Annotated in this window: 54 protein-coding genes (1 of these 54 only partly in view); 34 read left to right on the top strand and 20 right to left on the bottom strand. The window is 66.5% G+C overall.

What is annotated here, in order from left to right:
* Positions 1-236 carry the 5' end (the start) of a glycoside hydrolase family 15 protein gene (locus tag M1247_RS18350; RefSeq protein WP_317157909.1) on the bottom strand. It extends 1603 nt beyond the left edge of the window, so the window shows 236 of its 1839 coding nt (coding positions 1-236); it begins with the start codon at positions 234-236; its stop codon lies off the left edge, out of view.
* A gap of 2 nt (positions 237-238) precedes the next feature.
* Complete coding sequence (locus M1247_RS18345; protein ID WP_317157779.1) at positions 239-1351, bottom strand: glucose 1-dehydrogenase; 1113 nt, start codon at positions 1349-1351, stop codon at positions 239-241.
* A gap of 115 nt (positions 1352-1466) precedes the next feature.
* On the opposite strand from M1247_RS18345, the gene M1247_RS18340 reads away from it, so the two are divergent.
* Positions 1467-1952, top strand: a complete 486-nt coding sequence (locus M1247_RS18340; protein WP_317157778.1) for a MarR family winged helix-turn-helix transcriptional regulator — start codon at positions 1467-1469, stop codon at positions 1950-1952.
* Positions 1953-2040: 88 nt separating this feature from the next.
* Here M1247_RS18340 and M1247_RS18335 read toward each other — a convergent pair whose 3' ends face one another.
* The gene (locus tag M1247_RS18335) at positions 2041-2766 is read right to left on the bottom strand and encodes a TIGR03089 family protein (protein WP_317157908.1); all 726 of its coding nucleotides are present in this window, start codon (positions 2764-2766) and stop codon (positions 2041-2043) included.
* A complete protein-coding gene (locus M1247_RS18330) occupies positions 2763-4256 on the bottom strand; it encodes an LCP family protein (RefSeq protein ID WP_317157777.1) in 1494 nt (497 codons plus the stop codon). The genes M1247_RS18335 and M1247_RS18330 overlap by 4 nt, the downstream gene beginning before the upstream one ends.
* A 66-nt stretch (positions 4257-4322) precedes the next feature.
* Here M1247_RS18330 and rfbD point away from each other — a divergent pair, with 66 nt between their 5' ends.
* The 3 genes from rfbD to manB are packed head-to-tail and all read left to right on the top strand — an operon-like array spanning position 4323 to position 7155.
* Positions 4323-5192: a dTDP-4-dehydrorhamnose reductase gene (gene rfbD / locus M1247_RS18325; protein ID WP_317157776.1), complete on the top strand. Its 870-nt coding sequence runs from the start codon at positions 4323-4325 to the stop codon at positions 5190-5192.
* Complete coding sequence (locus tag M1247_RS18320) at positions 5189-6076, top strand: glycosyltransferase family 2 protein (protein WP_317157775.1); 888 nt, start codon at positions 5189-5191, stop codon at positions 6074-6076. Before rfbD ends, M1247_RS18320 begins: the two co-directional genes overlap by 4 nt.
* A complete protein-coding gene (gene manB, locus M1247_RS18315) occupies positions 6076-7155 on the top strand; it encodes a mannose-1-phosphate guanylyltransferase ManB (RefSeq protein WP_410506895.1) in 1080 nt (359 codons plus the stop codon). The genes M1247_RS18320 and manB overlap by 1 nt, the downstream gene beginning before the upstream one ends.
* Here the strand turns inward: manB and M1247_RS18310 are convergent.
* From M1247_RS18310 to cofD, 3 genes are read right to left on the bottom strand one after another with little or no spacing between them, the layout of a single operon-like run.
* Positions 7137-7733 carry an NUDIX hydrolase gene (locus M1247_RS18310; RefSeq protein WP_317157774.1) on the bottom strand — a complete coding sequence of 199 codons (597 nt, stop codon included), beginning with the start codon at positions 7731-7733 and terminating at the stop codon, positions 7137-7139. The genes manB and M1247_RS18310 overlap by 19 nt on opposite strands.
* On the bottom strand, positions 7730-9073 hold the full coding sequence (locus tag M1247_RS18305; protein ID WP_317157773.1) for a coenzyme F420-0:L-glutamate ligase: 1344 nt from the start codon (positions 9071-9073) through the stop codon (positions 7730-7732). The genes M1247_RS18310 and M1247_RS18305 overlap by 4 nt, the downstream gene beginning before the upstream one ends.
* Positions 9070-10053 carry a 2-phospho-L-lactate transferase gene (cofD, locus tag M1247_RS18300; protein ID WP_317157772.1) on the bottom strand — a complete coding sequence of 328 codons (984 nt, stop codon included), beginning with the start codon at positions 10051-10053 and terminating at the stop codon, positions 9070-9072. Before cofD ends, M1247_RS18305 begins: the two co-directional genes overlap by 4 nt.
* Positions 10054-10345: 292 nt before the next feature.
* Between cofD and M1247_RS18295 the strand changes: the two genes are divergently transcribed.
* Positions 10346-10738, top strand: coding sequence for a WhiB family transcriptional regulator (locus M1247_RS18295; RefSeq protein WP_410506894.1), 393 nt, complete (start codon positions 10346-10348; stop codon positions 10736-10738).
* Between the two features lie 12 nt (positions 10739-10750).
* Here M1247_RS18295 and M1247_RS18290 read toward each other — a convergent pair whose 3' ends face one another.
* Positions 10751-11173, bottom strand: coding sequence for a metallopeptidase family protein (locus tag M1247_RS18290; RefSeq protein WP_317157905.1), 423 nt, complete (start codon positions 11171-11173; stop codon positions 10751-10753).
* Between the two features lie 129 nt (positions 11174-11302).
* Between M1247_RS18290 and M1247_RS18285 the strand changes: the two genes are divergently transcribed.
* The 5 genes from M1247_RS18285 to M1247_RS18265 all read left to right on the top strand — a co-directional run bounded on the left by M1247_RS18285 (position 11303) and on the right by M1247_RS18265 (position 16419).
* The gene (locus M1247_RS18285; RefSeq protein ID WP_317157771.1) at positions 11303-11719 is read left to right on the top strand and encodes a DUF3499 domain-containing protein; all 417 of its coding nucleotides are present in this window, start codon (positions 11303-11305) and stop codon (positions 11717-11719) included.
* Positions 11720-11804: 85 nt separating this feature from the next.
* A complete protein-coding gene (locus M1247_RS18280) occupies positions 11805-13193 on the top strand; it encodes a phosphomannomutase/phosphoglucomutase (protein WP_317157770.1) in 1389 nt (462 codons plus the stop codon).
* The gene (locus M1247_RS18275) at positions 13190-14260 is read left to right on the top strand and encodes a TobH protein (RefSeq protein ID WP_317157769.1); all 1071 of its coding nucleotides are present in this window, start codon (positions 13190-13192) and stop codon (positions 14258-14260) included. The genes M1247_RS18280 and M1247_RS18275 overlap by 4 nt, the downstream gene beginning before the upstream one ends.
* A gap of 4 nt (positions 14261-14264) precedes the next feature.
* Positions 14265-15491 (top strand): mannose-6-phosphate isomerase, class I, encoded by a 1227-nt coding sequence (gene manA / locus M1247_RS18270; protein WP_317157768.1) that lies wholly within the window; start codon positions 14265-14267, stop codon positions 15489-15491.
* A 13-nt stretch (positions 15492-15504) separates the two neighbouring features.
* Positions 15505-16419 carry a cation diffusion facilitator family transporter gene (locus M1247_RS18265; protein WP_317157767.1) on the top strand — a complete coding sequence of 305 codons (915 nt, stop codon included), beginning with the start codon at positions 15505-15507 and terminating at the stop codon, positions 16417-16419.
* Here the strand turns inward: M1247_RS18265 and M1247_RS18260 are convergent.
* Positions 16386-17804 carry an FAD-dependent oxidoreductase gene (locus tag M1247_RS18260; protein WP_317157766.1) on the bottom strand — a complete coding sequence of 473 codons (1419 nt, stop codon included), beginning with the start codon at positions 17802-17804 and terminating at the stop codon, positions 16386-16388. The genes M1247_RS18265 and M1247_RS18260 overlap by 34 nt on opposite strands.
* Positions 17805-17865: 61 nt before the next feature.
* Between M1247_RS18260 and M1247_RS18255 the strand changes: the two genes are divergently transcribed.
* The 6 genes from M1247_RS18255 to ahcY all read left to right on the top strand — a co-directional run bounded on the left by M1247_RS18255 (position 17866) and on the right by ahcY (position 23270).
* Complete coding sequence (locus M1247_RS18255) at positions 17866-19347, top strand: amino acid permease (RefSeq protein ID WP_317157765.1); 1482 nt, start codon at positions 17866-17868, stop codon at positions 19345-19347.
* Between the two features lie 226 nt (positions 19348-19573).
* Positions 19574-20734 carry an alkane 1-monooxygenase gene (locus M1247_RS18250; protein WP_410506902.1) on the top strand — a complete coding sequence of 387 codons (1161 nt, stop codon included), beginning with the start codon at positions 19574-19576 and terminating at the stop codon, positions 20732-20734.
* The gene (locus tag M1247_RS18245) at positions 20731-20904 is read left to right on the top strand and encodes a rubredoxin (protein WP_317157763.1); all 174 of its coding nucleotides are present in this window, start codon (positions 20731-20733) and stop codon (positions 20902-20904) included. The genes M1247_RS18250 and M1247_RS18245 overlap by 4 nt, the downstream gene beginning before the upstream one ends.
* Positions 20901-21086 carry a rubredoxin gene (locus M1247_RS18240; RefSeq protein ID WP_317157762.1) on the top strand — a complete coding sequence of 62 codons (186 nt, stop codon included), beginning with the start codon at positions 20901-20903 and terminating at the stop codon, positions 21084-21086. The genes M1247_RS18245 and M1247_RS18240 overlap by 4 nt, the downstream gene beginning before the upstream one ends.
* Before the next feature lie 17 nt (positions 21087-21103).
* Positions 21104-21727: a TetR family transcriptional regulator AlkX gene (gene alkX, locus M1247_RS18235; protein ID WP_458695236.1), complete on the top strand. Its 624-nt coding sequence runs from the start codon at positions 21104-21106 to the stop codon at positions 21725-21727.
* 73 nt (positions 21728-21800) lie between these two features.
* Positions 21801-23270 (top strand): adenosylhomocysteinase, encoded by a 1470-nt coding sequence (gene ahcY, locus M1247_RS18230; protein WP_317157761.1) that lies wholly within the window; start codon positions 21801-21803, stop codon positions 23268-23270.
* 85 nt (positions 23271-23355) lie between these two features.
* Here ahcY and M1247_RS18225 read toward each other — a convergent pair whose 3' ends face one another.
* Positions 23356-23982 carry a trimeric intracellular cation channel family protein gene (locus M1247_RS18225; protein ID WP_317157760.1) on the bottom strand — a complete coding sequence of 209 codons (627 nt, stop codon included), beginning with the start codon at positions 23980-23982 and terminating at the stop codon, positions 23356-23358.
* 21 nt (positions 23983-24003) lie between these two features.
* Here M1247_RS18225 and M1247_RS18220 point away from each other — a divergent pair, with 21 nt between their 5' ends.
* The 7 genes from M1247_RS18220 to lpqB all read left to right on the top strand — a co-directional run bounded on the left by M1247_RS18220 (position 24004) and on the right by lpqB (position 32093).
* Positions 24004-25272 (top strand): amidohydrolase, encoded by a 1269-nt coding sequence (locus tag M1247_RS18220; RefSeq protein WP_317157759.1) that lies wholly within the window; start codon positions 24004-24006, stop codon positions 25270-25272.
* A gap of 3 nt (positions 25273-25275) precedes the next feature.
* The gene (locus M1247_RS18215) at positions 25276-25842 is read left to right on the top strand and encodes a PepSY domain-containing protein (RefSeq protein WP_317157758.1); all 567 of its coding nucleotides are present in this window, start codon (positions 25276-25278) and stop codon (positions 25840-25842) included.
* Positions 25843-25905: 63 nt separating this feature from the next.
* Complete coding sequence (locus M1247_RS18210) at positions 25906-27213, top strand: lipase family protein (protein ID WP_410506893.1); 1308 nt, start codon at positions 25906-25908, stop codon at positions 27211-27213.
* 93 nt (positions 27214-27306) lie between these two features.
* Positions 27307-27939 carry a dTMP kinase gene (locus M1247_RS18205; protein ID WP_317157756.1) on the top strand — a complete coding sequence of 211 codons (633 nt, stop codon included), beginning with the start codon at positions 27307-27309 and terminating at the stop codon, positions 27937-27939.
* A 52-nt stretch (positions 27940-27991) separates the two neighbouring features.
* The gene (mtrA, locus tag M1247_RS18200; protein ID WP_018601429.1) at positions 27992-28678 is read left to right on the top strand and encodes a two-component system response regulator MtrA; all 687 of its coding nucleotides are present in this window, start codon (positions 27992-27994) and stop codon (positions 28676-28678) included.
* Positions 28675-30330, top strand: coding sequence for an MtrAB system histidine kinase MtrB (gene mtrB, locus M1247_RS18195; RefSeq protein WP_317157755.1), 1656 nt, complete (start codon positions 28675-28677; stop codon positions 30328-30330). Before mtrA ends, mtrB begins: the two co-directional genes overlap by 4 nt.
* Positions 30327-32093, top strand: coding sequence for an MtrAB system accessory lipoprotein LpqB (lpqB, locus tag M1247_RS18190; protein ID WP_458695235.1), 1767 nt, complete (start codon positions 30327-30329; stop codon positions 32091-32093). Before mtrB ends, lpqB begins: the two co-directional genes overlap by 4 nt.
* 9 nt (positions 32094-32102) lie before the next feature.
* Here lpqB and M1247_RS18185 read toward each other — a convergent pair whose 3' ends face one another.
* From M1247_RS18185 to M1247_RS18160, 6 genes are read right to left on the bottom strand one after another with little or no spacing between them, the layout of a single operon-like run.
* On the bottom strand, positions 32103-33572 hold the full coding sequence (locus M1247_RS18185) for an APC family permease (protein ID WP_317157754.1): 1470 nt from the start codon (positions 33570-33572) through the stop codon (positions 32103-32105).
* Positions 33573-33613: 41 nt separating this feature from the next.
* Complete coding sequence (locus M1247_RS18180; protein ID WP_317157753.1) at positions 33614-35014, bottom strand: glutamine synthetase family protein; 1401 nt, start codon at positions 35012-35014, stop codon at positions 33614-33616.
* Positions 35011-36681, bottom strand: coding sequence for a flavin-containing monooxygenase (locus M1247_RS18175; protein WP_317157752.1), 1671 nt, complete (start codon positions 36679-36681; stop codon positions 35011-35013). Before M1247_RS18175 ends, M1247_RS18180 begins: the two co-directional genes overlap by 4 nt.
* A 7-nt stretch (positions 36682-36688) precedes the next feature.
* Positions 36689-37885, bottom strand: a complete 1197-nt coding sequence (locus M1247_RS18170; RefSeq protein WP_317157751.1) for an iron-containing alcohol dehydrogenase family protein — start codon at positions 37883-37885, stop codon at positions 36689-36691.
* Positions 37882-39252 (bottom strand): aldehyde dehydrogenase family protein, encoded by a 1371-nt coding sequence (locus M1247_RS18165; protein ID WP_317157750.1) that lies wholly within the window; start codon positions 39250-39252, stop codon positions 37882-37884. Before M1247_RS18165 ends, M1247_RS18170 begins: the two co-directional genes overlap by 4 nt.
* Positions 39249-39998, bottom strand: coding sequence for a gamma-glutamyl-gamma-aminobutyrate hydrolase family protein (locus tag M1247_RS18160; RefSeq protein ID WP_317157749.1), 750 nt, complete (start codon positions 39996-39998; stop codon positions 39249-39251). The genes M1247_RS18165 and M1247_RS18160 overlap by 4 nt, the downstream gene beginning before the upstream one ends.
* A gap of 54 nt (positions 39999-40052) precedes the next feature.
* On the opposite strand from M1247_RS18160, the gene M1247_RS18155 reads away from it, so the two are divergent.
* From M1247_RS18155 to secA, 4 genes are all read left to right on the top strand, one after another.
* A complete protein-coding gene (locus M1247_RS18155) occupies positions 40053-40757 on the top strand; it encodes a FadR/GntR family transcriptional regulator (RefSeq protein WP_317157748.1) in 705 nt (234 codons plus the stop codon).
* Positions 40758-40804: 47 nt separating this feature from the next.
* The gene (locus M1247_RS18150) at positions 40805-41446 is read left to right on the top strand and encodes a ComF family protein (RefSeq protein ID WP_317157747.1); all 642 of its coding nucleotides are present in this window, start codon (positions 40805-40807) and stop codon (positions 41444-41446) included.
* Positions 41447-41734: 288 nt separating this feature from the next.
* Positions 41735-42406: a ribosome hibernation-promoting factor, HPF/YfiA family gene (gene hpf, locus M1247_RS18145; protein WP_458695234.1), complete on the top strand. Its 672-nt coding sequence runs from the start codon at positions 41735-41737 to the stop codon at positions 42404-42406.
* A 180-nt stretch (positions 42407-42586) separates the two neighbouring features.
* On the top strand, positions 42587-45448 hold the full coding sequence (gene secA, locus M1247_RS18140) for a preprotein translocase subunit SecA (protein WP_317157746.1): 2862 nt from the start codon (positions 42587-42589) through the stop codon (positions 45446-45448).
* On the opposite strand, the gene M1247_RS18135 is transcribed toward secA, so the two are convergent.
* On the bottom strand, positions 45445-45957 hold the full coding sequence (locus tag M1247_RS18135) for an Rv3235 family protein (RefSeq protein WP_317157901.1): 513 nt from the start codon (positions 45955-45957) through the stop codon (positions 45445-45447). The genes secA and M1247_RS18135 overlap by 4 nt on opposite strands.
* A 172-nt stretch (positions 45958-46129) precedes the next feature.
* Here M1247_RS18135 and M1247_RS18130 point away from each other — a divergent pair, with 172 nt between their 5' ends.
* The 7 genes from M1247_RS18130 (at position 46130) to M1247_RS18100 (ending at position 54385) form a co-directional block, all read left to right on the top strand.
* Positions 46130-47539, top strand: a complete 1410-nt coding sequence (locus M1247_RS18130) for a WS/DGAT/MGAT family O-acyltransferase (RefSeq protein ID WP_317157745.1) — start codon at positions 46130-46132, stop codon at positions 47537-47539.
* A 122-nt stretch (positions 47540-47661) separates the two neighbouring features.
* Positions 47662-49368 carry a BCCT family transporter gene (locus M1247_RS18125; RefSeq protein ID WP_410506892.1) on the top strand — a complete coding sequence of 569 codons (1707 nt, stop codon included), beginning with the start codon at positions 47662-47664 and terminating at the stop codon, positions 49366-49368.
* Positions 49369-49377: 9 nt separating this feature from the next.
* Positions 49378-49875 carry a DUF6912 family protein gene (locus M1247_RS18120; protein ID WP_458695233.1) on the top strand — a complete coding sequence of 166 codons (498 nt, stop codon included), beginning with the start codon at positions 49378-49380 and terminating at the stop codon, positions 49873-49875.
* Between the two features lie 30 nt (positions 49876-49905).
* Positions 49906-51324, top strand: coding sequence for an amidohydrolase family protein (locus tag M1247_RS18115; protein ID WP_317157742.1), 1419 nt, complete (start codon positions 49906-49908; stop codon positions 51322-51324).
* Positions 51325-51384: 60 nt separating this feature from the next.
* The gene (locus tag M1247_RS18110; protein WP_317157741.1) at positions 51385-52530 is read left to right on the top strand and encodes a ferredoxin reductase; all 1146 of its coding nucleotides are present in this window, start codon (positions 51385-51387) and stop codon (positions 52528-52530) included.
* A gap of 67 nt (positions 52531-52597) precedes the next feature.
* Positions 52598-53842 (top strand): fatty acid desaturase family protein, encoded by a 1245-nt coding sequence (locus M1247_RS18105; protein WP_317157740.1) that lies wholly within the window; start codon positions 52598-52600, stop codon positions 53840-53842.
* 141 nt (positions 53843-53983) lie between these two features.
* On the top strand, positions 53984-54385 hold the full coding sequence (locus tag M1247_RS18100) for a PASTA domain-containing protein (RefSeq protein WP_317157739.1): 402 nt from the start codon (positions 53984-53986) through the stop codon (positions 54383-54385).
* A gap of 3 nt (positions 54386-54388) precedes the next feature.
* On the opposite strand, the gene M1247_RS18095 is transcribed toward M1247_RS18100, so the two are convergent.
* From M1247_RS18095 to aroA, 3 genes are read right to left on the bottom strand one after another with little or no spacing between them, the layout of a single operon-like run.
* On the bottom strand, positions 54389-55327 hold the full coding sequence (locus M1247_RS18095) for a class I SAM-dependent methyltransferase (RefSeq protein ID WP_317157738.1): 939 nt from the start codon (positions 55325-55327) through the stop codon (positions 54389-54391).
* Between the two features lie 53 nt (positions 55328-55380).
* A complete protein-coding gene (gene rsgA / locus M1247_RS18090) occupies positions 55381-56361 on the bottom strand; it encodes a ribosome small subunit-dependent GTPase A (RefSeq protein ID WP_317157737.1) in 981 nt (326 codons plus the stop codon).
* Between the two features lie 15 nt (positions 56362-56376).
* Positions 56377-57651: a 3-phosphoshikimate 1-carboxyvinyltransferase gene (gene aroA, locus M1247_RS18085; protein WP_317157736.1), complete on the bottom strand. Its 1275-nt coding sequence runs from the start codon at positions 57649-57651 to the stop codon at positions 56377-56379.
* Positions 57652-57671 lie beyond the last annotated feature (20 nt).

Genomic DNA, 57671 nt, shown 5'->3' with positions numbered 1-57671 from the left:
TCCCACAGGGTTTCGAGTATCAGCGAGTCGTCGCGGTACCGTCGGCGGGCGGACGCCCCGTCGGCCGCGGGCGCCAATTGCCAACTGCCTGCCTCGTCGCCGTCGTCGAGGAGGGCGGCAAAGCAGGCCGGCGAATCGAAGCGGGGCAGGCACAGCCAGTCGATCGAGCCGTGCCTGCTGACCAGCGCAGCGGTCTGCAGATCGCCGAGCAGTGCGTAGTCCTCGATGTGAGCCATCGTCACGTCGCGGTGTTGAGATTTCGCGCACGTGAGGGGCAATCGAGGTCGATGACCACCTTGACGTCGTCCGGCGCGGTGGTGAACGCGTCGGTGGCCCGTGCCAGCGGTACCCGCCGGGTGATCAAGCCGGCCAGCCAGTCCAGGTCAGCCTTGGCCAGCGCATCGGCGGCCTGATGATAGTGGCGCAGGTTGGCGTTGACCGAGCCGATCACGGCGTCGTTCTCCAGCACCAACTCGCGGTTGACGTCGCCCGCATCGATGCGCAACATGCGCCCGGTCGGCGACACCCCGGTCAGGCAGACGATCCCGTAGGACGCCGTGTTCGCAATCGCACCGAATACCACCGGGCCGGCGCCGGTGGCTTCGATCACCACGTCGGGTTGCAGCTTGCCCGCGACGTCGGAGATGTCGTCGTGGTGATACGTGGCGCCGAGCGCCTCGACGATGCCAGGTTTGGGTCCGTCGGTGACGCGGTCCAGGACATGGGTGTCCAGACCCTGTTGGACGCTCAGCAGGGCGGCAAGCAACCCGATGGGGCCTGCGCCGGTGACCAGCACCCGCGCCGGTTCGAACCAGCCGCGCTCTCCGACCCGGCGGACCTGCTCCCAGGCCTTGGCCACCACCGTCGTCGGCTCCATCAGCATGCCGACATGTTCGAGACGCGGATCGAGGCGCACTGCGTAATCCGTTTCAACACACCACTGCTCGCTGCCGTAACCATCGATCTCTTTGATGCCGCGTTCGGTGTAGCGACCGTTGCGGCACATGTCGAATTCGCCGTGGGCACACGCTGGGCACGGCACAGGATCCGGGCGCCGGACCACACCCACCACCAGATCGCCGGGCTCGAAAGCGCTGTCCGGGGGAGCATGCAGGACCCGGCCCAGGGATTCGTGCCCGAGGATCAACCGATCGCGGTCCGGCGGTGCCCAGCCGTACTCCCCGCGGGCGATCTCCTTGTCGGTGCCGCACACCCCGAGCGCCAGGCCTTGCACGCGCAGTTCCCCCGGTGCGGGTTCCGGATCTGCAGCGTCGGCAACCTGCAATGTGTTCGCCTGCTTCGGCACGATCGTCAAGGCACGCATAGCCGCCGCGACTCCCTTCCTGGACACGTTCACAGGATTGTTGTGCTTCGTTGTGCTGGATAAATTATTGCCTCGAAGCAACAGTTCTAAACGCGATCGGAGATAGTTGCCTGCAGGCAACGGTTAGCGGCATGATCCCTGCATGATCTCGGTGACAGGCCGTGAGGCGGACAGTGTTTCAGGTGCTCAGGTCGACGCGGTGATGCGTGCGTCGCGGGCCCTGGTCGGCATCGCTGCGGCCTCGGTCGCCGCGGTCGACGATCTGGTCACGCTGCCGCAGCTGCGGGTGTTGATGATGATCGCGACGCAGGGCCCTCTGAGCCTCGGCGCCGTCGCCTCGGGCCTGGACGTCGGCGCGCCCAGCGCAAGCAGGATCTGTGATCGCCTGCTCAAGGCCGGGTTTCTGGACCGGCGCGACGATCCGGACGACCGGCGGTCAATCGTATTGACATTGACCGCTGACGGGCGGTCGATCGTCGAACGGGTCAACCGGCACCGGCGCACTGCGGTCCGGCGGGTGCTGCGCAACCTGGCAGCCGGTGACCGGGAACGGTTGACGGTGGCGTTGGAGGCGTTCGCCGAGGCGGCCGGCGAACCGCTCGAGCGTGACGATTTGACGCTCACCTGACCCGCGAGCAGACAGTCTGGTACCCAAAAGCGGGCAATTTCGGGTATCAGACTGTCTGCTCGCGGGGGAAAGTTGCGCGCGGGACCAACTAGCCGCGGGTGACCTTTTCGGTGATGCGATGCCGGTCCATGGCCGCCGGGTCCGGGTTGGCGACCTGCACCAGCGAGGCCCCGGTCGCGAAGACCGCCACGAGGTGGTCGACGATGTCGTCGGGGCTGTCCCATGACGCCGTCGAGAGCACGCGATCGGTGGCGGTGATGCCCTGCGTCGCCGCCGAAGTGTGAGCCGCGGCCAACACGTCGGCAACCGAGCGGCCGTCCAGCGCGGCACCGGGTTGACGCTCGGGCACGATCTGATCGCCGTGCACCCGCACCGATGTCGCATAGTCGGTGACGCCGATGGGCAGGCCATCAGCGGGCTTGCCGAACGGGTCCAGCGACAGCACCGCGACTTCACCGCCTGTCACCGCGGCGTCGGCCTCATCGAGCCGGGCGGCCGTGCACAATGCAATGTCGGCGGAGCTCGGCTCCTCGCGTCCGCTCGCGCCCATCACCACCTCGGCACCGATCCACCACACCCCGAACAGCACTGCCGCGGTCTGCCAGTGTGCGGGCAGCAGCACGGCCACCCTGGTTCCCGGCCCCGCCCCGAGTTCGTCGCGTAACAGGTTGCCCGTCTTGGCGGCCCAGTTGGCCAGCGTCACCGTCGACAGCTCGATACGTTCACCGCTGGCATCGTCGTAGTACGTGATGCGTGGTCCGGCTGGATCTTTCGCCAACAATGCGTCCAGCACCGCGGCAGTCAGGGTGGTCAGTTCACACACTCCGGGTCGTCGGATCCTGCGGTGAGTATGGGTGACGGCGGCACCGATTCCTGGCCGGTGTCGGAGCCGTCGGTCGTCGCGCCGCCATCGGCGGAGGCGGAATCCACGGTGTCCAGCATGGGGTCGCTGCCGTCAAGGCCCGAACCGGGACCGGTGTAGTCATTGGCCAGCACCACCCGCACCGAACCCGGGGGGACAGAAGTGTCCTCGCTTACCGGCAGGCCGCCGAGATCCTTGGAGACCTGCTGAGCGCCGAGATCATCGGTCTTGGCGGCGAGAACCTGGCTGCCTGGCAGCGGCTCGCCCTCGTGATTGCCGGTGTTGCCGGGCGTGAACCCCTTGCCGGTCAGCACATGCGACACCGCGGCGGCCAGACCATTGATGTCGGTGGCGTTGACGACCTCGACCGTGGTCTTGTCGGGCGAGTAGGCCAACTCATCGGTCTTGCCCTCGTCCTGATCCTCCAGCAGCCCGTTCACCCACTCCTTCACCGCAGTGGGTTCGACCCGGACCACGCTCTGCATCCCGTCATCGCTCCAGCCGTCCTCACGCAGGATCGGAATGGTCGCGAATGCCACGTTGCCCGCCGCCAATTTCTGCAGTTGATCGGCGAAATCCATGATGTCCCAACCATCTGAGATCACCACTGAGCGCTGCACCGCATCCTGCAGCCGGCCCAGCGTGGACGGGCTGGACAGCGTCTTGCTGGAGATGACCTCGTGGGCCAGCGATGCCATGACGGCCTGTTGGCGCGTGACGCGGTCCAGGTCGCCGCGCGGTAGGTCGTGGCGTTGCCGCACGAAGCTCAGCGCCTGCGGGCCGTCCAGCTTCTGCCACCCTGCGGGGAAGTCTGCACCCGAAAGCGGTTCGTACACCGCATCTTTCAGACAGACGTTGACGCCACCCAGGGCATCGGTGATCAGCGCGAAGCCCAGGAGCCCGATCTCGGCGTAGTGGTCGACGGTGACGCCGGTCAGGTTGGCGACGGTCTGGATGAGCTCTTCGCGGCCGGCCTCGGTGGCCTGCGGTTCGGCGACCGCGGGATCTTCGCCCTCGACCTCGACCAGCTGCTTCATCTTGTCGAGTTTGACGTCGCCGAACACCCCGTTGATCTTCATCTTTCCCCAGCCCGGCGCTTCGACGTAGGAGTCGCGCGGGATCGAGATCGCGGTCGCGGACTTCCCGTTGTTCGGGATGCGCACCAGGATGATCGTGTCGGTGTTGGTCGATACGTCGTCACCCGCCCGCAGGGCCGCCAATTCTTCGGGCGACAGCGGGTTGCCGTGGGCGTCGGTGCGGCTGTCCATCCCGACGAGCAGGATGTCGATGGCACCGTCCTCGCCGCCCTCGCCGAGGGCGGGTGAGCTGATGTGATTGATGCCGGATTCGAACGAGCGGATCTGAGTCCATGCCACGCCCGTCCCGAGCACCACGGCCGATGTGGCCGCCACAGCAATGGCGCGTAGGAGGTGGATAGGCACCTGCACAGGCTACTTGCGGGACGGGCGTGAGCCGGGTAACGCGGACCGGCGTGCCAGACTCAGGGTATGTCGCAGCGCATCGTCATCATCGGGGCCGGAGGTCTGGTTGGGCGGGTTTTGACTGATCAGGCCCGTCGCGGCGGACGGGAAGTGGTGCCGTTGACCTCCTCGGAGTGTGACATCACCGACGCCGGCGCGGTGCGTCGCAAAGTCGGCGCCGCCGATGTGGTGGTGAACTGCGCGGCGTACACGCAGGTTGATGCCGCTGAGACGGATGAGGCCCGTGCGCATGCCGTGAACGCGGTCGGTGCGGGCAACGTCGCACGTGCTTGCGCTGACGCCAGCGCTGGTCTGGTCCATGTCTCCACCGACTATGTGTTCGACGGTGCGCGTCGCACCCCCTATGAGATCGACGACGAGACCGCCCCGCTGAATGTCTACGGCCGCACCAAGCTCGCAGGGGAACATGCGGTGCTCGCCGAGAAGCCCGACGCGCACGTGGTCCGGACCGCGTGGGTGTACCGGGGCGGGGACGGGTCCGACTTCGTGGCGACCATGCGCAGGCTGGCGGCCGGTGACGGGCCGGTGGACGTCGTGTCCGATCAGGTCGGCTCACCGACCTATGTGGGCGACCTGGCCGCGGCGCTGCTGCAGATCGCCGACGGGGGTGTCGAGGCCGGCGTGCTGCACGCGGCCAACGTCGGTGCGGCCAGCCGTTTCGATCTGGCGCAGGCGACGTTCAGTGCGGTCGGCGCAGATCCGCAACGGGTACGACCCGTCGGATCCGAGCGGCATCCACGGCCGGCGCCCCGTCCGTCGTACACGACGCTGTCCGAGCAGCGTTCCGCTGCCGCCGGGCTGCGTCCGCTGCGGCACTGGCGTGAGGCGCTGGCGGCGGCGATCACCGAGAACGGCCCGATACCCTCTACGCCGTGACAGAGGAAGGCCTCCGCCCGCTCGTAGTGGTGACGGTGACGTACTCGCCCGGGCCGCACCTGAATCGGTTCCTGGGATCGCTGTCGTTGGCCACCGAGCGGCCGGTGACGGTCATCATGGCCGACAACGGGTCCACCGACGGCACACCGGAAGAGGCCGAGCAGCGCTATCCGAACGTCCGGCTGCTGCGCACCGGCGGCAACCTCGGGTACGGCAGTGCGATGAATCGCGGCGCCACCGAAGTGCCCGACCAGGCCGAGTTTTTCGTGGTGGCCAATCCCGACGTGCAGTGGGGACCACGATCGATCGACTTGCTGCTGGAGGCCGCGGACCGTTGGCCGCGGGCCGGCGCGCTGGGGCCGTTGATCCGCGATCCCGACGGTTCGGTCTATCCGTCCGCGCGACATCAACCCAGCCTGATCAGGGGTGGCATGCATGCCGTTGTCGGCCCGTTCTGGAAGGCCAACCCGTGGACGGCGGCCTACCGGCAGGACCGGGAGGATCCCAGCGAACGTCCGGTCGGCTGGCTGTCGGGCTCATGCCTTTTGCTGCGGCGGGCGGCATTTGAACAGATCAAGGGTTTCGACGAGCGCTACTTCATGTATATGGAGGACGTCGACCTCGGAGATCGGCTTGCCGAGGCGGGCTGGCAGAACGTCTATGTGCCGTCCGCGGAGGTTTTGCACTACAAGGGCCATTCCACGGGCCGGGATCCGGCCCGCAACTTGGCCGCCCATCACCGCAGCACCTACACTTTCCTGGCTGACCGGTACCCCGCGGCCTGGCAGGCGCCACTGCGGTGGACGATTCGGGGGGCACTCGCGGTCCGCGCGGGCCTGGTAGTGGGTGGTTCCCGGCGTGAACAGGCGAAGAGGGGGCGTTGATGATCAATCCTGCCGAAGTCGATGCGGTCGTACTGGTCGGCGGCAGGGGCACCCGCCTGCGGCCGCTGACGATCTCGGCGCCCAAGCCGATGCTGCCCACCGCAGGGGTGCCGTTCCTGACCCATCTGCTCACGCGCATCGCCGCGGCCGGTATCCGTCATGTGGTGATGGGTACGTCCTACAAGGCGGAGGTTTTCGAGAAAACCTTCGGAGACGGATCAGAACTTGGTCTGGAGATCGAGTACGTCACCGAGACCGAGGCGCTCGGCACCGGTGGCGCGATCGCCAACGTCGCCGACAAACTGCGCTACGACACCGCAATGGTGTTCAACGGTGACGTGTTGTCGGCAGCGGACCTCGGGGCACTGCTGGAATCGCACGACGCCCACCAGGCCGATGTCACACTGCATCTGGTGCGGGTGGGTGATCCGCGGGCCTTCGGCTGCGTACCCACCGACGCCGACGGTCGGGTCACCGCGTTCCTGGAAAAGACCCAGGACCCGCCCACCGATCAGATCAACGCCGGCTGTTATGTGTTCAATCGCACCATCATCGAGCAGATCCCGCGGGGCCGGGCGCTGTCGGTGGAACGCGAGATCTTTCCCGAGGTGCTCTCGCGCGGACTGCGGGTGTGCGGATACGTCGACGCCTCGTACTGGCGGGATATGGGTACCCCGGAGGACTTCGTCCGCGGGTCGGCCGATCTGGTGCGCGGAATCGCGCCGTCGCCGGCACTCAACGGGCAGCGCGGCGAGTCCCTGGTGCACGACGGCGCCGGTATCGCCCCGGGGGCACTGTTGATCGGCGGTACCGTGATCGGCCGCGGAGCCGAGATCGGTGCGGGTGCCCGGCTCGACGGCGCAGTGATCTTCGACGGCGTGCGCGTCGAAGCGGGGGCGGTGATCGAGCGCTCGATCATCGGGTTCGGCGCCCGCATCGGCCCGCGGGCGCTGATTCGTGACGGCGTGATCGGTGACGGCGCCGATATCGGTGCCCGCTGCGAGCTGCTGCGCGGCGCTCGGGTGTGGCCCGGTGTGGCGATCCCCGACGGCGGTATCCGCTACTCGACCGACATCTGAGGCGCTGCGCCTCGACGCACGGCGACCCCGGCGAGTTGGGCCAGGCCGAAGTCGGTGCCTTCGGGCAGCGCATCCAACGGCCACCACCGCAGATCCAGAGATTCATCGCTGCGGATGATTTCGGCGCCGGACGGGGCCCGCACCAGGAACTGCATATCGAGGTGGCGGGTCGGTACACCCAGCGAGCAGGTCACCGGATGCACATGTAGCGCCGCCAGGTTCGGATCGATGGTCAGCCCGGCGATACCCGACTCCTCGGTGGCTTCGCGTAACGCGGCCGCGTGGATGTCGGTGTCGCTGTCCTCGCAGTGTCCACCGAGTTGCAGCCAGCGGCCGAAACGCGGATGCAGGGTCAGCAGGGTCCGGGTACCGCGGGCATCGAGGACGAGCGCCGAGGCGGTGATATGGCCGGGCACACATGCCCGTTGGCAGGCGTCGGGCCGCGCCGCCAGGAAGGCCAGCAAGGCGTGGCGCAGCGAGTCCTGCTCCGGATCGGTGGTGTGCCAACCGGTCAGCACATCCACTGCCGAGGAATGCAGGCTCGACGGTGTTCGGCCGCTGTCCGCGCACGCGCTCATCGGATGACCAGCAGGCCGTCAGTCGGCACCGGTTCCCGCGGCGGTTGTGGTTCCTCGGGGTAGCCGATCGCGATCGCGCCCAACGGCTCCCAGTCGTCAGGCAGATTCAGCTCGGCGCGCACGAGGTCGCCGGCGAAGATCGTGGACCCGATCCAGCAGCTGCCCACCTCGCGCACGGCCAGCGCGACCAACAGGGCCTGCACCGCGGCCCCGACGGCGACGGTGAACATGGTGTGTTCGGCTTCGGTGCGGGCCGCGTCGGCATAGCTGTGAGCACCGTCGGGAACCAGGAACGGGATCACCAGTTCCGGTGCGTCATAGAGGATCTGTCCGCGGTTGACCCGACGCTCGACGGAGTCGGGGGAGCGGCCGTCGCCGGTAAGATCGGCGCGCCACCGGTCTTTCATCCGGTCCAGCAGCCGGGTACGCGCGGCGGTGTCGCGGACCCAGACGAACCGTACCGGACGGGTGTGGTGGGGGGCGGGCGCGGTCAGCGCCTCGCTGACCGCCGACTCGATGAGTTCGCCGGCCACGGGTTGGCTGCTGAACCTGCGCACCGACCGGCGGAGGAGCTGAGCCTGGCTGCGGCCCAACTGGATCGCTTCTGCGGTACCCAGCCAGAACAGATCGTCCTCCCCGGCGCGCAGCAGCTTGGCGGCGGTCGATCCGTCGTCGGCCAGGCCGAGTCCGCGGACGACTGCGACCGGGATCGCGGTCAGCTTGCCCTTGACCAGGTCGGCCGCGGCGGCGATCTCGTCAGCCACCGCCACCTCGGTGACCAACAGTTCGTTACCGTGCCGGTCACGCGCGCCGGCATAGCCGTGCAGCACCGTCAAACCCGCTGCGCCGATGGCGAAGTCGGTCTGCCCGTTACGCCAGGCCCGGCCCATGGTGTCGGTGATCACCACGCCGACCGTCACGCCGAGTCGATCACGCAGGCCGTCCCGCAGCGCGGCCGCGCTGCCGTCCGGGTCGACCGGCAGCAGGGCCAGTTCGGTGGCGTCCACGTTGGAGCCGTCCACCCCGGCGGCGGCCTGGATCAGTCCGATGGCGTTCTCGGTGATCAGCGTCCGGCCCTTGCGCGCCAGCACCCGGACGGCTTCGCTCTCGATCAACTTTCGCCGCAGCGCATCCCGTTGCTCCGGATCGGACGGTGCGACAACGATGCGGCCTTCGCACTTGGAGACCACCTTGCTGGTGACCACCAACACATCGCCGTCGCGCAACCACGGTGCGGCGCCGGCAAGGGTGCCGGCCAGGTCGTCTCCTGGACCGAATTCGGGCAGGCCGGGTACCGGGAGGATCTCGACCAGGTCGGCTGAGCCGTGCTCAGCGCTCACAGCGAGACTCCCGCGAGATCCAGGCCGGCCCGCACCATTTCGGCGGTGGTCGCCGGATCAGTCATGAGCAAGGGGACCGAACGCACCTGTACACCGTCGACCTCGGCGCGATCGCCTTCGTGTATGAGCCAGCCGTCCAGCAGGCCGGTGCCCGAGCGGGCACCGAAATGCCGTCCAACGGCCTCCGAGGTGGACTCGACGCCGATGATGGACAGGCACTTGTCGGCCATGCCACGCAATGGCTTTCCATCGATGATGGGAGAGTAGCCGATCACGGGGGCGTCACCCGAGCGCAGTGCGCCGCGGATGCCGGGTATCTGGAGGATGGGGCCGACGCTGACCACCGGGTTGGACGGAGCCAGTAACACCACGTCGGCATCGGCGATCGCCTCGGTGACACCTGGTCCAGCGGTTGCCTGTTCGGTGCCGACGAACGCGAAGCTGTGCGATGGCACCTGGGCGCGGTGACGCACCCACCATTCCTGGAAGTGGACGGCGCGCCGCTCCCCATCGTCGGGGTCGGTGATGACGACATGGGTCTCACTGCGGTCGTCGGTGGCCGGAAGCAGGCGCGCGCCGGGTGCCCAGCGCTTGCACAGTGCCTCCGTCACCTGGGACAACGGGTACCCGGCCCGCAGCATCTGGCTCCGTACCAGATGGGTCGCCAGGTCGCGGTCGCCCAGGCCGAACCAGTCGGGTTGCACACCGTAGGCTGCGAGTTCCTCTTTGGCGTGCCAGGTTTCATCGCGGTGGCCCCAGCCGCGTTCGGGGTCGATGCCTCCGCCGAGGGTGTACATGCAGGTGTCGAGGTCCGGACAGATGCGGACTCCGTACATCCAGGCGTCGTCGCCGACGTTGACGACCGCCGTGAGTTCATGCTCGCCGGGGCCCTCGGCGAAGCCGCCGAGCCCCAGCAGTTTCTGCACGCCCAGCAAAAACCGTGCGCCGCCGACTCCGCCGACCAGAACGGTGATCTTCACAACGACCGAGACTAGGCGTTGGGGTGCCGGGCATGGAAACGACGTCGTCACGACCAGGACACGCCGAGGTGTCGACGCGCCGGATTGATGTCACGAGATGGTATGAATTCCTGTTCTTGCGCTTGACCCCAGCAGCTAACACGTGTGTAATCACATAAGTGTCATTTCGCGGTCGGTGTCCGATTCCGGTGTCGCTTACCGAGATTCGATCAAGTGTTCGAATGAAATGGCCGCACATTTCGATAGTGAGGCTCCACTAGGATCTACGAGACCGAGTGAGGAGGCGGGGGATATGTCTTATGAGAGCGGCGATTTCGATCGTGTGGTCCGGTTTGACAACTGGATGGCCGGCTCGGTGGACAACGCACCGCACATCAACACCGGGCCGACACCGATGGGGGCAGCCGGACGTCCTCAACTGAGTCTGGTGCCCGAACAAATTGATGTTGCTCCGGCAACAGAAGAAGACGATCAGTGGCAGGAACGCGCCCTGTGCGCGCAAACCGACCCTGAGGCCTTCTTCCCGGAGAAGGGCGGGTCCACCCGCGAAGCCAAGCGCATCTGCCAGGGCTGCGAAGTCAAGAACGCCTGCCTGGATTACGCGCTTGCCCACGATGAACGATTCGGCATCTGGGGAGGTTTGTCCGAGCGCGAACGCCGGCGCCTCAAACGTGGGATCATCTGAGGCGTAAGCGGCTCAGTCGTCGTCGATCGTTGGGTCGATGACCGACGGTTCGACGCCCAGATAGGTGGCCACCTGGGCCACCAGAATTTCATGCAGTAATTCGGCAAGCTCGTCGCTTCCCTTGACCCGGCGCTCGATGGGCTTGCGAAACAACACAATTCGCGCCCGGGTCGAATTCCCCCTGACGTCCACGCCTGCGGGTATCAGCCGCGCCAGCGCTATCGGACCGTCCGCCACCACCTCTGCGGGCCACTGCACACTCTCAGGGTCCTTCGGCGACATCCGCGGGATCTCGTCAACGGCGATATCGAGCGCATTGATCCGGGCGGACCACCGGCGCTCGATCGGTTCGTACGCCTCCAGCACTGCCATGTCGAAGCGCTCCGCCCGGCTGCGCCAGCCGGGAACGGATCGCGGAAGCAGCGGCCCGCGCATTTCGCGACCGCGGCGTGATCGCCAATGATTCCGCTCGGCCACGGCACGATCGTAACGGTTCGGGATCGCGACCCCGCGGCTGCGCGTGTCCGAGAGCGCGCAGCCGCGCCGGGAGATAACCTCTGGTGCGTGAATGTTCCCCGTCGCTGCTGCCGGCCCGGGTGCCCGCACTATGCCGTGGCGACGCTGACCTTCGTCTACTCGGACTCGACCGCCGTCGTCGGACCCCTGGCCACCGTCGCTGAACCGCACTCCTGGGACCTGTGTGTCGGGCATGCCAGCCGGATCACCGCACCGCGAGGGTGGGAGTTGGTCCGCCATGCCGGGCCGCTGCCCACCCATCCTGATGAGGACGACCTGGTGGCGCTTGCCGACGCCGTCCGCGAGGGCCACCAGAGTGTGGCCCCCGGCGCGGTGGTGGCCGGATTCTCGGATCCGGGGACCGGCGCCGGTAGCGGTGCCGTGATCGCGCCGACTGCCCGTCGGACCGAAACGAACGGGCGTCGTCGTGGCCACCTGCGCGTGCTGCCCGACATCACAGATTAGACAACGGTTAGGCCAAGAGTAGTGAGCGTGTCGTTGCCGCGCGGCGGTTAGGCTGGCGCCAACGATCCCGTTCACAAGGAGTTCTATGTCTCGGCCAGCTGCGGCTGTTCACCGTGTCATCAAGGCGTATGACATCCGGGGTCTGGTCGGCACCGAACTCGACGAGCAGTTCGTCTCCGAGGTCGGCGGCGCGTTTGCCCGGCTGATGCGTGCCTGCGGTGCCCGACAGGTCGTGATCGGCTACGACATGCGGTCCAGTTCGCCGGCACTGGCCGCCGCGTTCGCCGGTGGCGTCGTCGCCCAGGGCCTTGATGTCATTCGGATCGGTCTGGCCTCCACCGATCAGCTGTACTTCGCCTCGGGGCTGCTGGACTGCCCGGGCGCGATGTTCACCGCCAGCCATAATCCGGCCGCCTACAACGGCATCAAGCTGTGCCGTGCCGGTGCCAAACCGGTCGGCAAGGACACCGGGCTGGCGACCATCTCCGACGATGTGATCGCGGGGGTGCCGAGCCACGACGGGCCCCCCGGCACCATCACCGATCGCGACGTGTTGGCCGATTACGGCGAGTTCCTGCGGTCGCTGGTGGACCTGAGCGCCATGCGACCGGTGCGGATCGCCGTCGACGCCGGTAACGGTATGGCCGGCCACACCACACCGGCTGTGCTCGAACCCATCACGGGTGCCACCGTGCTGCCGCTGTATTTCGAGCTGGACGGCACGTTCCCCAACCATGAGGCGAACCCGCTGGACCCGGCCAACCTCGTCGACCTGCAGGCCCATGTGCTGGCCACGGGAGCCGACATCGGTCTGGCCTTCGACGGGGACGCGGACCGGTGTTTCGTCGTCGATGAACTCGGCCAGCCCGTCTCGCCGTCGGCGGTGACCGCCCTGGTCGCCGCCCGCGAGCTGAATCGGGAGATCGGCGCCACGATCATCCACAACCTGATCACCTCGCGCGCCGTGCCGGAACTGGTCATCGAACGCGGCGGCACACCGGTGCGGTCGCGTGTCGGACACTCCTACATCAAAGGGCTGATGGCCGAGACCGGCGCCATCTTCGGTGGCGAGCATTCGGCGCACTATTACTTCCGCGACTTCTGGGGCGCCGATTCGGGCATGCTGGCCGCGCTGCACGTGCTGGCCGCGCTCGGCGAGCAGGACCGGCCGTTGTCGGAGCTGATGGCCGACTATCAGCGCTATGAGGCCTCCGGCGAGATCAACTTCACCGTCAGTGCCGCCGCCTCCTGCGTGGACGCGGTGCTGCAGAGTTTCGAGACCGAGATCCACTCGATCGACCATCAGGACGGCGTGACCGTGGACCTCGGCGGGGGCAGCTGGTTCAACCTGCGCACCTCGAATACCGAACCCCTGCTGCGTCTCAACGTGGAAGCACGCACCGCCGAGGATGTCGACGCGATCGTCAAGAAGATCGCCGCGCAGGTCCACGCCGTCGACGGGGCGGTGACGTGAACGCGTTGGGCGCCGCCGTCGACCTCGATGATGGCGACGGACTTCTCGAGGCGGACCGCAACGGACTGCTGCGGGCCGCCGCCATGGCCGGCGCGCAGGTGCGCGCCACCGCCGCCGCGCTCGCAGAGGGCCTCTTGGAGCCGCTGCGGTCCGATCATCCACCGCGCACCGTGATCTGGGTCGCCGACAGGGGCCCGGCCCGCGACGCCGGCGCCATGTTGGCCGCCGTTGTCGGTGGTTCGGTCACCGCGCCGATCGTCGTTGCGGCCGAAGCCCCGCCGTGGATAGGCGCGCTGGATGTCTTGATCATCGCCGGCGACGATCCCGGTGATCCGGCGTTGGTGAACGCTGCGGCCACCGGGGTACACCGGGGTGCGCGGGTGTTGGTGGTGGCCGCCGAGGAAGGGCCGCTGCGCGATGTGGCGGCCGGCCGCGCGGTGGTGCTTGCGCCCAGGCTGTGGGCTCCGGACGATTTCGGGTTCACCCGTTACCTGGCCGCCGGGCTGGCCGCGCTGCACATCGTGGCCGCGGGCATGCGGGTCGACCTGACCGCGCTGGCCGACGAACTCGACGCCGAGGCGCTGCGTAACAGCGCCGGGCGTGACCTGTTCACCAACCCGGCGAAAACGTTGGCCGACCGGATGTCCGGTGCAGACATCGTGCTTGCCGGTGACTCCGCGCCGACGCTGGTGCTGGCCCACCACGGTGCCGTCACCCTGCTGAGGCTGGCCGGGTTGGTGGTGGCCGCCGCCGGGTTGGCCGACGTGCTTGCCGCGGTGGGCAATGGACTGGGCGGCGCGGGTGCGGCGCGGTCTCTGTTCCACGACGAGGAGATCGACGGCCCACTGCCCAACCGGGTGCGGACCTTCGTGTTGACGACCGACACCGAACGCCCGGTGATCGCAGCCCGTGTCAGCGGATTCGACGACGTCGCGGTGATCGGCGCCGAGGACGTCCCCGAGCTTGCCGGCACCACGCTGCCGGTCGGGCGTCCGGAACAACAACTGGCGATAATGGCCGTCCGGTTGGAGATGGCGGCTGTCTACCTGAAACTGGTTCGAGGTTAAACGAGTGCATCTGCTACGTCCAGCGGTGCGGACCTATGCCTGGGGTTCGCGCACGGCGATTGCCGAATTTACCGGAAGGCCAAGTCCTACAGCGCATCCGGAGGCCGAACTGTGGTTCGGCGCACACCCGGGGGATCCCGCGTGGCTGCAGACCGAGCACGGCGAGGAGTCGCTGTTGCAGGCCGTGCAGGACGATCCCGAGGGGCAACTGGGCAGCACCGCGGTAAGCCGGTTCGGTGACGCGCTGCCCTTTTTGGTCAAGGTGCTCGCCGCCGATGAACCGTTATCACTGCAGGCGCACCCGAGCGCGCAGCAGGCACAGGAGGGCTACGACCGCGAGGACCGTCTCGAGATCGCGGTCTCGGCCCCGACCCGCAACTACCGTGATCGCAGCCATAAACCTGAACTGCTGGTCGCGCTCGGCCAGTTCGACGCGTTGGCCGGCTTCCGGCCGGTGGCCCGCACCGTCGAATTGATGCGGGCGCTCGCGGTTTCCGATCTGGATCCCTTCATCAACCTGCTCTCGGACCAGTCGGATGCCGACGGTCTGCGGGCGTTGTTCACCACGTGGATCACCGCGCCGCAGCCCGATCTCGACGTGCTGGTGCCCGCCGTGCTCGACGGCGCGGTTCAGTACATCCGCTCGGGCAAGAAGACCTTCGCCGCGGAGGCCAAGACGGCACTGGAACTCGGGGAGCGCTATCCCGGTGATGCGGGGGTGCTGGCCGCCCTGCTGCTCAACCGCCTCAGCCTGGGGCCGGGTGAGGCCATCTATCTACCCGCCGGGAATCTGCACGCTTACCTGCATGGCATCGGTGTCGAGGTGATGGCCAACTCCGACAACGTGTTGCGTGGTGGGCTCACGCCCAAGCACGTCGATGTGCCCGAACTGTTGCGGGTGTTGGATTTCACGCCGACGCCGGAAGACCAGATGCGTCCCGAAACGGTCAGGGATGACACCGAATTGATCTACCGGACCCCGGCCCAGGAATTCGCGGTCTCGGTGCTGTGTGTGGATGGTGACCACCTCGGCCACGAGATCGACGCACAGTCGCGCCATGACGGGCCGCAGGTCCTGCTGTGCACCGAAGGGGCCGCCGTGGTGCACGCCAAGAGCGGCACGTTGACCCTCGAACGTGGGGCCGCCGCGTGGGTGGGCGCGGACGACGGCCCGATCCGGTTGACCGCCGGGGAGCCGACCAAGTTGTTCCGGGTGACCATCGGAATCTGACGGAAGGACAACGATGTCGACGGCGGGCAGCACCAAGGCGATCCTGGCTGCACTGACCGCCAACGCCGGCATCGCGATCGCCAAGTTCGTCGGATTCCTGATCACGGGCAGTTCGTCGATGCTGGCCGAGTCGGTGCACTCGGTGGCCGACACGTCCAACCAGGGACTGCTGTTGTGGGGACAGCGGGAAGCCCGCAAAGAAGCTGATTCGCTGCACCCGTTCGGCTATGGCCGGAGCAGGTACTTCTGGTCTTTCGTCGTCGCGCTGGTGCTGTTCTCGCTGGGCTCCCTGTTCGCGCTCTACGAGGGCTACCACAAGATCACCCACCCCGAAGCGCTCACCTCGCCGGTCGTCGCGGTGGTGATCCTGGCGGTGGCAATCTGCTTGGAAGGCTACAGCTTTCGCACCGCGATGGTGGAGTCGAAGCCGCTGCGGGGCTCGGGTAGCTGGTGGCGTTTCATCCACACCTCGCGCAATCCGGAATTGCCGGTGGTGCTGCTCGAAGACACCGGTGCCCTCATCGGCCTGGCCTTCGCGCTGGGTGGTGTCGGGCTGACCGTCCTGACCGGCGACCCGGTCTGGGACGGCGTCGGCACCGTGGCCATCGGAGTCCTTCTCGGCGCCATCGCGGTGATTCTCATGGTCGAGATGCACAGCCTGCTCATCGGCGAAGGGGCGACCGGCCGGGAAGGAGAGGCCATCCGTGCCGCTCTCGAGGGCACCGAGAACGTGGATCGGCTCATCCACATCCGCACCCAGTACCTGGGACCGGAGGAGATGCTCGTGGCGGCCAAGATTGCCTTGGCTCCCCGGCTGACGCTGTCCACCGTCGCGGCAACCATCGACGCGGCTGAGGCCGCGATACGTGCGGCCGTGCCTGCTGCGCGGGTGATCTACCTGGAGCCGGACCTGGACCGCTCGGCCTGATCCTGCAGTGCGACGGGATGATCGGGCGATCCGTTGCGGTGGCCCCGTTCGGCCAGCCACATCCGCATGTTGTTGCGGATGACGCGCACGACCAACCGGGGTGGCGGCGCGATGTAGAGGCTGTCCAGCAGGCTGGTGCGGCGCAGGAACCATTCGGCCAGCACCGGATCCGTCTCGGCAGCGCCAAGAAACTGGTCGAACAGGCTGTACATCGGCCCGTACCACCGCGGTCGGTTGCCTTCGGCACCGTGTGCCACCTGATCAGCGACCGAGTTCATGGTCCAGACCGGGAACGTGGTCCTGGCGGTTTTGCGCGCAAGCCGCGCGGCGATGTCCCGCTTACCGCTTGCCATCACCTCGCGCAGGTTGGCGGCCTGGACGGTGGACATCGTCACCCCCTGACCGAACGTCGGGTTGAGGCTGACGACCGCGTCGCCGAACGGCAGGATCCCGTCGGGGAACTTGTCGAGCCTGTCATAGCGGCGCCACTTGCTGGTCGGATACCGGTGGATCTTCAACTCGCTGACCGGCTCACCGGCGCGCAGCGCCGCGCTGATGTGTGGTGGCAAGGTGGTGTCGGCCTGATCGCAGACCGCGGCGAAGTCGTGGGGCGGTTCGGCCTTGGCAACCCCGAACGCCGTCACCGTCCAGATGCCGTCCTCGTGGAACAGCATGCCCATGCCCAGCCCCTCGTCATGGGAGGCGCTGACCAGAACCATCTTCTCGGCGATGAGCCCTTCGGGTATCCGCACCCGGTGCGACGCGTAGGTCACCCCGATCTTCACGGAGTCCTCACGGGGCGCCTCGAACCCCCACTGCTGCAACCACACCGGAAGGCGGCTGCCGCGTCCGGAGGCGTCGACCACGAGGTCGGCAGCAACGGTGCTGTCGTCGTCGAGCACCAGGCCGGTCACCCGGCCTGCGGCGGGATCGTAGGTGGGGTGGGAGACCCCGCGCTCGACGATGTCGACGTTGGGCAGTGCGCTGACCCGTTTGCGGATCTGCCACTCGAGCTGGCCGCGGCTCGGCACGTAGGCGGTGAAGTTGGACTCCAGAGTCTGGCCGGTGCCCAGTACGTGGCCGCCGGCGCTGAAGTGAATCGACTCCGGCTCGTTCTGCACGACCGGAACGCCCGCGGCGGCCATGTCCGCGAGGAGACCGCCGAACAGCTTTTCAAGCTCCTCGGCGCCGCGCGCCATCAGCAGGTGCACGTGCTGGCCCTGCGGTATGGCGGTGCGGTTGATCGGTTGGTCGGGCAGTTCGTCGCGTTCATACAGCGTCACGCGGTCGAAGTGGTCCGCCAGCACCCGGGCGGCACAAAGTCCGGCGATGCTGCCGCCGATGACGACAGCATGGTCTGACGAATGTGGGGAAGTCGTACTCATCGGTGCCCACCGTAATGGGAACATGGCCCCAACCCTGCACGAACGAAAGGCAACGGCACATATGACCGCCAGATGGCGTACCAAGTCCGTCGAGCAGTCGATTGCTGACACCGATGAGCCGTCGACCCGATTGCGCAAAGACCTCACGTGGTGGGATCTGACCGTTTTCGGCGTATCGGTGGTGATCGGTGCCGGCATCTTCACCATCACCGCATCGACCGCAGGAAACCTGACCGGGCCCGCGATCTCCATATCGTTCCTGATCGCCGCCGTGGCCTGCGGGCTCGCCGCGCTTTGCTATGCCGAATTCGCCTCCACGGTGCCGGTCGCGGGAAGCGCGTACACGTTTTCGTATGCAACGTTCGGTGAGTTCACCGCATGGATCATCGGGTGGGATCTGATCCTGGAGTTCGCGGTAGCTGCGGCGGTGGTCGCCAAGGGCTGGTCCAGTTACATCGGCACGGTGTTCGGCTTCGGCGGCGGGACGGTCGAGCTGGGCGGCGGGGTGACGCTGGACTGGGGCGCTCTGCTGATCATCGCCTGCGTCACGCTGCTGCTCGCGCGCGGCACCAAACTGTCGGCGATGTTCAGCCTGGTGATCACGGTCATCAAAGTGGTGGTGGTGCTGCTGGTGGTGGTGGTCGGATCGTTCTACATCAAGGCGGCCAACTACACGCCGTTCCTCCCGCCCGCTGAGGCCGGCGAGGGCGGTAGCGGCGCAGAGCAGTCGTTGTTCTCACTGTTGACCGGCGCCGAGGGTAGTCACTACGGGTGGTACGGCCTGCTGGCCGGCGCATCGATCGTGTTCTTTGCGTTCATCGGTTTCGACATCGTGGCGACCACTGCCGAGGAGACCAAGAATCCTCAGCGCGACGTGCCGCGCGGCATCCTCGGCTCCCTGGCCATCGTCACCGTGCTCTATGTGGCGGTGGCCGTGGTGCTGTCGGGCATGGTGTCCTACACCGTGTTGCGGGACGCAGGCAACGACGCCAATCTCGCGACCGCCTTCCGCGAGAACGGCCTCGACTGGGCGGCGACGGTGATCTCGATCGGGGCGCTGGCCGGTCTGACCACCGTGGTGGTCGTGCTGATGCTGGGCCAGACCCGGGTGCTGTTCGCGATGTCGCGCGACGGCTTGATGCCGCGCCGGCTGGCCAAGACCGGAACGCACGGCACGCCGGTCCGCATCACCGTGATCGTCGGCCTGCTGGTCGCGGTCGCGGCCTCGGTGTTCCCGATGGACAAGCTCGGGGAAATGGTGAACATCGGCACGCTGTTCGCGTTCGCGTTGGTATCTGCCGGGGTGATCGTGTTGCGGCGGACCCGTCCGGATCTGCCGCGCGGGTTCCGCACGCCGTGGGTGCCCTGGCTGCCGATCGCGGCGATCGTGGCCTGCGTGTGGCTGATGCTGAACCTGACCGGGCTGACCTGGATGCGGTTCTTCATCTGGATGGCCATCGGCGTCGTGGTGTATCTGCTCTACGGCCGGCGCCATTCCGCGTTCGCCCGCAAGGACGGTACGGACGTGTCCGCCGCGGTGTAAGTCCGCGGCTTCTCAAGCTCTGTCTCCTCGCGGGACCCTTCGCGCGCCAAAGTGGTTTACAAAACACGTGTCAATGTCTAGACAGCGGACATATTGATATCTATAGTCAAGGCATTGCAGTGACAGCTCTCACAAAAGGAGGCTCGCCGTGGTGGCGGAACTATCGGGTGGCCCGGAGATATCCGATGTGCGGCAGTGGCGCGACAAGAAGCGGTACCTGTGGCTGATGGGGCTGATCGCCCCGACCGCGTTGTTCGTGATGCTGCCGCTCGTCTGGGCGTTCAACCAGTTCGGTTGGCACGTGGCGGCGCAGGTGCCGCTGTGGATCGGACCGATCCTGCTCTACGTCCTGCTGCCCGCGCTGGACCTGCGATTCGGCCCGGATGGACAGAATCCGCCCGACGAGGTGATGGAGCAGCTGGAGAACGACAGGTACTACCGGTACTGCACCTACGTCTACATCCCGTTCCAGTACGCCAGCGTCATCATCGGCGCCTACCTGGTCACTGCATCGGACCTGAGCTGGCTGGGTTTCGACGGTGGTCTGGGTTGGCCCGCCAAGATCGGTGTCGCACTGTCGGTGGGCGTGCTCGGCGGGGTCGGCATCAACACCGCACATGAGATGGGCCACAAGAAGGATTCGCTGGAACGCTGGCTGTCCAAGATCACCCTTGCCCAGACCTGGTACGGCCACTTCTACATCGAGCACAACCGTGGCCACCACGTGCGGGTGGCCACCCCGGAGGACCCGGCATCGGCCCGCTTCGGCGAGACGTTCTGGGAGTTCTTGCCGCGCAGCGTGTTCGGCAGCCTGCGTTCGTCGTGGCAGTTGGAGGCGCAGCGGCTGCGCCGTCAGGGCAAGTCACCATGGCACTGGTCCAATGATGTGCTCAACGCATGGGCGATGTCGGTGGTGTTCTGGGGTGTGTTGACCGCGATCTTCGGCGTCGGCGTCATTCCGTTCATGGTGATCCAGGCCGCCTACGGGTTCAGCCTGCTGGAATCGGTGAACTACCTGGAGCACTACGGCCTGCTGCGGCAGAAGACCTCAAGCGGTCGCTACGAGCGGTGCGCGCCGGTGCACAGCTGGAACTCCGACCACATCGTCACCAACCTGTTCCTGTACCACCTGCAGCGGCACAGCGATCACCACGCCAACCCGACACGCCGGTACCAGACGTTGCGCAGCATTGACGGCTCGCCCAACCTGCCCAGCGGCTACGCGTCGCTGATCGGGCTGACCTACCTGACGCCGCTGTGGCGCCGGTTGATGGATCACCGCGTGCTGGAGCACTACGACGGCGACATCACCCGCGTGAACATCCAGCCCCGGCTGCGCGAGAAGGTGCTGGCCCGCTATGGGGCTGTCGAGGAGCCGACAGCATGAGCGCGTTTGCTTGCCCGGGCTGTGGCTACGTGTATGACGAGGCCAAAGGCGCTCCGCGCGAAGGCTTCCCGGCAGGAACACCGTTCAGCGAGGTACCCGATGACTGGTGCTGCCCCGACTGTGCGGTGCGCGAGAAAGTCGATTTCGAAGCGATAGGAGTATCGAAATGAGTGAGCCGTACAAGCTGTTCGTCTGCATCCAGTGCGGATTCGAGTACGACGAGGAGAAGGGCTGGCCCGAGGACGGCATCGCACCGGGTACCCGGTGGGACGAAATCCCCGAGGATTGGAGCTGCCCGGACTGCGGCGCGGCCAAGTCTGATTTCGAGATGGTAGAGGTTGCCCGGCCGTGACCTATATTGTCGCGCGTGTGAGTCGGCCGCGTGACAAGCAACGCATCCCGTATGCGGAGGCGTCGAGGGTGCTGCTGCGTGATTCGATTCTCGACGGCATGCGCGAACTGCTACTGACCCGGGACTGGTCGGCGATCACGCTGTCGCACGTGGCCAAGGCCGCCGGTATCAGCCGGCAGACGATCTACAACGAGTTCGGCTCCAGGCAGGGCCTGGCCGAGGGCTACGCGATGCGACTGGCCGATCGGCTCGTCGACGCGGTGGACGATGCGATCAACAACAACGTCGGCGATGTCTACGCCGCGTTCCTCGAGGGATTCCGCGCCTTCTTCCTGGAGTCGGCGGCCGATCCGCTGGTGATCTCGCTGCTCACCGGCGCCTCGAAACCGGACCTGCTGCAGATCATCACGACCGGCAGCGGGCCGATCATCTCCCGGTGTTCGCAGCGGCTCACCGGGACCTTCCAGCACAGCTGGGTGAAGGCCAGTGACGAGGACGCCGGGGTGCTCGCGCGGGCCATTGTGCGATTGGCGATGAGTTATGTCTCCATGCCGCCGGAGGCGAATCACGATGTGGCCGGTGACCTGGCCCGACTTATGACTCCCTTCGCCGAGCGCTACGGTGTCATCGAGCAGAATTAGTGGCCCGCATATCGCGGTCGCTAATGTGTAAATTGGCTAAGTAATTGCGACGCGCGCACGAGTAAGGAACCAGATGACCACCACGGAGCAGCAGCTCACGCCCGATGTACGTAACGGAATTGATTTCAAGGTGGCGGATCTGTCGCTGGCAGAGTTCGGCCGCAAGGAGATCCGGCTGGCCGAACACGAGATGCCCGGCCTGATGGCCCTGCGCCGTGAGTATCACGACGTGCAGCCGCTCAAGGGCGCCCGGGTCTCCGGTTCGCTGCACATGACCGTGCAGACCGCGGTGCTGATCGAGACTCTGGTGGCTCTCGGTGCCGAAGTTCGTTGGGCCTCGTGCAACATCTTCTCCACCCAGGACCATGCCGCGGCCGCTGTCGTCGTCGGCCCGCACGGCACTCCCGAAGAGCCCAAGGGTGTGCCGGTGTTCGCCTGGAAAGGCGAGAGCCTGGAGGAGTACTGGTGGGCGGCAGAGCAGATGCTCACCTGGCCGAACGAACCAGCCAACATGATCCTCGACGACGGCGGCGACGCCACCATGTTGGTGCTGCGCGGCGCCGAGTGGGAGAAGGCCGGAGTGGTCCCCCCCGCCGAGGACGACGACTCGGCCGAGTGGAAGGTCTTCCTGGCGCTGGTGAGCAAGCGCTTCGAAACTGAGAAGGACAAGTGGACCAAGATCGCCGCGTCGGTCCAGGGCGTGACCGAGGAGACCACCACCGGTGTGCTGCGCCTCTACCAGTTCGCCGCGGCCGGTGAACTGGCCTTCCCGGCGATCAACGTCAACGACTCGGTCACCAAGAGCAAGTTCGACAACAAATACGGCACGCGGCACTCGCTGATCGACGGCATCAACCGCGGCACCGACGTGCTGATCGGCGGCAAGAAGGTGCTGATCTGTGGCTACGGCGATGTCGGCAAGGGCTGCGCGGAATCGCTGGCCGGCCAGGGCGCGCGCGTGCAGGTCACCGAGATCGACCCGATCAATGCGCTGCAGGCCCTGATGGACGGCTTCGATGTGGTGACCGTCGAGCAGGCGATCGGCAACGCCGACATCGTGATCACCTCCACGGGCAACAAGGACATCATCACCCTCGCACACATGAAGGCGATGAAGCACCAGGCCATCCTGGGCAACATCGGTCACTTCGACGACGAGATCCAGATGGCTGCCCTGGAGCGCTCCGGTGCCAAGCGCCTCAACATCAAGCCGCAGGTCGACCAGTGGACCTTCGATGACGGCAAGTCGATCATCGTGCTCTCCGAAGGCCGGCTGCTGAACCTGGGCAACGCGACCGGGCACCCGTCGTTCGTGATGAGCAACAGCTTCTCCAACCAGGTGATCGCCCAGATCGAGCTGTGGACCAAGAACGACGAATACGACAACGAGGTCTACCGCCTGGCCAAGCACCTTGACGAGAAGGTGGCGCGCATCCACGTCGAGGCGCTCGGCGGGACGCTGACCAAGCTCTCCAAGGAGCAGGCCGAGTACATCAACGTCGACGTCGAAGGCCCGTACAAGCCGGAGCACTACCGCTACTGAGTTCCTGATGTAGCGCGAGCAGACGCTAAAGTGCCCAAAATCTCCGGATTTTGGGCACTTTAGTGTCTGCTCGCGCTGGAAGGGGTCAGCGGTGTCCGGGTGGCCTCGGCGCGTTGAGGTCAAAGCCCACACCCACCATGCGGATCACGAAGCACACCGCCGCCGCGCTCAAGGCGGCGAGCGTGCCCTGATGGCCGAAGCTGTAACCGGCCGCGGCGCACCCGGCGCCGATCAGCGCCGGAATGGCGTAGAGCTCGCTGCGCAGGACGGTGGGGATCCGGCCGATCATCACGTCGCGGATGGTCCCGCCGCCGACGGCCGTGACGGTGCCCACGATCATCGCCTGCGGGACACCGAATCCCAGGTCCAACGCCTTGTAGGCGGCCAGCACGGCGAACACACTCAACCCGATCGCGTCGAGCACGGTGATCGCCATCGCCAGGCGATCGAGCTTGCGGCTCAGACCGAACGCGACCAGGCCACCTCCTGCAGCCAGAGCCAGATAGCGCCAATCGACGAAGGTCGCGGGCGGTAACGCATCGAGCAGCACATCGCGGATCGTCCCGCCGCCCAGCCCGGTGAACATGCCGAGGGTGATGACACCGAAAATGTCGAGTCGTTCGGCGCGGACCGCGGTCAGCGCGCCGTTGAGCGCGAACGCGAACGTGCCGACGAGGTCGAGCACCAACAGCAGCGGAGTTTCGGTCGGCATGGCACGAGGTATACCTGACTTATGACCGCGCCATCGAAAGTCGCCGAAACGATGTTCGGTGGCCTGGCACAGATCCGGGGTTGGCAAGAGGATCTTTATCGTGATCTTCACCGGCACCCGGAGCTGTCCCACCATGAGAGGGAGACGGCAGGCAAGGTCCTCGAGCGCCTGCGCGGGTTCGGCTACGACGTGCACGACGGCATCGGCGGCACCGGAGTCGTCGGCGTGCTGCGCAACGGTCCCGGGCCCACGGTCCTGTTGCGGGCGGACATGGACGCGCTTCCCGTGGCGGAGGCGACGGGACTGGATTACGCGAGCACCGTGCGGACCACCGATGCCGACGGAAACGACGTACCGGTCATGCACGCCTGCGGGCACGATGTCCACGTCACCGCACTGCTCGGTGCGGCCCAACTGCTCGCCGACGGTGCCGGGCACTGGTCCGGCACGGCGGTGGCCCTGTTCCAACCGGCCGAAGAGACGGGCGACGGTGCCAAAGCGATGGTCGACGACGGTCTGACCACGCTGCTGTCATCGGTGGATGTGGCTCTGGCACAACATGTGCTGCCCTTTCCGGCGGGGTATGTCGGCACGCGTGCCGGTCCGATGCTGTCGGCCGCCGACAGCATGCGGATCACCGTCTACGGCCGCGGCGCGCACGGGTCCATGCCGCAGGCCGCGGTCGATCCCGTGGTACTCGCGGCGATGATCGTCGTGCGGTTGCAGACAGTCGTCGCCAGGGAAGTCGCTCCTGGCGACTCCGCGGTGCTGACCGTCGGCAGCATCCAGGCCGGAAGCAAGAGCAACGTGATCCCCGATCGTGCCGTATTGAAGCTGAACATCCGCACCTACAGTGAGCAGACACGCACCTCGATCCTCGACGCGATCCGGCGGATCGTCACCGCCGAATGCGAGGCATCCCGATCGCCCAGGGCGCCGGAATTCGAACTCTTTGATCGGTTTCCGTTGACCGACAACGACTCCGATACCACCTCACGCGTACGTGAGGCATTCAAGGCGTTCTTCGGGGAGCGCAGCCACGAGATGCCGCAGGGGTCGGCGAGCGAAGACTTCAGCGATATCCCGGTCGCGCTCGGCGTGCCCTACACCTACTGGGGCATCGGCGGTATCGACCCTGCGACTTACCAGAAGGCCCAGGACACCGGCCAGGTAGACCAGGACATCCCGGTCAACCACTCGCCGGAGTTCGCTCCGGTCATCCAGCCCACCCTCGACACCGCGACCCAGGCACTCGTAGTCGCCGCGCTGGCCTGGCTCGCGTCAGGATAGACGATGAACTGGGAATACAAAGCTGGCCTTGGGATGCTGACGGTCGCGCTGGTGGTGAGTGGCTGTTCGGACGATTCGGCCGCCAATCAGTCGACGACCGGGTCGACCACCACGTCGGCCACCGCGATGGCACCGGCAGGCGGGGCGGGCGTCGGGGTGGCGCAGGCCCAACAGGCGTTGCAAGCCGCCGCCCAGGCAGTGCCGAACGGTCGTGCCTTCGACGCGGAGCTGGAAACCGATGACGGCCAGCGGGTTTTCGATGTGAAGGTGGCCTCCGGCGGCAACGAGATCAAGGTAGTGGTGGACTCCGATGGCCGGCGCGTCATCTCGCAGAATCAGGCCGGCAAGCCCAGCGATGACGTCGCCAAAGTTGAAGGTGCCCAGGTCGATGCGGGTCGGGCGCTGCAGGCGGCGGCAGAACACGAACCCGGCACGACCTTCTCCGAAATGGAGATCGACACCAACCGTGATGGGGCGTTGGTCTGGCAGATCGAACTGAGGCGGGCCGACGGCTCGGAGGTGGAGGTCGACGTCGACGCCCGGAGCGGAAGCGTCGTCGCCAGTCGGTGACGCCATCGGGCCAATCGCGGAAACCGCTCCGGCGCCGCGTTGGGCTTGTTAGCGTTCCGGCCCATGGGGCGGGGGTTCATTTGTGTTGTCGTTGTCATGGTCTTGTTCGCCGGGTTGGCCCCCGGAGCGCGTGCCGACCCGAGCAATGACCATTGGGACCCGATCTTCAACGAGGACGAATACGTCGCGTTCTACACGCCACCTGATCCGCTGCCAGTGGGTGCGCCGGGTGATGTGATCAGATCGGAGCCGTCGCGACTCGTGCTGGAGCCGTCCGGCCAACTCGGCGCGATCATGGCCACCGGAACACGAATCATGTACCGCAGCACCGATGCCCGTGGTAATCCCATGGCGGTGACGGGCACCTACTTCGAGCCGTACAACGCCTGGCCGGGGCAGGGCCCGCGGCCGCTGATCGTCTACGGCCCCGGCACGCAGGGCCAGGGTGACCAGTGTGCGCCGTCGCGGCAGTTCAACCAGGGCATCCACTGGTCGCCGTGGCTGGACATCACATTCAACTACGAAGAGTTGTTCGTGGCGACGATGGTGGCCCGCGGATTCGCCATCGTGATGACCGACTATCAGGGGCTGGGGACGCCCGGGCTGCACACCTACGTCAACCGGGTCGCGGAGGGCAACGCGATGCTCGACGCGGGCCGGGCCGCCCGGCGTCTTGCCGACACCTCGCTGGATCCGCATGGACCCGTGGCATTTTGGGGATATTCCCAAGGCGGGGGAGCGGCGGCATCCGCGGCCGAGCTGGCCCCGTCATACGCGCCGGACCTGAATGTGGTCGGTACCTACGCGGGTGCCCCGCCCGCCGATCTCAAAGAGCTCTTTCCCTACGCGGACGGCAGCGCGCTGGTCGGAGTCGTCGGCTACGCGCTGAACTCGGTGATCACCACCTACCCGGAGTTCGAGGACGTCATCCGGTCGAAACTCACTCCGCGCGGGACTGATCTGCTGCAGAAAGTCCAGGATCAGTGCATTGCCGAGACGATCACCAAGTTCATGTTCCGGCACCTGCAGCCCTACTTCAATGTGGACATCTACCAGGCGGTCAATGAGGAGCCCTTCGCCACACTGTTCGACATGCAGCGCATCGGCCGACTGAAACCCAATGCGCCCGTGATGATCCTGAGCAACCGCTTCGACCCGCTGGTGCCGTGGACCGGCGCCAACCAACTGGGCCGCGACTGGTGTGCACAGGGCGCCGACGTCCAGTTCTGGACCAACGAGGAGCCGCCGTTCCTCAACAAACTGGTCATCAACCATGCACTGCCGATGCTCGTCGACGGCGAACGCGCGATGCAGTGGATTGCCGACCGCTTCAACGGATTACCGACCACACCCAACTGCGGGGAGTTCTAAGTCGCGCTGGTTCGTCGAACGTGAAGTAGATTGCGAGAAATCTCGAAAACCTCGCGATCTTCTTCACGTTGGCAAGGGGATAGGCTGCGACGCGTGCTCATCGTGATCGAAGGCGTCGACGGCGCAGGCAAGCGCACCCTGACCAATGGCCTGCGGGCCGCGTTCGAGGCCGCCCACAAGTCAGTCGGCGTCCTGGCGTTTCCGCGGTACGGCAGGTCCGTGGAGGCTGACCTGGCGGCCGAGGCACTGCACGGCGGACATGGCGACCTCGCCGACTCCGTCTATGCGATGGCCACGCTGTTCGCGTTGGACCGGGCCGGTGCCCGCGAGGAGATCGCACACCTGCAGGCCGCTCATGACGTCGTCATCCTGGACCGCTACGTCGCATCCAACGCGGCCTACAGTGCTGCCCGGTTGCATCAGGGGGCCGAGGGTGACGCGGTCGAATGGGTGCGGGCGCTCGAGTTCGACCGGCTGAAACTGCCGGTGCCGGACTGGCAGGTGCTGCTGAACGTATCCACCGAATTGGCCGCCCAGCGGGCCGAGCACCGTGCCAACACGGAGGCCGATCGCGCCAAGGACGCCTACGAACGTGACGGCGGTCTGCAGCGGCGAACCGGCGAGGTCTATCGTGTCCTGGCCGCCGCCGACTGGTGCGGCCCGTGGGCGCTGGCGGGCCCCGATGTGGATCCGGCGGTCCTGGCAGGCCGGTTAAGCAGCGGATAAAGCCACGACACCGGCGTGTGGTAGCCGAGTTTTATCGCAATCTGGTGACACCATGGACACCATGAGGCAAAGGATTCTTGTCGTCGACGACGACCCATCGCTGGCCGAGATGCTCACCATCGTTCTGCGTGGCGAGGGTTTCGACACCGCGGTCATCGGCGACGGCAGCCAGGCGCTCACCGCGGTTCGTGAACTGCGGCCCGATTTGGTTTTGCTGGACCTGATGTTGCCGGGCATGAACGGCATCGACGTGTGCCGTGTGCTGCGCGCCGATTCCGGTGTGCCGATCGTGATGTTGACGGCCAAGACCGACACCGTTGACGTGGTGCTGGGCCTGGAGTCCGGTGCCGACGACTACGTGATGAAGCCGTTCAAGCCGAAGGAGCTGGTCGCGCGGGTGCGGGCGCGGCTGCGCCGTAACGAGGACGAGCCGGCGGAGTTGCTGTCGATCAGCGATGTCGAGATCGACGTGCCCGCGCACAAGGTGACCCGGCAGGGCGAGCAGATTTCGCTGACACCGCTGGAGTTCGACCTGCTCGTGGCGTTGGCGCGCAAACCGCGGCAGGTGTTTACTCGTGATGTGCTGCTCGAACAGGTGTGGGGATATCGCCACCCCGCTGACACCCGTTTGGTGAACGTGCATGTCCAGCGGTTGCGGGCCAAGGTCGAGAAAGACCCGGAGAACCCGCAGGTGGTGTTGACCGTTCGAGGAGTGGGATACAAGGCCGGACCCCCGTGATCTTCGGGTCCAGACGCCGTATCCGCGGGCGCTGGCGTTCCGGCCCACTGTTACGCGGATTGGGGACGCTGGGCCGCGCCCTGAGTCTGGTCTGGCGACGCTCGCTGCAAGTACGCGTGGTGACGCTGACGCTGGGGCTTTCGCTTGCCGTCATCCTTGTGCTGGGCTTCGTGCTGACCAGCCAGATCACCGATCGGATCCTCGAAGTCAAGGTGAAGGCCGCCACCGAAGAGGTGGACCGGGCCCGTAATACGGTCACCGGCATCGTGGGCGGGGAGGAATCCCGGTCGTTGGACAGCAGCCTGCAGCTGGCGCGCAACACCCTCATCGACCGCAAGGCCGATGTGGGCGCCGGCCTGGCCGGTACGTTCGACGCGGTGCTGGTGGTTCCGGGCGACGGTCCGCGCGCGGCCACCGCCGCGGGCCCGGTGCAGCAGATCCCCGACGCGCTGCGTGATTTCGTCAAAGCCGGGCAGGTCAGCTACCAGTACGCGACGGTGCGTACCGACGGATTCTCCGGTCCGGCGCTCATCGTCGGCAGCCCGACATCGTCATCGGTGCCCAACCTTGAGCTGTACCTGATCTTCCCGCTGAACAACGAGGAAAGCACCATCTCGCTGGTGCGCGGCACCATGCTGACCGGTGGAGTGGTCCTGCTCGGTCTGCTCGCCGCCATCGCGCTGGTGGTGGCCCGGCAGATCGTGCAACCGGTGCGCTCTGCCTCACGCATCGCCGAACGGTTCGCCGAGGGGCACCTCACCGAGCGGATGCCGGTGCGCGGCGAGGACGATATGGCGCGTCTCGCGGTGTCGTTCAACGATATGGCCGAAAGCCTCTCGCGACAGATCCAGCAGCTGGAGGAATTCGGTAATCTGCAGCGCCGCTTCACCTCTGACGTCAGCCACGAGCTGCGTACGCCGCTGACCACGGTGCGGATGGCCGCCGACCTGATCTATGACCACAGCGAGGATCTCGATCCCGCGCTGCGCAGGTCCACCGAGCTGATGGTCAGTGAGCTGGACCGCTTCGAGACACTGCTGGCCGATCTGCTGGAAATCTCCCGTCACGACGCCGGTGTCGCCGAATTGTCGGTCGAGTCGGTGGATCTGCGCTCGACGGTGCAGAGCGCGCTGGACAACGTCGGGCACCTCGCCGCCGACGCCGAGGTCGACCTCGATGTGGACATGCCCGGTGACGAAGTGATCGCCGAGGTGGATCCCCGCCGGGTGGAACGTATCCTGCGCAACCTCATCGCCAACGCCATCGACCACGCCGAACGCAAACCCGTCCGGATCCGGATGGCCGCCGACGAAGACACCGTCGCGGTGACGGTCCGCGACTTCGGTGTCGGGCTGCGCCCCGGTGAGGAGAAACTGGTGTTCAGCCGATTCTGGCGCTCGGACCCGTCGCGGGTTCGCCGGTCCGGCGGCACCGGGCTTGGCCTGGCCATCAGCATCGAGGACGCCCGCCTGCATCAGGGCAGGCTCGAAGCCTGGGGCGAACCGGGCAAGGGCGCCTGCTTCCGGCTCACCCTGCCGCTGATCCGTGGACACAAGGTGACGACCAGCCCGCTGCCACTCAAACCTGCTCAGCCCCAACGTAACCCGCGGCAACCCAGTCAAAACCGCGCGCCGGCGGAGGAGAACGTGTGAAGCGTCTGCTGACGGCGTTGATCATGATCGTCGGCCTGGTCGTCGTGACGGCCGGTTGCGCCGGGATACCCAGTTCCTCATCACCACAGGCGATCGGCACGGTCGACAGGCCCGCGCCCCCGAGCCTGCCCAAACCGACACCCGACATGGATCCCGACGTGCTGCTGCGGGAATTCCTCAAAGCCACCGCCGATCCCGCCAACCGGCACCTGGCAGCGCGTCAGTTCCTCACCGAATCCGCCTCGAGTTCCTGGGACGACGCAGGCAGCGCACTGTTGATCGACCGGGTGGTGTTCGTCGAAACCCGTAGTTCGGATCGGGTTTCGGTCACCATGCGCGCCGACATCCTGGGCTCCCTATCGGATATGGGAGTGTTCGAGACGGGGGAGGGGGCGCTGCCCGATCCGGGCCCGATCGAACTGGTTCAGACATCCGGCGGCTGGCGTATCGACCGGCTGCCCAACGGAGTTTTCCTTGACTGGCAGCAGTTTCAGTCCACGTACAAGCGCTACACCCTGTACTTCGTCGACCCGACCGGAACCACAGTCGTGCCCGACCCGCGCTACGTGGCGGTATCCGACCCCGACCAACTCGCCACCGAGCTCATCTCCAAACTGATCGCCGGACCGCGCCCTGAGATGGAACGGGCGGTGCGCAACCTGGTCGGATCGCCGTTGCGACTGCGGGGTCCGGTGACCCGCGCCGACGGCGGGAAGACCGGCATCGGACGGGGCTACGGCGGTGCCCGGATCGACCTGGACAACCTCTCGACCACCGATCCGCACAGCCGCCAACTTCTTGCCGCCCAGATCATCTGGACGTTGTCGCGGGCCGGTATCCGCGGACCCTACGTGATCAACGCCGACGGTGCGCCGCTCGACGACCGGTTCGCCGACGGCTGGGAGACCTCCGACGTCGCTGCCACCGACCCCGGCGCGGCACCTGGCGCAGCGGCCGGACTGCACGCCCTGGTGAACGGATCGCTGGTGTCGTTGGACGGGCAGCGGACGACGCGGGTGCCCGGCGCGTTCGGGCAGGCGCCCAATCAGGTTTCCGCCGCGGTGTCACGTAACGGTCAGGACGCGGCGTCGGTGGTGGTGCTGCCCGGCGCCCCGGAAGCCACTGCGGCGACGTTGTGGATCGGACCGCTCGGCGGCAGTACGGCTCAGGCCATGGAGGGCCGGACGCTGTCGCGGCCCAGTTGGTCACTGGACCAGGCGGTCTGGGTGGTGGTCGACGGCATCAACGTGGTGCGCGCCTTCCGGGACGCTTCCGGCGCCCCCGCGCGGATACCGGTCGATTCGGCGGCGGTGTCCAGCCGTTACCCGGGCCCGATCACCGAACTGCAATTGTCCCGCGACGGCACCCGTGCGGCGATGGTGATCGGTGGGCAGGTGATCCTGGCGGGCATCGAGCAGACCCAGGACGGCCAGTTCCTGATGACCTATCCGCGGCGGCTCGGCTTCGGGCTCGGCAATTCGGTGGTGTCGCTGTCGTGGCGCACCGGTGACGACATCGTGGTCAGCCGCACCGATCCGCAGCATCCGGTGTCCTACGTCAACCTGGACGGGGTGAACTCCGACGGGCCCAGCCGCAATCTGCAGATGCCGGTGACGACGGTGACCGCCAATCCGTCGACGGTGTACGTGGCGGATCAGCGTGGCGTGCTGCAGCTTTCGTCCTCGGGAACCGCAGACAATGCGGGTTGGAAGGAAGTGGGGCCGCTGATGGTCGGCGGCTCGGTTCCGGTGTTGCCCGGCTGAACGCGCGCGTTACAGTCGCTCGGCCGTGTCGCCGCTGTCGGCCAGTGAGGTGCCGATCCGTGCCATGACCTCGGGACGCTTACGCAAAGTGTGCAGCAGCAGACCGACTCCGATGGCGATCCAGGCGAGATAGACGAACGGCAGCGCGCCGTAGATGCCGCTCTGCAGTGGCCACACCGTCTTGTACAGCGGATAGAGGAACACGATCGAGCCCACCACACCCAGCACCCCGTGCCGGAACCAGTGAAACTCGCCGATGCGCCGCATGTACCGCACCAGCCCGAAGTTGGTGAAGATGTAGGACACCAGGAACGCGATGGAGATCAGGAACCCGAAATAGCCCCACACGTTGAACGGACCGACCAGAAACGCCAGCGGCACACCGAGCGCCATCGACAACACGCCCATCACCGCGATGGCGACGACGGGGGTGTGGCGGGCAGAGACCGTGGCCAGTCGACGGGGCAGCACCTGCTCCCGCCCCAGCGTGTACAGAACCCGTGCGCCGGCCAGGAACGCGGTCTGACTGAAGGCCAGAATGCTGCTCACCGTGGCGAGCACGACGACGGCGAGTCCGACTTCGCCCCAGTAGGTCTGGGCGATCGTCTGCAGCGGTGCCGGGTCCTCGCCGAAGGCGGTCATGTTGTCGATCCCGTAGCCGTACACCATGGCGTAGGCCACCACCAGGTAGAAGACCGGGACGACGACGGCGGCCGCCCACAGCCCGCGGGGAATCTGGCGTTTGGGTTCCTTGACCTCCAGTCCCAACGTCGCGCCCTCTTCGATGCCGACATGTGACAGCACGGCGTAGGTCATCGCCAGGCCGACCCCACCCAGGCCCAGCGACCCGGCGGAGGAGACCTGGAAAGGTGTGACGCCGAAACCGGCGCCGGCCTGTGGACCGGTGATGAAGATCCACAGCGCCAGGGCGAGTAGGACGATGATCTCGAACGCCAGCAGGGCCAGGGCGGCGTGCAGCGACTGGGTGATCCCGAGGTAGGCGAGCACACACACGTAGGCCAGGGCCAGAAAGGTGAAGACCCACCACGGGACACTCACGTCGAACTGGGTGCTGAGCCATTCCTGCACCCACCCGCCGAACACGGCGAACCCGGCCGCCGAAAAGACCAGGTACGCACCGATGAACACCCAGCCGTAGACGAACCCGAGGTTGGGTCCCCACGCTTTGGAGTTCCACGTGTACAGCCCTCCCGAGGTGGGCAGGCGTTTGGAGAACTCCGCGAACGTGTTGACCAGCACCAGGATTCCCGGCCACACCAGCAGGAATGCCAAAACCAATGCGGCTCCGGCGAACTGACCCATGAATTGCAGATTCAATGCAATCACCGAGGCGGGTCCGCAGCCGGCCACCGAAAGGATGGCGACCTGTTTCCAGTTGATCCCGGCGCGTCGCAGGCCCGGATCGGCGGTCGTGTGCGCCGAGGTGATCTGTGCGTTGACGTCACTGGCTTCCGGCATTGCGCACCTTCCTTTTTCGGTGGGGCAGGAGAGGTCGGGAACTACATGGTTTCGAGGTAGCGGGCGACTTCCCAGTCGGTCACCGCCAGGGACTGGGCCTGCAGCTCTGCCCGTTTCATCTGCACGTAGTGGTCGACGAAGTCGTCGCCGAACCAGTCGCGGGCGGGCCGGCTGACCTCCAGCAGGTCCACGGCCGCGCCCAGGTCGGTCGGCAGCACGGCCGACGGGTCCGGCTGCCTGCCGTAGATGTCGTGCTGGTCGAGGTCGCCGGGGTCGATCTTGTTGGCCAGTCCGTGCAGCCCGCCCGCCAGCACGGCCGCGGTGGCGATGTACGGGTTGGCGTCTCCGCCGGGTTGTCGATGTTCGAGTCGGGTGCCACGCTCACCGTCGCGGATGACGCGGAGCCCGACCGAGCGGTTGTCGACGCCCCAGGTCGCGGTGGTGCCGGCCCACGAGTAGGGCGTGTACCGGCGGTAGGAGTTGGGTGTCGGGGCCATCAGTGCGGTGAATTCACGCATCGTGCGCAGGATTCCGCCGGCGAAATACCGCATGGTGTCCGACAACTGATCCGGATCGTCCTGGTCGTAGAACACTCCGCGGCCGGCCTCGTCACGCAGGCTCACATGGACGTGGCAGCTGTTTCCCGCCCAGTTGGTGTTCGGCTTGGCCATGAACGTGGCCAGCAGGTCGTTGCGCGCCGCGATCTCCTTGATGCCGGACTTGAACAGGAAGGCGTCGTCGGCGGCGGTCAGACTGGGCCCGTAGTGCAGCGTGATCTCGAACTGGCCCGGCCCGGTTTCGGGGTTGCACGCTTCGATGGGCAGGCCGTAGTCGAGCATCTGGGTGCGGATGATCGAGCCGATGTCTTCCTGCAGTGAACCGAGAACCACGCCGTAGGTACTGGGCAGTTCCTGCAGCGGCACCAATTCGTCGGGCCGCTTGTGGTGCGGCGTGCCCGCCTTCTCGCGCAGCAGGTAAAACTCCAACTCCAAGGCGCTGTGCGGCTCGTATCCCATGTCCCGCGCGCGCGAAACCACCTGGCGCAGCAGCCCGCGCGGTGAAATGGGCACCGTCCCGCCGCCTCCGGGCAGGTGCCAATCGCACACGAACAGCGCGGTGCCGGGATGCCAGGGCACGATCCGCACCGTGTTCAGGTCCGGCACGGTGAGGATGTCCGGATAGCCCTCGCGTTCGGTGGGGAAGTAGCCCGTGTGGCCCTCGGGCCTGGTGACGAGGTCGGATTCGTCGACGTGCATCACCCAGAACACATCGCACATCGGCATGCCGTGCTCGAGCACCTCGGCGAGCCCGTTGAGCGGAATTCGCTTGCCCCGCATCACACCGTGGGTATCGCACCCGCCCAACACCACGGTGGTGATGTTCTGTGCCTGCAACTGTGCCAGGACTTCGGAGGCGGTCGTTGCGTTGACGGTAGCGGTCACGGTTGTGCCCCTTTACCAATTGGGCTGGGGCGGCGCCCCAGCAGAAATCCCTCATAGCCGCGGGCCGCGACCTGCTCACATTCCTGTCGGTACTGCCCGCACCCGGCGACGTAGGGCATGAATGTGCGCGGCTTCCCGGCGATGTTGGCGCCCAGGTACCAGGAGTTCGCCTTCGGGTAGAGCGTGTCGGCGGCGAGTTCGGCGACGTGGTCCATCCAGCGGTCCTCGGCCTCGGGCGCCGCCTCGATGCGGTCCTCACCTTGACGGCGAAGGTGCGTCAGGCAGTCGGCAATCCAGTCCACGTGCTGCTCGATGGACACCAGCATGTTGCTGAGCACCGACGGGCTGCCCGGTCCGGTGATCATGAACAGGTTCGGGAACCCGGCCGACTGCAGGCCCAGCAGGGTACGGGGACCGTGCGCCCACTTCTGCTTGAGCGACTCACCGTCGGTGCCGCGGATGTCGATGTCGGCGAGTGCCCCGGTGATGGCGTCGAAGCCGATCGCGAACACGATGAGATCGACGTCGATATGCCGGTCGCGCAACTGGATTCCGGTTCTGGTGACGTGCTGGATCGGGTTGGTCTTCGCGTCGACGAGCTCGACGTTGTCGCGGTTGTAGGTTTCGAAATACCCGATGTCGGTGCAGGTCCGCTTGGTGCCGATGTGGTGTTGCGGGCTGAGCAGTGCCGCGGTGCGGGGGTCGCGGACGATCTCGCGGATCTTGGCGCGGGCGAAGTCCTGAGCCTGCCGGTTGGCCCGCTCGTCGGTGAAGAAGTCGGTGAAGGCGGCCGACAGTGAGTTGATGCCACCGCGTTGCCAGCCCTCCTCGTAGCGTGCGCGGCGCGCTTCTGCCGTGACGTCGAAGGTGGTCCGGGTCGGCGGAGGATGCGGTACCCCGGCGTCGGAATGCTCGCAGATCCGGCGGCGCCGGCTGAATTCACTGATGGCCGCGTCGAGTTCGTCGTCGGTGAGCGGGCGGTTGTGCGCCGGCATGCTGTAGTTGGGCGTGCGTTGCAGTACGTAAAGTTGCCGCGCCACGGCGGCGATACGTGGGATGGCCTGGATACCCGAGGATCCTGTCCCTACCACCGCGACCGTCTTTCCGGTGAAGTCGACGGGTTCGTGCGGCCACTGCCCGGTGTGGTACCACTCTCCGGTGAAGTCGCCCAGCCCCGGGAAGTCGGGCTGCTGTGCCACCGACAGGCATCCCGTGGCCATCACGCAGTACGTGGCCCGCACCGTGTGTCCGGTGTCGCAGTGCAGAATCCACTCGTTGGCGGCTTCGGTCCAGACGGCGGTGCGGACCGTGGTGGAAAAGGTGATGTCCTTGCGGAGGTCGAACCGGTCGGCGGTGTGTCCGATATAGGCCAGGATCTCCGGCTGCGCCGCATAGCGTTCCCGCCACCGCCAGTCCCTGGTGAGTTGCTCGTCGAAAGAATAGGAATAGTCGATGCTTTCGATGTCGCAGCGTGCTCCCGGATAGCGATTCCAGTACCAGGTGCCACCGACGTCGTCGCCGCGTTCGAGGATATGCGCGGTCAGGCCCAGACCGCGCGCACGGTGCAGCATGTACAACCCCGAGAAGCCCGCCCCGACGATGATCACGTCGACGCGTTCGGGAGTGCGGTGGTCTCCCGGAGACCGTCTTGCGGGCTGCGCAGACATGTGTCTCCTAACCGGCCGTCGAGGTGAGTTGGCGGCCCTGCAGTGACAGGGCGGTGGCGAACGCGTGGTGGACCTCGGTGCGTTCCCATGGGTGCGGGGACACCGTGATGAAGTAGTCGGCGAGCGCCATATCGGTCAGTCGGTCCAGATCGGTCTCGGCGAGCCCGAGGTCGGCGAGAACCGGGAACTCCAGTTCGGCCAGCAGGGACCGGACCGCGGTCACCAGCCGTGTGCCGTCGGTGGTGCCGTCGGCGGGCAGGCCCCACGCGTCGGCGACCCGCTCGAGTTGTGCTGGGACATGGCGGCGTTCCCGTTCCAATGTCTCGACCAGGACCAGTCCGATGGTCAGTCCGTGGGGTGCACCGGTCAATCCACCGATCGCCTGGCCCAGCGAATGTTCGGCCGTACAGTCCGAGATGTTCATCGCGAGGCCCGCCATCATCGCGCCGCACGCCATGTTGGATCGGGCGGCGGTGTCGCTGCCGTCGCGGACGGCGGCGGCCAGAGAAGTGCCCATCAGGCGCACGGCTTCGAGCGCGATGGCGTCGCCGATGGGTGTGCGCACCTTGGCGACCGTAGCGGCGATGGCCTGTGCCAGGGCGTCGATTCCGGTATTGGCGGTCATGGCCGGTGGCATGCTCCAGGTCAGCACGGGATCGACAACGGCGTACTGGGCCCGCAGGTTCGGGTGTGCGATGCCGGCCTTGCGTCCGGCCGCGGGGTCGGACACCACTGATCCGCCGGACACCTCGGATCCGGTGCCTGCCGTCGTCGGCACCGCGAACAACGGTATGACGGGAGCGGGGTAGACCCGCTCGGAGTCGAGGAATTCGGCGAATGACGACCCCTGCTGGTGGCAGAGTCGCGCGGCTTTGGCCGTATCGATCACCGATCCGCCGCCGAGCGCGACGAGGGCGCCGACCTCTTCGGTGCGCATCCGCGCCGTGGTGTCGTCCACCATCGCGATCGTCGGTTCGCCCGGCGGTTTCTCCAATCTGACGACGGACAGGCCGGAGCCCTCCAGGGTGCTCAGCACGTCGGCCACGGCCGGGTTGTAGGTCTCGATGTCCTGGTCGGTGAGTACCAGGACGCGGGTCGCACCGGCGGCCCTGACGAGGTCCGGCAGTGTGTGGGCGACACCATCGCCGAAGCTCACCCGGACGGGCAGGTGGTTGGCGAAGGAGCTGACGGGGGTTGTGGTCACGATTCTCCAGGGTTCTTCGTCGAGATGAAGACGTTCTTTGTCTCGGTGTAGGCGAGCGGGGCGTCCGGGCCGAGTTCGCGGCCGAGGCCGGACTCCTTGAACCCGCCGAACGGGGTGTGCACCCGCACCGAGCTGTAGGAGTTCACTGCCAGCGCGCCGGCATCGATCGCGCGTGCCATCCGCAGGGCACGCGCGACATCGGCCGTCCACACCGACCCGGACAAACCATAGGGCGTGGTGTTGACCCGTTGCGTCACTTCGGCTTCGGAGTCGAACGGCAGCACGCACACGACGGGCCCGAAGATCTCGTCGCGCGCGCAGGGATGGTCGTCTTCGATGGGGTGGAGCACTGTCGGGGGAAACCAGAACCCTGGTCCGTCGGGTGCGGTCCCCTGGAACGCGACCGGAGCCCAGTTCACGTACGAGGTGACTTTGCTCCGATGTTGCGCCGAGATCAACGGGCCCATCTGTGTCGACTCGTCGAGCGGATCGCCGACGCGCAGTGCGGTCGTCGCGTCCCGCAGGTGGTCGAGGAATTCGTCGAGAACCCGGCGGTGCACGAAGACCCTTGAGCGCGCACAACAGTCCTGCCCGGCGTTGCCGAATACGCCGCCGACCAGCCCGTGCGCCGCGGCGGACAGATCGGCGTCGGCGAACACCACCGAAGCAGATTTGCCACCGAGCTCCAGGGTCACCCGTTTGATCTGGTCGCCGGCGCGTTGGCTGATCTCACGGCCGACCGCGGTGGACCCGGTGAAGGCGATCTTGCGGACTCCCGGGTGATTCACCAACGCGCGTCCGACGGCCGTGCCAGAACCCACCACCACGTTGAGCAGACCCTCGGGCAGCCCGGCTTCGAGACAGATCCGTTGCAGTTCCAAGGCGGTCAGCGGGGTGAGTTCGGACGGTTTGAGGACGATGCCGTTGCCTGCGGCCAGCGCAGGCGCGACCTTCCACGCCGCGATGGCCATCGGGAAGTTCCACGGCGTGATGAGTCCGACCACGCCGAGAGGCTCGTGGAAGGTCATGTCCACGCCGTCGGCAACCGGGATTGTCATGCCCAGCAGGCGTTCCGGTGCGGCGGCGTAGTAGCGGAAGGTCTGGGCCACCCCGGCGATGCTGCCCCGCGCGTCACCGATGGGCATGCCCACATTGCGCGCTTCCAGGCGGGCAAGGTGCTCGGCTTGCGCACGAACTCCGTCGGCGATCGCCAGCAGGACCCCGGCCTTGTGTGCAGGGGAGGTTGCCTGCCACGCCGGTTGAGCCGAGGCGGCGCGCTGCACCGCACGGTCGACGGCGTCCGCGTCGACCCACGGCACCTCGGCCAGGACAGCACCGGTGGCCGGTTCGAGGACGGTGTCGGTCATGGTGCTCCCACGGGTGTGACGGGTTCGGTGAGTAGCGCGGCGGCCGCGACGAATTCGGCAAAGATTGCGTGCATCGGCGGGTCCTCCGGGTGCCACTGCACACCGAGGGCGAACCGTTGTCGCGGCCATTCGACGGCTTCGACACTGCGATCGGGGAGGGCGGTGGCAATGATCCGACCACCCTTGCCGATGACCGAGACCCCTTGGTGGTGATGGGAATTGACCTCGCGTACGCCGGCGAGTCCGCACCGTCCCAGCACGCTGTCGGCATCGATCTCCACGGCGTGCCTGGTAGTCGCGTCGAGGCGCCCTGGGGCGGGCCGGTGCTCGGTGAATCCGGCGTCGAGCAGGTGTTGGTGCAGGGTGCCGCCGGTCGCGACATTGAGGATTTGCAGACCGCGGCAGATGCCGAGCACCGGGATGTCGTGTTCGAGGACGGCTGCGGTCAGCCGGAGTTCGAAGGCGTCGCGTACCGGGTGGGTCTCTTCGGTTTGCGCGCTAGCGGTTTCGCCGTAATGCCCGGGTGCGATGTCGGTGCCGCCGGCGAGCACGATGCCGTCGAGGAGGTTCACTAGCCTCGCCACGTCGGCGTCAACCGACGGCGGCAGGATCAGCGGCTGGCCACCAGCGCCGATCACCGCGTCGAGGTAGGTCTGGGCGGTCAGCACAGCCTGCTGGGACCAGAAACCCCAGGTGGCGGTGGTGGCCACCCCGCATATCCCGATGAGTGGCGGACTCAAATCCATGGTCCTAATTGCATACCAACAGACAATAGAACCATGTGCGTTATCCTGCAAGGGATGTCGGAAGACTTCCTGCTGAGACCACTGGACACACCCCCGGCCTACGCGGCGGTGGTGGATCGGGTGCGACGCGCGGTAGCGCTCGGGGTGCTGCTGCCAGGAGACCGACTGCCTGCCGAACGGGCACTGGCCGAGGGCCTGCAGGTTTCGCGGGTCACCGTGCGCGAGGCGCTGCGCGTGCTGCAGGGCGAAGGCCTGCTGATCACCAAGCGTGGCAGCAGCGGCACCGTCGTCTCGCCTGCGGTTTCACAACTGGCGGGCGTGGATGGCGACCGGGACTACAACCAAAGGCTCCGTGACGTTTTCGAGGTACGTCTGGCGGTCGAAACCGCCGCTGCGCAACATGCCGCAGCACGCGTCCAGCCCGTCGACATCGATGCGCTCGACGCCTGTCAGGTCGCGCTGGAATCGAGCCGGGACGTCCATGCGTTCCGCAGGGCGGATTCGGAATTCCATCTCGCCGTGGCGCGGATGAGCGGCAACGCCATGTTGCGCCAGGTCGTCGAAGACCTGCGCGCGGCCGTCTTCTCCCGCCTGGACCGGCACGACTTCGCGGTCATCTATGAGTCATCGATCCGCGGTCACGCCGCGGTCATCCGAGCTATCCGGGACCGCGATCCGGTCGCAGCCGCGGCGGCGATGGCCGAGCACATCGAAGAGGCCCGCGGCGAGGTGATGGCGGTACTGACCGAGGACCGGTAGCGGCTCGGCCAACCCGGCATGTCACCCCCACCGCGCACACTGCGCACATGCTCGATCTCATCCTGCCGTTGGAATGCGGTGGCTGTGGGGCGCCGTCGACCCGATGGTGCCCCGCCTGCGCCGGTGAGCTGGCAGTTCGCGCCGACGAGCCGCACCTCATCACCCCGCGCACCGATCCCGGCGTCCCCGTCTTCGCGCTGGGCCGCTACGCCGGGGCCCGACGGCGCGCGATCGTCGCGGTCAAGGAACATGGCCGCGCCGACCTGGTCACCCCGCTGGCCACCGCGCTGCGGCACGGCCTCGACCGGCTGCTCACCTGGGGCGTACTCGGCGTCCCGGTGACGGTCGTACCGGCGCCCACCCGGCGCAGTGCGGCGCGTCGCCGCGGCGGCGACCCGGTCACCCGGATCGCGGTGGCGGCGACGTCCGCAGCGCCGCAGACCGCCGTCGTGCAGGCCCTGCGGCTGCGGCCGTGGGCGCGCGACTCCGTAGGACTCTCCGGCTCCGCCCGGCAGCGCAACATCGCGGGACGGGTGCGGCTGATCCGGTCGCTCGGCGGGAACGCCGGAGACGATTTCGTGGTGGTCGATGACATCGTCACCACCGGCGCCACCGTGGCCGAGTCGGTGCGCATGCTGCGGAATGCAGGGGTTTACGTGTCCGCCGTGCTGGCCATCGCGCACGCGTGACGACGGTGACAGTCACCCGCGGATCAAACCGATGTGACGAACTGCAAACAGGTGGTCGAAATTGGTGGCACGATCCGGTGAACACGGACTACCGTCGGCAGCAACCACCCGTGAACGCCTCACGGAGGCGCTCTCACTACAGCGCCACTTCACCGCATACCGGTAGGAGGTGAGTACTCGACACCTTGCGCCGGTGGGCGGAGCAACCAATCTGGACCCACCGCCGCGATTCGTTAGAGCCCGGCACGCCACCCGCGTGCGACGAGTGAGAGAAACGAGTTGCCAAGTATGTCAACCAATTCAAGCCGCACGATGGTCGTAGAAAACGACACCGCTGATGCCGCCCCGGAGCCCCACGCAGAAGTGGTGGTCAAGGGCCGCAACGTGGAGGTTCCTGACCATTTCCGAACGTACGTCTCAGAAAAGTTGTCGCGCCTGGAGCGATTCGACCGAACCATCTACCTCTTCGATGTCGAACTTGACCACGAACGCAACCGGCGGCAGCGCAAGAACTGCCAGCACGTAGAGATCACCGCGCGCGGTCGTGGCCCGGTCGTACGTGGTGAGGCGTGTGCGGACAGTTTCTATGCCGCCCTGGAGTCGGCGGCGGGCAAGCTCGAGAGTCGGCTGCGCAAGAGCAAGGACCGACGCAAAATCCACTACGGCGACAAAACCCCTGTCTCCTTGGCCGAGGCCACCGCGCTCGAGCCGCCGGGCGGGCCCGCCGCGCCGGGACCGGAGGACGCCGCATCGCACACCGACGGCCTCAACGACCACGAACCCGGCCGCATCGTGCGAACAAAGGAGCACCCGGCCAAGCCGATGACCGTCGATGACGCGCTCTACGAGATGGAACTGGTCGGACACGACTTCTTCCTGTTCCACGACAAGGAAAGCGACCGCCCATCGGTGGTCTACCGGCGCCATGCCTATGACTACGGTCTGATCCGGCTGGCCTGATCGGTCCGGCCTGATCGGCCGCCCGACCCAAGATCGCACTCCGGAGGCTTTCCGGAGTGCGATTTTGCGTGGCATCGTGAGTAGAACCAGCGAGTTCGAGGTGTCACCTACGATGGACCTCGACTGATAGTCCATGCGATCCCACCCGTGGGATCCATCAGAACCCACAGGGGAAACAGCGTGCTCGATAAGTTGCTCCGTCTCGGTGAAGGCCGCATGGTCAAGCGCCTGAAGAAGGTCGCTGACCATGTCAACACCTTGTCCGACGACGTCGAGAAGCTCACCGACGCCGAGCTGCGCGCCAAGACCGACGAGTTCAAGAAGCGCGTTGCCGACGGCGAGGACCTCGATGACCTGCTGCCCGAGGCCTTCGCGGTCGCCCGCGAGGCGGCATGGCGGGTACTGAGCCAGCGCCATTTCGACGTCCAGGTGATGGGCGGCGCTGCGCTGCACTTCGGCAACGTCGCCGAGATGAAGACCGGTGAAGGCAAGACCCTGACCGCGGTGTTGCCCGCCTACCTCAATGCCCTGTCCGGCGACGGAGTCCACGTCGTCACGGTCAACGACTACCTGGCCAAACGTGACAGCGAGTGGATGGGCCGCGTACACCGGTTCCTCGGTCTTGACGTCGGGGTGATCCTGTCGGGCCTGACGCCCGAGGAACGCCGCGCTGCGTACGCAGCCGACATCACCTACGGCACCAATAACGAGTTCGGCTTCGACTACCTGCGCGACAACATGGCACATTCCGTCGAAGACATGGTGCAGCGCGGGCACAACTTCGCCATCGTCGACGAGGTCGACTCGATCCTCATCGACGAGGCCCGCACCCCGCTGATCATCTCCGGCCCCGCCGATGGTGGGTCGAGCTGGTACACCGAGTTCGCCCGCATCGCCCCGCTGATGGAGAAAGACGTCCACTACGAGGTGGACCTGCGCAAACGCACCGTCGGTGTGCACGAACTGGGTGTCGAACTCGTCGAGGACCAGCTCGGCATCGACAACCTGTACGAGGCGGCCAACTCGCCGCTGGTGAGCTATCTCAACAACGCGCTGAAAGCCAAGGAGCTGTTCACCCGCGACAAGGACTACATCGTCCGCGACGGCGATGTGCTGATCGTCGACGAGTTCACCGGCCGCGTGCTGCTCGGCCGGCGCTACAACGAGGGCATGCACCAGGCCATCGAGGCCAAGGAGCATGTGGAGATCAAGGCCGAGAACCAGACGCTGGCCACGATCACGCTGCAGAACTTTTTCCGCCTCTACGACAAGCTCTCCGGCATGACCGGTACGGCCGAGACCGAAGCCGCCGAGCTGCATGAGATCTACAAACTCGGCGTGGTGCAGATCCCGACGAACAAGCCGATGGTCCGCGCAGATCAGTCCGACCTGATCTACAAGACCGAGGAAGCCAAGTACATCGCGGTCGTCGACGACGTCGCCGAGCGGTACGAAAAGGGCCAGCCGGTGCTGATCGGCACCACCAGCGTGGAGCGTTCGGAATACCTGTCGCGGCAGTTCACCAAGCGCAAGGTCCCGCACAACGTCCTCAACGCCAAGTACCACGAGCAGGAAGCCAACATCATCGCCGAGGCCGGCCGGCTCAGCGCGATCACTGTCGCCACCAACATGGCAGGCCGCGGTACCGACATCGTGCTCGGTGGCAACGTCGACTTCCTGGCCGACAAGCGGCTGCGCGACCAGGGCCTCGACCCGGTGGAAACCCCCGAGGAGTACGAGGCCGCCTGGGACGACACCGTCAAGAAGATCAAGGACGAGGCCAGCGAAGAAGCCGAGAAGGTCGTCGCGGCAGGCGGTCTGTACGTGCTGGGCACCGAACGGCACGAGTCGCGCCGCATCGACAACCAGCTGCGCGGCCGTTCCGGCCGTCAGGGCGACCCGGGCGAGTCACGGTTCTACCTCTCACTCGGTGACGAGCTGATGCGCCGGTTCAATGGCGAGACGCTGGAATCGCTGCTCAACCGCCTGAACCTGCCTGACGATGTGCCGATCGAGGCGAAGATGGTCAGTCGCGCGATCAAGAGCGCGCAGACCCAGGTCGAGCAGCAGAACTTCGAGGTCCGCAAGAACGTCCTCAAGTACGACGAGGTGATGAACCAGCAGCGCAAGGTCATCTACGCCGAGCGCAGGCTCATCCTCGAAGGCGAGAACCTGCAGGAGCAGGCCCACAAGATGCTGGTCGACGTGATCACGGCGTACGTGAACGGCGCGACGGCCGAGGGCTACGCCGAAGACTGGGACCTGGAGACCTTGTGGACCGCGCTCAAGACGCTGTTCCCGGTCAGCATCGACCACCACGACCTGGTGGACTCCGACGCGATCGGCGAGGCCGGCGAGCTGACGCGTGAGGAGCTGCTCGACACTCTGATCAAGGATGCGGAACGGGCCTACGCCGAGCGGGAGAAGCAGCTGGAGGAGATCGCAGGCGAAGGTGCCATGCGTCAGCTCGAACGCAACGTTCTGCTCAACGTGATCGATCGCAAGTGGCGTGAGCACCTCTACGAGATGGACTACCTCAAGGAGGGCATCGGCCTGCGCGCGATGGCACAGCGCGATCCTCTGGTCGAGTACCAGCGTGAGGGCTACGACATGTTTGCCGGCATGCTCGACGCGCTGAAGGAAGAATCCGTCGGGTTCCTGTTCAACGTGACTGTCGAGGCCGCGCCCGCACCGGCGGTGGCCCCGGTGACCGCACCCCCGAACCTCGCCGAGTTCGCCGCGTCTGCGGCGGCAAAGGCATCGGATTCCTCGGATTCGTCCGGCGCCCAGGAGCCCGAGCAGGGTGCGGTGGCCACCAAGGAACGTCCACCGGCGCCGGCGTTACGTGCCAAGGGAATCGAGAACGACGCACCGCCCCTGACCTATAGCGGCCCGTCCGAGGACGGTTCGGCGCAGGTGCAGCGGTCCAACGGTGGCGCCAGGCACGCCGCACCCGCCGCCGGCGGTACCCGCCGGGAGCGCCGGGAAGCGGCCCGCAAGCAGGGCAAGTCCGGCAAGCCGAGGTCGCACCGCAAGGGTTAACCGATCTGTAGGGCAGTGAGTTGCCAACGGCCGCGGCAGTATTCGATGCGCGCGGCGATGGCGCGAACCCGCACGCCCCGGTGGTAGGTGGCGAACACCTCGGCTGCGGCAGGTTCGGTCACGGCGCGAAGGCGTACCCGTATCAGGGTGGCTGCCGCATCGTGACGGGACTGGCTCTGGGTGACCACCGCGTCGACCAGCAGCGGCCTCATCAGCGGGCGGAGTTGGGCCACCGGCCGTCGGCGGTCGAGAACCTCGAGCACCCGGCGTAGCGCCATCTCGGCGAACTGCATGGCCCCGGCGTGCGGTGGGTGTTCGGTCGGTGCCTCGACCAATCGCAAACGACGTGTGCTGTGCCGGTGCAGGGTCGTCGGTGCGGGGCACAATGTGGATGGGGTGTGGGGTCCATCGAGCGGGTACGCCGGTGGCTCGCAGTCGATCACCGGGGATGTCAGCGACGGCGCTGCAGGGGCGGACTCGGGCGGCGAATCAGACGGCGAATCAGACATGGTCACAGCGGTTCTCCAGCAGTCGACATAACGGGCGAGCGCTGCAGGAGAGGTGCAGACTCATCCATGATCGCACGTGCTGAGCGGCCTCGTGGCACCCATAATTCGAAATGCCGGGACCGCCGGATACCGTGACGGAGTTCTACGTGAGAGAAGGGGAGGTCGGCGCCAGATGGTGACCAGGCTGTCGGCCTCCGACGCGGCGTTCTATCACTTGGAGAACAGTTCGACGCCGATGTATGTCGGTACGCTGTCGATCCTGCGCAAGCCGAGAAGCGGGCTCAGCTACGAGACACTGCTGGCGACCGTCGAACAGCGTCTGCCGCAGATCCCTCGATACCGGCAGAAAGTACGCGAGGTGACCTTGGGGTTGGCCCGGCCGGTGTGGGTGGACGACCCCGATTTCGACATCACCTATCACATTCGACGGTCCGCACTGCCTTCCCCGGGCAGCGATGCCCAGTTACATGACCTGGTCGCCCGGCTCGGCTCCCGCCCGCTGGACAAGACCCGCCCGTTGTGGGAGATGTACCTGGTCGAAGGCTTGGCCAAGAACCGGATCGCCATCTACACCAAATCCCATCAGGCACTGGTGAACGGCATGACGGCGGTCGAGGTCGGCCACGTCATCGCCGACCGCACCCAGAAGCCACCGGAATTCGGTGAAGACATCTGGATTCCGGCCCGCGAACCCAGCGACCGGCAACTGGCGCTCGGCGCGGTCGGGGAGTGGATCGCCCGGCCCACCAGCCAGCTGGCGGCGGTGCGGGACGCCGTCACCGAGGTGGCCACCAACGCCGGAGAGCTGGCCGCCGTCGGGCGCAGGGTGGCCGAAGTGGTCCGCACCGTGGCCCGCGGCACTGCGCCGAGCAGCCCGCTGAACGCCAGGGTGTCGCGCAACCGAAGATTCACGGTGGCCGATCACCGGCTCGAGGATTACCGGCTGGTGCGCGCCCGCTACGACTGCGATGTCAACGATGTTGTGCTGGCGGTGATTGCCGGGGCGTTGCGAAATTGGTTGCTGTCCCGTGGAGAGCCGGTGACGCCGAACACCACGGTGCGGGCGATGGCGCCGATGTCGGTCTATCCGGACGCCGAACTGGACTTCACCGGACCCGGTCAGGCCGTCAGCGAGGTGTCGCCGTTCCTGGCCGACCTGCCCGTCGGCGAGGGCAATGCGGTGGTGCGGTTGTCCCAGATCGCCCACGCCACCGAATCACATTCGACCGCGGCCAGCCTGGTGGATGCGCGCACCATCGTCACGTTGTCCGGCTTCGCGCCACCGACTTTGCACGCCATGGGGATTCGCGTGGCCACCAATTTCCCGGCACGGCAGTTCAATCTCCTGATCACCAATGTGCCCGGCGCGCAGAACCAGATGTACATCGCGGGAACCAAGTTGCTGGAGACCTATGCGGTGCCGCCACTGTTGCACAACCAGGTGCTGGCCATCGGCGTCACGTCCTACAACGGCAATCTTTACTTCGGCGTCAACGCCGACCGTGACGGTATGAGTGATGTCGGGGTGTTGCCGGGACTGCTCGGAGAAGCGCTTGAAGAATTGCTGGACGCGGCCCGATAACCGGCGCGCGATCGGCGGATGTATTTGACCTCGGGGCCCGTAGGGGGTCTGATGAATTCACCATGACCTCTGATGCTCAGAAACGTACACCAGACAAGCACACGCGAGAATCTACGAAACAGATGGTGAAATCGCCGACGGGCGACGTTGTACCGCACCACCCCGTGCTCGACGTTCCGGTCGAGCAGAAGGCGTACACCCGCCGCGCAGGCGTTGACTGGGTGGTATTCGGTGTCACCGCTGTGATCGCCCTGGCATTCCTGGTCTGGGGCTTCCTCAGTACCGATTCGCTGGCCACCGCCTCGACGAATGCACTCGGTTGGGTGATGGCCGACGTCGGTTGGCTGTTCGTCCTGACCGCGTCCGGTTTCGTGGTGTTCGTGATCTGGCTGGCGATGAGTCGGTATGGGAACATCCCGCTGGGTCGCGACGACGACGAGCCGGAGTTCCGGACGGTGTCCTGGGTCGCCATGATGTTCAGCGCCGGCATGGGGATCGGTCTGATGTTCTTCGGGGTTTCCGAGCCGCTGTCGCATTTCGCCTCACCGCCGCCGGGCACCGGCGAGCCCGGTAATGCCGAGGCCGCGCAGACGGCGATGGCGACCACGATGTTCCACTGGACGCTGCATCCGTGGGCGATCTATGCCGTCGTCGGCCTGACCATCGCCTACGGCGTGTATCGCAAGGGCAGGCTGCAGCTGATCTCCGCGGCGTTCGAGCCGTTGTTGGGCAAGCACGCCAACGGGCCGTGGGGCAAGGTGATCGACATGATGGCGATCTTCGCCACCTTGTTCGGGTCGGCTGCCTCTCTGGGGTTGGGGGCGTTGCAGATTCGCAGCGGCCTGCACATCGTCGCGGGAATCGGCGAGACCGGCAATGCCGTCTTGATCGTCGTCATCACCGTGCTGACCCTGGCGTTCGTGCTGTCGGCCGTATCAGGGGTCGCGCGCGGTATCCAGTGGCTCTCCAACATCAACATGGTGCTTGCGCTGGCGATGGCACTGTTCATCTTCCTCGTCGGCCCGACGATGTTCATGCTGAACATGATCCCCACCTCGATCGGCAGCTACGTCCAGGATTTGGCGCAGATGGCCGCCCGGACCGGCGCCGAAGGTGAAGCGGTCAGCACCTGGCTGCAGAGCTGGACCATCTTCTACTGGGCGTGGTGGATCTCCTGGACCCCGTTCGTCGGCATGTTCATCGCCCGCATCTCCCGGGGTCGCACCATCCGGCAGTTCGTCACCGGGGTGCTGCTGGTGCCCAGCGTGGTGTCGGTTGTCTGGTTCTGCGTGTTCGGTGGCGCCGCCATCTTCGAGCAGCAGAGCGGCGTGGATCTCGCCGGAATGGGCAGCCAGGAGCAGCAGTTGTTCAGCCTGCTCGGTGAGTATCCGATCGCGACAGTCACCAGCGTTGTGGTGATGTTGCTGGTCGCCATCTTCTTCGTGTCGGGTGCGGACGCCGCGTCGATCGTGATGGGTTCCCTGTCCGAGCGCGGCACCATCAAACCGACCCGGCCCACGGTGATCTTCTGGGGTGTTGCCACGGGTGCGGTGGCGGCGGTGATGCTGCTGGTCGGTGGTGAAGACGCACTCAACGGTCTGCAGTCGATCACCATCATCGTCGCGGTGCCGTTCGTAGTGGTGATGATCGGGCTGGCGGTGTCGTTGGTGCGCGATCTGCGTCGCGACCCGCTGGTGGTGCGCCGTGAGTATGCGCTGGAGGCCGTCAATGATGCGGTGGTCGCCGGTGTCACCCAACACGGCGACGACTTCGTGATCGCGGTGGAGCGCGATCCTGAAGTTCCCGAGTCCGACAAGCCCGCCGGATAATCTCGCGTGGTGCGCGTGTACATCCCGGCGACCCTGGCCGCCCTGCAGCAGTTCGTCTCCGACCGGTCGTTGCGGGTGGTGAACGGGACGGCATTCGCGGTCACGCCCACCTTGCGCGAGGCCTATGCCGAGGGTGACGACGACGAGCTCGCCGAGGTGGCGCTGCGTGAAGCCGCGCTGGCGTCGCTTCGGCTGCTCGCGGCAGGCGGGGGATCCGACCTTCCGGCCCGCCGGGCGGCCGTGGTCGCCGAGGTGCAGGAAGCCACCGCGCGCCCCGACCTCGACGACGCGGTGGTGCGGCTGTCCGGGCCGGTTCCGCTTGACGCGGTGATCGCGGTTTACGTCGACAACGCCGATGCCGAGCCCGCCGTGCAGGCCGCGGTCGACGTCATCGACGAAGCCGATATGGGCGACGAGGACGCCGAGCTCACGGTCGGGGACGCGCAGGACCATGACTTGGCGTGGTACGCACCTCAGGAGTTGCCGTTCCTGCTCGAATTGCTCTGAGCGCCATAGTCAACACTGAGAGGGGTCTCGATGAGAAGTGTGCGACTGGTCGCCACGCTCGCACTCGTCATGGCCGGCTTCGGATGTGCCGCCCAGGATGGCGATACCGTGTCGAGCACTGCGGCGCCGCCGCAGACCTCGCCGGCTCCGGCTCCGGCACCCGAGAGGAGTCCGCAGGTGAGTTTCACTGATTTCCGCAACGTCCGTATCTTCGACGGCCACAGTGACCAGCTCTCGGCGCCGTCCAACGTGCGCGTGAAGGGCAATCGCATCGAGCGGATTTCGACCGAGCCGCTACCGGCGGAGCCTGACGGCACCGTGACGGTGATCGACGGCGGCGGTCGCACCCTGATGCCGGGCCTCATCGACAATCACTGGCACACCATGTTCGTGCGGCCGTCGCCGGCGCAGTTGATGTCGTCGGATCCGGGTTACATCAACCTGGTCGCCGGTGACGAAGCGAACGATACGTTGATGCGCGGCTTCACCACCGTGCGCGATCTCGGCGGTCCCAGTTTCGGGCTCAAGCGGGCCATCGATGAGGGCGTGATCGACGGGCCGCGCATCTTTCCGTCCGGCGCGATGATCACGGTGACCAGTGGCCATGGCGACTTCCGCACCTCCCATGATCTCCCGCGCAGCCCCGGCGGGGCGCCGTCGCAGCAGGAAGAGCTGGGCGCGAGCATGGTCGCCGACAGCCCCGACGAGGTCCGGATGCGCACCCGCGAACAGCTGTTCCAGGGCGCCTCGCAGATCAAGCTGACCGCCGGGGGTGGTGTGTCGTCGCCGCACAGCCCGCTGGACGTCGTCGCGTTCACCGAACCCGAACTGCGGGCAGCCACCGAAGCGGCAGGCAACTGGGGCACCTATGTGACCGTGCATGCCTACACGCCGCAAACCATCCAGCCCGCCATCCGCGCCGGTGTCCGTTGCATCGAGCACGCTCATCTGATGGATGACGCCACGGCAAAGGAAATGGCGGAGAAGGGAATCTGGCTGAGTACCCAGCCGATTCCGGCGGAGATGATCGGTGCGTTCCCTCCCGGTTCGGACGAGGCCGCCAAGGCAAAAGAGATCGTCGACGGCGTCGACAACGTGTACAAGTTGGCCCGCAAGTATGGAATCAAGACCGCATTCGGCACCGACATCCTGTTCTCGCCGCAGCTGGCTCCCAAACAGGGCGCACTGTTGGCACAACTGGGTCGCTGGTACTCGCCGGCGGAGGTGCTGACCATGGCCACCGGCACGAACGCCGAGCTGCTGGCCACGTCGGGCAAGCGCAGTCCGTACACCGGCAAGCTCGGCGTGGTCGAGGAAGGCGCACTGGCGGATCTGCTGCTGGTCGATGGCGACCCATTGCGGAATCTGGAGCTGGTGGCCGACCCGGAAAAGAACTTTTCCGTCATCATGAAGGACGGCGCGGTATACAAGAACAACCTGGTGGCGTGAGGTGAATATCGGGGGCAAGGACTAGCTACGACACCGTAAGTTACGGTACCGTAGGTTCCCATGGCCAAGAATGACATCAAGGTCTCGGCCAACGTTGCCGACACCCTCCGTCCCACCGTTGCGGGAGCCACGCGACCCGGTTGGAATGTTTTGCGCACCATCGCCGGTCGCATCACCACGCCTTTGCTGCCCGACGACTACCTGAAATTGGCCAACCCGTTGTGGTCGGCCCGTGAACTACGCGGAAAGGTGCTGGAGGTCCGGCGCGAGACCGTGGACTCGGCCACCTTGGTCATCAAACCCGGGTGGGGATTCACCCTCGATTACGAACCCGGCCAGTACATCGGCATCGGTGTGCTGCTCGACGGACGCTGGCGGTGGCGGTCGTACTCGCTGACCTCAACCCCGGAGAAAAGCCCGGCGGGCAGGGAACGCACCATCACGATCACGGTCAAGGCGATGCCCGAGGGCTTCCTGTCCACCCACCTGGTCGGTGGGTTGGCGCCGGGCACCGTCGTGCGGCTGGCCGCACCGCAGGGCAACTTCGTCCTGCCGGATCCGGCTCCGGCGTCGGTGCTGTTCCTCACCGCGGGCTCCGGCATCACCCCGGTGATGTCGATGCTGCGCACGCTGGTGCGACGTGATCAGATCACAGACATCGTCCATGTGCATTCCGCTCCAACCGAATCCGACGTGATGTTCGGCGAAGAACTGACGGCCGTGCACCGTGCTCACCCTGGCTACACGCTGCGGCTGCGCAATACCCGCACCGAGGGCAGGCTGGATTTGACCCGACTCGACGACGAGGTCCCGGATTGGCGCGAACGCCAGGTCTGGGCGTGCGGCCCGGAGGGCATGCTCAGCGACGCGGAGAAGGTCTGGACCGCCGCAGGTATCGTCGACAATCTGCACCTGGAGCGGTTCGCGGTGTCCCGCGCCGCGCCGCACGGCGCAGGCGGCACAGTGACTTTTGAGCGCAGTGGCAAGGAGCTCAAGGTTGACGGCGCGACACCGTTGATGGAGGCCGGCGAGGCGGTCGGGCTGCGGATGCCGTTCGGTTGCCGGATGGGGATCTGCCAGTCGTGCGTGGTGGGGTTGGTGGACGGCCATGTCCGGGACCTGCGCACCGGCGTTGAGCATGACCCCGGGACCCGGATTCAGACCTGTGTTTCGGCGGCGTCCGGCGATTGCGTCCTGGACATCTGATAATTACCAGCTAGTAACCTACGCAGTCGTAGGTTACGGTATCGTAGGTAAAGAAAGGAGGCCGACGATGGCTGTTACCGACGTTCCTGTATTCACGCACCTGACCGATGCCGACATCGAGAACCTTGGCATCGAACTCGATGCGATCCGGCAGGACATCGAAGACTCCCGCGGTGAGCGCGACTCGCGCTACATCCGCCGTACCATCGCGGCCCAGCGTGCCCTCGAGGTGGCAGGCCGCGTCATGCTGGCCGCCAGTTCACGCCGTTCGGCGTGGTGGGCAGGCACCGCGACACTGGGCGTGGCCAAGATCATCGAGAACATGGAGATCGGCCACAACGTCATGCACGGCCAGTGGGACTGGATGAACGATCCCGAGATTCACTCCTCGTCGTGGGAGTGGGATATGAGCGGGTCGTCCAAGCACTGGCGGTTCACCCACAATTTCATGCACCACAAGTACACCAACATCCTCGGCATGGACGACGATGTGGGCTACGGCGTGATCCGCGTGACCCGCGACCAGCGCTGGCGGCCGTTCAACCTGTACGGCAACCTGCTGTTCAACACCCTGCTCGCGGTCGGCTTCGAGTGGGGCGTCGCGTTGCAGCACCTCGAGCTGGGCAAGATCTTCAAGGGTCGCGACAACCGCGCTGCCACGCTCGTGCGGATCCGTGAGTTCGGTGTCAAGGCCGGCCAGCAGCTGTTCAAGGACTACGTGGCATGGCCCGCGGTGACCTCGCTGTCACCCGGTGCCACCTTCAAGTCGACGCTCACGGCCAACGCGATCGCGAACGTGATCCGAAACGTGTGGGCGAACGCGGTGATCTTCTGCGGCCATTTCCCTGACGGCGCAGAGAAATTCACCAAGACCGACATGGTGGGCGAGTCCAGGGGGCAGTGGTATCTGCGCCAGATGCTGGGCAGTGCGAACTTCGAGGGCAACTGGACGCTGCGGTTCATGAGCGGCAACCTGTGCCACCAGATCGAGCACCATCTGTACCCCGATCTGCCCAGCAACCGGCTGCACGAGATCTCGGTCCGGGTCCGCCAGGTGTGCGAGAAGTACGACCTGCCCTACACCACGGGGTCGTTCCTGGTGCAGTACGGCAAGACGTGGCGCACCATCGCCAAACTCTCTCTGCCGGACCGGTTCCTGCGCGATACCGCCGACAACGCCCCGGAGACCCGCAGCGAGCGGATGTTCGCCGAGCTGGACGGATACGGTGTCACCGATCCCGCCACCGGTCGTCGACGTGGTCTGAAGACCGCGATCGAGACGGTGCGGGGCTGGCGCCACAAGGCCGCATAACCACAAGGCCGCATAACCACAACGCCCAACGTGGGCTTGTGTTCGAGTTCTCACCGATTCCTCGAACACAAGCCGACGTTCGGTGCGGATTCGTAGCGTTCTCCCAGGCTGCTGGCAGCCCTCGGTTCTATCGTTTCGCGCATGAAGAAGCTGCTTGGTGTTGCTGCCATCGCAGTCGGCATGTCGGCGATTCCCGTCGGGATGCTGGCCACCGGCATCGCAGCGGCTGACGACTACGCCGGCCAAACCTATGCCGACGCGTCGTCGGCGTTGTCCGATGCGGGCATGAAAGGCGTCGTCGCCACCCGTTCGGGTGATTCACTGCCCGACGACAAATGCGTGGTGGAGAGCTCGGAGAAGGCGGCGTGGCTCAAGGGTGACGATTTCTCGCCGGTCAGCGATACCGTGTTGCTCCACCTGAACTGCAACGCCGGTGTCGCCACGGCCGGCAAGCCTGGCAATTCGGCGGCCAGCCCGGAGGGCCGGGCGGCGATCCAGCAGGCTAAACAGGACGCCGCCGACCAAGCCAAGGCCAAGCACTGATCGCTACTGCCTGACCGCGGTGCTGTAGTAGTTGTCGCTCAGGGTCGGCTGGCCGTCGGGCCGTGCAGGCACCGGCAGATCCACCGCGGCGAGTAACTCGGCCAGCGGCGTTCGTGACGAGGTCCAGCCGCGGGCGCCGAGGTATTCGTCGACGTCGTTGCGCTCGCCGGGAAACCCGAGATCGCCGAGCTCGACGTCGAATCCGTGTTCCTGCCAGCGCGCGGTGACCGGGCTGAAGGCCTCCGCGGCGTCGGTGGCCTCGGCGTCGATGGCATCGCGGCCCAGCATCGACACCTCGGAAGCCAGCCTGCTTCCGGGGGCGCTGAGCGCAGTGATGTTGTCCAGCAGGCGATCCTGGGCATCGGCCGGCAGGAAAGGCAGCAGGCCTTCAGCGCTCCAGGCCGACGGCTGATCGGGGTCGAATCCTGCCTTGCGCAACGCGGTCGGCCAATCTTCGCGCAGATCGATCGGGACGTCGCGGACGTCGGCGGTCGGGTCTGCCTGTAGTTGCGTCAGGGTGGCGGTCTTGAAGGCCAGCACGTCGGGAACATCGATCTCGAAGACGATGGACCCGGCAGGCCACGCCAGCCGGTAGCCGCGGGCATCGAGGCCGGACGCCAGGATCACCGCCTGGCGGATACCGGCGGCGGCCGCCTCGGTGAAGAACGCGTCGAAGTAACGGGTACGGGCGGTGAGCAGGTTGGTCATCTGCTGCATGCCCCATGGTGCACCGGGGATGTCGACCGTGGCCGCGTCCAATTCGCCGGTGGCCCAACGGGTGAAGAAATCGATACCGACGGCCCGCACGAGGGGTTCGGCGAACGGATCGTCGATCAGCGCGGGTTCGGCGTTGGTGGCACGGGCCCGCCCGGCCGCAACCATCGTGGCGGTGGCCCCGACGCTGCTCGCCAGATCCCAGGTGTCGCTGTCAGTTCGCTCCATACCGTCGATTTAACGCTTAGACACACTAACTAGCAAGGTGAGCGGCGAAAGTATCAGGATTCTTTCAGGACGGCCAGCAGTCGGCGGGCGGCGCCCACCCGGCCGGTGGCGGGCCCGCTCAGCGCATCCAGTGCGCATTCGGGATCGGCAGGCGGGCCCATGTGGCCACACCCGCGCGGGCAGTCTGCGATGGCTTCGGCCAGATCGGAGAAGGCCAGCATCACGTCGTCGGCTTGGATGTGGGCCAGGCCGAACGACCTGATCCCGGGAGTATCGATCACCCAGCCCTCGCCGTCCAGCGCCAGCGCCACCGACTGGGTCGAGGTGTGCTTGCCCTTGCCGACCCCCGACACTTCGCCCGTCGCCCGGTAAGCGTCGGGCACAAGGCGATTGACCAAGGTGGATTTCCCGACGCCGGAGTGCCCGAGAAACACGGTGACCTTGTCGACCAGCAGCGGCGCCACCGCATCCAGCGGGTCGTCACGCCCGGCGTTCACGATCGTCAGGTCGAGGTCGGAGAACTGCGCGGTGAACGATTCCGGTGGGGCCAGGTCCGATTTTGTCAGGCACAGAATCGGTTTCAGCCCCCCGGCGTAGGCGGCGATCAGTGTGCGCTCGACGAATCCGGTTCTCGGCGGTGGATCGGCCAGTGCCACCACGATCAGCAGTTGATCGGCGTTGGCGACCACCACGCGTTCGGTGGGATCAGTGTCATCGGCGGTGCGGCGCAACACTGTTCGTCGTTCGCCGCGTCTGACGATGCGCGCGAGCGTATCCGGGCGCCCGGAGAGGTCCCCGACCACGTCGACGTCATCGCCCACCACGATCGGGGTGCGGCCCAGTTCGCGGGCGCGCATTGCCGTCACCCGATGTTCGGGTTCCCGGTCCAGCGCGCAGCCCCAACGGCCGCGGTCGACGGTCACCACCATCGCCGAACGGGCATCGGCGTGCTCGGGTCGGGTCTTGGTGCGCGGCCGAGTGCCCCGACCCGGCCTGATCCGGACGTCGGATTCGTCGTATTCCCGTGCCTTCACACCAGTCCCGCGCTCTCAACCGCCTGCCAGCATCTCAACCCACATCCGTGGGAAGTCCGGCAGCGTCTTGGCTGTCGTCTCGATGTTCTCCACCTCGACACCGGGCACCCGCAGGCCCACGATCGCCCCTGCCGTCGCCATCCGGTGGTCGGCGTAGGACCGCCAGGTCCCGCCGTGCAGCGGTCGCGCCGTGATGCGCAGGCCGTCGTCGGTCTCGGCGCAATCCCCGCCCAGGCCGTTGATCTCGGCGCACAGTGCCGCCAACCGGTCGGTCTCGTGACCGCGCAGATGGGCGATGCCCCGCAGCGTCGACGTCGAGCCCGGGTTCGCCAGTGCGGCCAGCGCGGCCATGGTCGGGGCCAGTTCGCCGACGTCATGAAGGTCCGCCTCGAACCCGTCGTAGCCGTCCGGTCCGGTCAGTTCCAGCTGCGAATCACCTTGGTGCACAGTCCCGGCGGCCTTCGTCAACAGGTCGATGATGGTGGCGGCGGGTTGGATACTGTCCCGGGGCCAGCCGGCGATCCGGACAGTGCCGCTGGTGACCAGCGCGGCAGCGAGAAACGGGGTGGCGTTCGACAGATCCGGCTCGATGACCCAGTCCCGCGCGGCCACGGGGCCCGGATCCACGCGCCAACGGTTGGCCACACTGTCATCGACCGCAACGCCGGCCTCCCGCAGCATGGCCACGGTCATTGCCACATGCGGTGCCGAGGGGACCGAGACGCCGGTGTGCACGATCGTGAGGCCGTCGGCAAAAGACGCACCGGTGAGCAGCAGTCCCGACACGAATTGTGAGGACGCCGATGCGTCGATGTCCACCGTGCCACCGGTGATCGCGCCGCGGCCCCGGACCGCGAACGGTAACCGGTCGCCGTCTATGTCGACCCCGAGACCACGCAGGCCCGCCAGCAGCGGCGCGATGGGCCGGCCCCTGGCCTGTTCGTCACCGTCGAAGGTGACCGTGGCCGAACTCAGCGCGGCAACCGGTGGCAGGAATCGCAGCACGGTGCCTGCCAGGCCGCAGTCGATGCGGGCGTCAGCGGCGGGCGCGATGCGCCCGCGCACGGTCAACTCGCTTCCGTCGCCATTGACGGTGACTCCCAGGGCACGGATCGCCTCGATCATCAGATCGGTATCGCGGCTGCGCAGTGCGCCGCTGACGGTCGACTCGCCCTGCGCGGTGGCCAGCGCCGCCAGTACGAGCGCCCGGTTGGTCAGCGACTTCGAGCCCGGCACCGTCACGGTGGCATCGACAGGGGCCGTTGCGGACGGAGCGGGCCAGTTCTGCACGTCCTACATCCTGCCTTGTC

Source organism: Mycobacterium appelbergii, from assembly GCF_032883035.1.
GTDB lineage: Bacteria > Actinomycetota > Actinomycetes > Mycobacteriales > Mycobacteriaceae > Mycobacterium > Mycobacterium appelbergii.
Note: the sequence above shows the minus strand (reverse complement) of the source record. Positions and strands in the feature narration are given on the sequence as shown.

Coding starts and splice junctions, on each gene's coding strand:
- M1247_RS18255 (WP_317157765.1), top strand. CDS start 17,866: ATGACCGCCAGATGGCGTACCAAGTCCGTCGAGCAGTCGATTGCTGAC.
- M1247_RS18280 (WP_317157770.1), top strand. CDS start 11,805: ATGTCTCGGCCAGCTGCGGCTGTTCACCGTGTCATCAAGGCGTATGAC.
- M1247_RS18240 (WP_317157762.1), top strand. CDS start 20,901: ATGAGTGAGCCGTACAAGCTGTTCGTCTGCATCCAGTGCGGATTCGAG.
- M1247_RS18250 (WP_410506902.1), top strand. CDS start 19,574: ATGGGGCTGATCGCCCCGACCGCGTTGTTCGTGATGCTGCCGCTCGTC.
- M1247_RS18210 (WP_410506893.1), top strand. CDS start 25,906: ATGGGGCGGGGGTTCATTTGTGTTGTCGTTGTCATGGTCTTGTTCGCC.
- M1247_RS18340 (WP_317157778.1), top strand. CDS start 1,467: ATGATCTCGGTGACAGGCCGTGAGGCGGACAGTGTTTCAGGTGCTCAG.
- M1247_RS18245 (WP_317157763.1), top strand. CDS start 20,731: ATGAGCGCGTTTGCTTGCCCGGGCTGTGGCTACGTGTATGACGAGGCC.
- M1247_RS18130 (WP_317157745.1), top strand. CDS start 46,130: ATGGTGACCAGGCTGTCGGCCTCCGACGCGGCGTTCTATCACTTGGAG.
- M1247_RS18225 (WP_317157760.1), bottom strand. CDS start 23,982: ATGCCGACCGAAACTCCGCTGCTGTTGGTGCTCGACCTCGTCGGCACG.
- M1247_RS18150 (WP_317157747.1), top strand. CDS start 40,805: ATGCTCGATCTCATCCTGCCGTTGGAATGCGGTGGCTGTGGGGCGCCG.
- rfbD (WP_317157776.1), top strand. CDS start 4,323: ATGTCGCAGCGCATCGTCATCATCGGGGCCGGAGGTCTGGTTGGGCGG.
- M1247_RS18185 (WP_317157754.1), bottom strand. CDS start 33,572: ATGCCGGAAGCCAGTGACGTCAACGCACAGATCACCTCGGCGCACACG.
- manB (WP_410506895.1), top strand. CDS start 6,076: ATGATCAATCCTGCCGAAGTCGATGCGGTCGTACTGGTCGGCGGCAGG.
- M1247_RS18115 (WP_317157742.1), top strand. CDS start 49,906: ATGAGAAGTGTGCGACTGGTCGCCACGCTCGCACTCGTCATGGCCGGC.
- ahcY (WP_317157761.1), top strand. CDS start 21,801: ATGACCACCACGGAGCAGCAGCTCACGCCCGATGTACGTAACGGAATT.
- M1247_RS18110 (WP_317157741.1), top strand. CDS start 51,385: ATGGCCAAGAATGACATCAAGGTCTCGGCCAACGTTGCCGACACCCTC.
- M1247_RS18175 (WP_317157752.1), bottom strand. CDS start 36,681: ATGTCTGCGCAGCCCGCAAGACGGTCTCCGGGAGACCACCGCACTCCC.
- M1247_RS18220 (WP_317157759.1), top strand. CDS start 24,004: ATGACCGCGCCATCGAAAGTCGCCGAAACGATGTTCGGTGGCCTGGCA.
- M1247_RS18135 (WP_317157901.1), bottom strand. CDS start 45,957: ATGTCTGATTCGCCGTCTGATTCGCCGCCCGAGTCCGCCCCTGCAGCG.
- M1247_RS18165 (WP_317157750.1), bottom strand. CDS start 39,252: ATGACCGACACCGTCCTCGAACCGGCCACCGGTGCTGTCCTGGCCGAG.
- M1247_RS18310 (WP_317157774.1), bottom strand. CDS start 7,733: ATGAGCGCGTGCGCGGACAGCGGCCGAACACCGTCGAGCCTGCATTCC.
- M1247_RS18155 (WP_317157748.1), top strand. CDS start 40,053: ATGTCGGAAGACTTCCTGCTGAGACCACTGGACACACCCCCGGCCTAC.
- M1247_RS18125 (WP_410506892.1), top strand. CDS start 47,662: ATGGTGAAATCGCCGACGGGCGACGTTGTACCGCACCACCCCGTGCTC.
- M1247_RS18095 (WP_317157738.1), bottom strand. CDS start 55,327: ATGGAGCGAACTGACAGCGACACCTGGGATCTGGCGAGCAGCGTCGGG.
- hpf (WP_458695234.1), top strand. CDS start 41,735: ATGTCAACCAATTCAAGCCGCACGATGGTCGTAGAAAACGACACCGCT.
- M1247_RS18260 (WP_317157766.1), bottom strand. CDS start 17,804: ATGAGTACGACTTCCCCACATTCGTCAGACCATGCTGTCGTCATCGGC.
- M1247_RS18105 (WP_317157740.1), top strand. CDS start 52,598: ATGGCTGTTACCGACGTTCCTGTATTCACGCACCTGACCGATGCCGAC.
- M1247_RS18265 (WP_317157767.1), top strand. CDS start 15,505: ATGTCGACGGCGGGCAGCACCAAGGCGATCCTGGCTGCACTGACCGCC.
- M1247_RS18215 (WP_317157758.1), top strand. CDS start 25,276: ATGAACTGGGAATACAAAGCTGGCCTTGGGATGCTGACGGTCGCGCTG.
- M1247_RS18290 (WP_317157905.1), bottom strand. CDS start 11,173: ATGCGCGGGCCGCTGCTTCCGCGATCCGTTCCCGGCTGGCGCAGCCGG.
- M1247_RS18160 (WP_317157749.1), bottom strand. CDS start 39,998: ATGGATTTGAGTCCGCCACTCATCGGGATATGCGGGGTGGCCACCACC.
- mtrA (WP_018601429.1), top strand. CDS start 27,992: ATGGACACCATGAGGCAAAGGATTCTTGTCGTCGACGACGACCCATCG.
- M1247_RS18100 (WP_317157739.1), top strand. CDS start 53,984: ATGAAGAAGCTGCTTGGTGTTGCTGCCATCGCAGTCGGCATGTCGGCG.
- M1247_RS18295 (WP_410506894.1), top strand. CDS start 10,346: ATGTCTTATGAGAGCGGCGATTTCGATCGTGTGGTCCGGTTTGACAAC.